This is a genomic window from Nesiotobacter zosterae (genome assembly GCF_033843645.1).
Classification (GTDB): domain Bacteria; phylum Pseudomonadota; class Alphaproteobacteria; order Rhizobiales; family Stappiaceae; genus Pseudovibrio; species Pseudovibrio zosterae.
In genome coordinates, this window is record NZ_JAWXVZ010000001.1 from 115,344 (window position 1) to 171,988 (window position 56,645).

Genomic DNA, 56,645 nt, shown 5'->3' on the forward strand with positions numbered 1-56,645 from the left:
CGCAGGGCCTCGTCCGTATCAATCAGGCGCATGGACCCTTTGTGCAGGTTCTGTTTTACGAGGAAGTCTTCTTCCACATGAGAGAAGACATCGGTGATTGCATTGCCAATGCAAAGCGCATCGAATTTCAGTTCTGACATTCTAAGTTCCTAGTGGCGCGCATGGGTAGTGAGGCGCCCGCGTGAGCGGGCCACTCGTCAGGCTCAGACGCCGGGACTTGGGCGCAGGGCGCGGTTCTCTTCTGGTTCCCGGATCTTTTCGCGGAACGGGCTGGCGTTGTAAACCCCAACGACCTTCAGTTCTGCGGAATAGAACGCAAGTTCTTCCATGGCCAGCGTCACGTTTGGGTCATCTGGGTGGCCTTCAATATCAGCATAGAACATTGAGGCAAAGAACTGGCCCTCGAGCTGGTAGGATTCCAGCTTGGTCATGTTGACGTTGTTGGTGGCAAAGCCGCCAAGGCTCTTGTAGAGCGCCGCAGACACGTTGCGAACACGGAAGATGAAGGTTGTGATCACCGGCTGACCGGTGTTCACCGCTTGTTTCTTGTCCTTTGAAAGGATGATGAAGCGGGTCGTGTTGTGCGCCGCGTCCTCGACGTTGCGTGCCAGAATGTCGAGACCATAAACTTCGGCTGCCAGCTCTGGTGCCAGCGCTCCCCAGGTGGGATCGTTGCGTTCCGCCACCTGACGGGCAGAGCCGGCGGTATCTGCGCCAACAATCGAGGTCATGCCGTTGGCGCGAATGATCTTCCGGCACTGCCCAAGAGCCATAACGTGGCTTTGAACGTGGGTTAGATTCTCCAACTTGGCGCCGGGTATGCCCATGAGCTGAAAGCGGATCGGCATGAAGTATTCACCGATGATGCTCAGTTCTGTGGTTGGCAGGAGGTGGTGAATATCCGCAACGCGCCCGGCGACCGAGTTCTCGATCGGGATCATGGCCAGTTCGGCCTCTCCGCTATCAACAGCATGAAAGCAGTCTTCAAATGTCGGGCAAGGAATGGCTTGAAAATCGGGATAAACGCTGTTGCAGGCCATGTGAGAGTTCGCTCCCACTTCTCCTTGAAACACGATTTTTCGCTGTTCAGACATTTTAAGACTCACTAGATGAGGTGGAGATTTCCTTTCTCTTTAAAGCCTCTAGTGGCAAAAGCGAACCAGTTTTCTCGCCAAACGCTTCGTTTGCTAAGCATGTTGCTTGCGTAGCGATGACAAATGCGCGCCACCTTCTGGGGAAACCTGTGTAAAATTACTGTGTCAAATCCGCGCAGAGTGCGCGTGCCCCGCTGTGACGGTGCGGCGCGCGCCAGAAGGTCTGCTGCCAGCTTGGGAAGTCAAGGAGCCCTTGCTGTAACAACTATTTAAAATCATTATAAGATCTGCAGGCATTGAAGTGGAGATGGCGCAGGCCCTTTACAGCACCCGCGCTTGGCCGTTTTACCGAGGCGATCTCACCGAAAGTGCTAGGAAAAACACTCATAACTCTATGGACAAAACGCTGAATTTGACTGTAGTTTCCAGCAAATTCTAAATCGCCAGACCATTGTTCGGCTTCCGGGGGAGGTCGTAGCGGTCGTAGCCAAAACTATCGGAGCATATCGGGATGGATTCGTTTGAACTGAACAAGATTGCGGGCGCAATTTTGTTCGCCTTGGTCGCTATCATGGGCTTTGGGGTACTTTCCGACATCATTTTCGCGTCACACGAGCCGGAAGTGCGCGGATACCAGATCGCTGTGGCAACTTCAGAAGGTGATGGTGTTGCAGCGGCAGCTCCGGAAGTAGAGCCGATCGAAGTGCGTCTCGCCTCTGCTTCCGTGGACGACGGTGCAAAGCAGTTCAGAAAGTGCGCAGCTTGCCATACCGTAGAGCAAGGTGGGGCGAACAAGGTAGGTCCAGCACTTTGGGGCGTGGTTGGCCGAGCGCCAGCGACCCATGAGGGCTTCTCTTATTCCTCCGCGATGCAAGAATATGCCCAGACCCATGATGCTTGGACTTTCGAGCAGCTCGATCACTTCATCGAGAAGCCGAAGGATCATGTTCCAGGTACATCCATGGGCTTTGCTGGTCTGCGCAAGCCGCAAGACCGCGCAGCTCTGATCGCCTACTTGAATTCGCTCTCTGACAACCCGGTTCCAGTGCAATAACCAGGCTTCAGAAAGCAAAAAGATGAATTGAAGGCCGGGTTCGCCCGGCCTTTTTTCATGTATATCAGGCGCTCTGCCGGCTCGAGGCCGTGTAATCAGATAACCCTAAATCTTGAGTGTTCCCGTTAAATTTCGTTCATGTGATGGAAATTCCATTGTTTTGAAAGGGATTGAGCGCATAAACTGGAGGAAATGTGCTTTTGAGAGCCAGTCGCAATTAGGCCGTCTACGTGAGTGTGCGGTGGCTCATCGCTTAGAACGGAGGGTTTCTGTGCGCAGATTATTCATGTGTGTCGTTGTCGGAGTAACTTGCGCCCTTACCGCAGCGCCGTCGCTGGCCTCAGAAAATACAGACTATCCATGGCGCCATGGTTCCACCCTTCTTGGTGAGCTTAAATATCCTGCAGACTTTGAACACTATGAATACGTCAATCCGGATGCGCCAAAAGGTGGCGTGGCACGACTGGCGGGAACTGGCACTTTTGATAGCCTGAACATCGCCATTTCGCGCGGAACGCCTCCCCTCGGCCTGTTGAACATATATGATCAGTTGATGTCAGCGCCACTGGATGAGGCCTCCGCTCAGTATGGCCTGATCGCCGAGGCCCTTCAGTACCCAGAGGATTACTCTTGGGCGAAGTTCCGTCTCAATCCAAAAGCGCGGTGGCATGATGGTCAGCCAATCACGCCTGAAGATGTCGTGTGGTCCTTCGAAGTGCAGACCGAGAACGATCCTCATCTCAAGTACTACTATCGCCACGTGGCCTCGGCCGAAGTGACGGGAGAACATGAAGTGACCTTCAAGTTCGACCAAACGGGCAATCGCGAACTGCCTCAGATACTCGGTCAAGTGCTGGTCTTTCCGAAACATTGGTGGAACGGCACTGACGCAGAAGGCAACCCACGCGACATCACTACTGGAACATTGGAACCGCCTCTGGGCTCCGGCCCGTATCGTGTTGGCAAGGTTGTCCCAGGCCGCACCATCTCCTATGAACGGGTCGAGGATTATTGGGCCAAAGACCTTAATGTGAACGTAGGGAAGTACAATTTTGATGAGCTTCGTTACGAGTATTACCGCGACGAAACCGTTGAAATTCAAGCTTTTAAAGCAGATCAATTTGATTGGCGCATTGAGGCAACAGCAAAAAACTGGGTCACGGCTTACGACGTCCCTGCGGTAGAGCGTGGCGATATCATCAAGGAGTCTTTCCTTCAGCCGGCGCGCGGGAGAGGGCTCATGGTCGGCCTGATCCCAAACCTCCGCCGAGACAAGTTTTCAGACCCACGGGTACGTCGCGCGCTGAATTATGTACTCAACTTCGAGGAGTTGAACCGGACCATCTTTTTCGATCTCTACAACAGAATTGACAGCTACTTTTACGGAACAGAGTTGGCCGCAACCGGAGTTCCAGAAGGCTTGGAGCTTGCCATTCTGGAAGAGGTGCGTGGCAAAGTCCCTGAGGCGCTTTTTTCTGAGCCTTATACCAACCCAGTAACCGAGGATGGACGGCAAGAGCGGGACAATCTGCGCAAGGCTTTGAACCTACTCAAAGAGGCGGGCTATGAGCGCCGTGGTAACCAGCTTGTGAATGCGGAAACTGGCGAGCCCTTTACAATCGAGTTTATGCTGAACGGCCCGCGTTTTGAGCGCATAGGGCTGCGTTATGCCCAGGCGCTGAAGCGCATCGGCATAGAGATGACACTGCGGCCCACAGACAGTTCTCAGTATGTGAATCGAATTCGCGAACGTGACTTTGATATGATTTACGCAGGGTGGGCTCAGTCCTTGTCGCCGGGGAATGAACAACGTTCTTTTTGGGGCTCATCCGCTGCTGATACACCATCCTCGCTCAATTATGGGGGCATCAAGAACGCTGCTATAGACCACATTATAGATCGGGTGATTAACGCCAAGGATCGCGAAGAACTTGTAGCCGCAACGCGGGCCTTGGATCGTGTCTTGCTTTGGAATAACTACGTCATTCCGGGGTGGACATCTGCAGAGACGCGTGTTGTGCATTGGGATAGGTTCTCTCACCCCGAGATAATGCCTAAATATTACATCGGTTTCCCGGATGTGTGGTGGTATGACGAGGCAAAAGCCTCTCAAATTGGAGCGAGCCGGTGATGATGGACCCAATCTTCTTTGACCGACGTCAGCTTCTTATGTTTGGGGCCGCTGCAGCGGCCTCTGCCATGGTGCCAACAGGTGTTCTTGCGCGCCGCGGACCGATCACCAATCACGGCCTCTCCTACTTTGGCGAGCTGAAGTATCCCGAAGGCTTTGAGGCTTTTGACTACGTGAACCCGAATGCGCCCAAGGGCGGGCGCATTGTCATGACCGCCAGCAACTGGTTCTATAACCAGAATCCGCAAACCTTTAATAGTTTCAACAGTTTCATTCTGAAAGGCGATGCGCCGCCACGGATGGAGCTGTGCTTTGACAGCTTGATGGTCCGGGCGTGGGACGAGCCGGATTCGATCTATGGTTTGGTAGCCAAGAGTGTCGATGTTTCTGAGGACGGGAACACGCTGACTTTTCGCCTTCGTCCAGAAGCGCGGTTCCACGACGGTTCGCACCTCACCGCCGAAGACGTTGCTTTTTCCTTGATGACTTTGAAGGAGCAGGGCCACCCGCAGATCCGGCAGGTTATTACCGACATGGTGGATGCTGTTGCGCTGGCACCGGATCGGGTTGAGGTGAAACTGGCGGGCGGGCACAGTCGGTTGCTGCCCCTAACGATTGCCACGCTGCCACTGTTTTCAAAGACCTATTACACGACCTATCGGTTCGACCAGACAACGCTCACGCCGCCGCTATCTTCGGGCCCATACAAGGTTGGCCGTCACGAGATTGGGCGTTTCGTTGAGTATGTGGCCGTTGAGGAATACTGGGCGAAAGACCTGCCAGTGATGCGCGGTCATAACAACTTTCATGTCATCCGCATGGATTTTTACCGAGAGCGTCAGGCCGCGTTTGAGGCCTTCAAGAAAGGTGTGGTCACCTATCGGGAAGAGTTTACCGCGCGCAGGTGGGCAACAGAGTACAACTTTCCGGCCATTGAGGAGGGCCGTGTTTCGAAGCGGATCTTCCCAAACAATTTGCCTTCCGGAGCGCAAGGATGGTTCATCAACACGCGCCGTGAGAAGTTCAAGGATCCCTTGATCCGAAGAGCGATCGGCATGTGTTTTGACTTCGAATGGACCAACACGGCGCTGTTTTTTGACCTATACACCCGCACGAACTCCTTCTTGGAGAATTCGCCAATGAAGGCAACCGGCTTGCCAAGCGAAGCTGAACTGGCGTTGCTGGAGCCTTACCGCGATCAATTGCCGGAAGAGGTGTTCGGTGAAGCGGTGGTCGCGCCTGTTTCCAATGGGTCGGGCCAGGATCGAAAACTGCTGCGCGAGGCGCAACGCCTTCTGTTACAAGCAGGCTGTGAGATGCGGGATCGCGTCTTGCATATGCCAAGCGGCGAGCCGCTGACTTTTGAGGTCTTGTCGAATTCATCCAGTTTCGAGGGCGTGGTTCTGGCGTACATCAAGAATCTTCGCCTGCTGGGCATTGAAGCGACCTTCCGAGTGGTAGATCCGGCGCAGTTCCAGTCGCGTTCGAACGATTTTGACTTCGACCTTTGCGGGCGCCGGTTTGGATTGACGCCAACGTTGGGCGAAGGGGCGCGCCAGCTTTGGGGCTCTGATGCAGCGGACACGCCGGGCAGTTACAACATGGCAGGCATCAAGGATCCCGTGGTGGATGCCTTGATAGAGAACATTATCAACGCTGAAACCCGTGAGGAAATGAACACTGCGGCCAAAGCGTTGGACCGCGTGTTGCGGGTTGGCTACTACTGGGTGCCTCAATGGTACAAGCCAACGCATACAGTAGCCATGTGGGACATGTTCGGCATGCCTGAACAAAAGCCAGACTATTGGTTCCCGGTTGAAACGACCTGGTGGGTAGATCTGGAAAAAGCAGTCCGTATTGGCAAGGTGGACTAAGGAAAAGAAACTATAATGGGCGCTTATATTCTGCGTCGATTGCTTTTGATGGTCCCGACTCTGATCGGCATCATGGCAATCAACTTTATTATTATTCAGTTTGCTCCGGGCGGGCCTGTTGAACAGGTCATCGCTCAGCTTCAGGGCAATGATGTGTCTGCAACAGCGCGCATCTCCGGTGGTGGCGGAGATATGGGCGGGGCTTCAGGCGTAGCTGCCGGGGAAGGCGTAAATTCCAAGTATCGCGGCGCGCAGGGCCTTGATCCGGAGTTCATCAAGGAGCTTGAAGCTCAGTTCGGTTTTGACAAGCCGCCGCTTGAGCGCTTTGGAACGATGATCTGGGACTACATGCGGTTTGATTTCGGGGAGAGTTACTTCCGTGACATCGCGGTGGTGGACCTTATCGTCGAGAAGCTGCCGGTATCGATCTCCTTGGGGCTCTGGATGACACTGTTGTCCTATTCAATCTCCATCCCGCTTGGCATTCGCAAGGCTGTGAAAGACGGGACGTCGTTTGATGTCTGGACGTCCGGCGTGATCATTGTGGGCTACGCAATTCCCGGCTTTTTGTTTGCTGTTCTATTGATCGTCCTGTTTGCGGGCGGGTCGTTTCTGGACTGGTTCCCGCTGCGTGGCCTGACCTCCGAAGGCTGGGCCAACATGTCTTGGCCGGAGCGCATCCTGGACTATTTCTGGCACTTGGCACTGCCGTTGACGGCCATGGCACTCTCCGCCTTTGCCACCACGACCCTTTTGACCAAGAACTCTTTCCTTGATGAAATTCGGAAACAGTATGTGCAAACAGCGCGCGCGAAGGGCCTGACAGAGCGCAAGGTGCTTTACGGTCACGTGTTCCGCAATGCGATGCTGATCGTTGTGGCTGGCTTTCCGGGAGCTTTCATTTCGGCGTTTTTCGCTGGCTCTCTGTTGATTGAAACCATCTTCTCACTCGATGGACTTGGCCTTTTGGGTTTTGAATCCATCATCAATCGCGATTACGCCGTGGTCTTTGCAACGCTCTACATTTTCTCACTTATGGGGTTGCTGGTGAACCTTATTTCTGACCTGACCTACACCTGGATCGATCCGCGGATCGATTTCGAAAGCCGGGAGGTCTGATCAGCTCATGGATACAAAACTCGAAAATCGGCTTGAAAAGCAAGGTTATGAAGACATCGCGCCGCTGGCCGAGCAGACACTGCCGCCGCCGCGCAAAGGTCTGTCGCCCATCAACAAGCGGCGGCTTGAGAACTTCAAGAAGAACAAGCGCGGCTACTGGTCCTTCTGGATTTTCGCAGTGCTGTTCGTTCTCACGCTGTTTGCCGAGCTCCTTGCCAACGACAAGCCAATCCTCGTCTCCTACAAGGGAGAGCTGCTTGCGCCCATCTTTGTTGAATATCCAGAGGAGAAGTTCGGCGGCTTTCTTGCTGTCACCGACTACCGCGATCCGTTCATCCAAGAGGAGATCGAGGCAAATGGCTGGATGCTCTGGCCGCTGATCCGCTATTCATACAGAACGGTCAACAACGACATTCCGGTACCAGCACCGGCACCTCCTTCGTGGATGATGGACAAGCAGGAGCGTTGCTCTCGGTATCCGCTCGGGGTGGACGATCCAAACTGTGTCTCTGGAAACTTCAACTGGCTGGGAACGGACGATCAGGGGCGCGATGTGGTCGCCCGCCTGATTTATGGCTTCCGAATCTCCGTTCTTTTTGGACTTGCGCTAACAATAGCCTCCTCAGTGATAGGCGTGGCTGCGGGTGCGGTCCAGGGCTACTACGGCGGCTGGGTTGATCTGGGTTTCCAGCGCTTCATTGAAATCTGGACGGCTATCCCAACGCTCTACCTGATCCTGATCGTGTCTTCGGTACTGACGCCGGGGTTCTGGGTGCTCTTCACCATTTTGCTGGCGTTCTCCTGGGTTGCCTTGGTGGGAGTGGTGCGTGCGGAGTTCTTGCGCGGGCGAAACTTCGAGTACATTTCCGCAGCTCGGGCATTGGGCGTTTCCAACCCGGTGATCATGTGGCGCCACTTGCTGCCGAACGCCATGGTGGCAACGCTCACATTCATGCCGTTCATCCTGAATGGATCCATCTCCACGCTCACGGCGTTGGACTTCCTCGGGTTCGGCTTGCCTCCGGGCTCAGCATCGCTGGGTGAGATGCTCGCGCAGGGCAAGAACAATCTTCAGGCCCCATGGCTTGGCATCACCGGGTTTATGGTGCTTTCGGTCATGTTGTCTCTCTTGATCTTCATTGGGGAAGCGGTGCGTGACGCGTTCGATCCCCGCAAGAGCTATCAGTAGGAGGCAACAAGATGAGCGAACGCAAAGTTCCCCTTCTCCAAGTGAAGGATCTCTCTGTTGCCTTCACACAAGGCGGCAACACGTCAACAGCGGTGGATCAGATTTCGTTTTCCATCGACAAGGGAGAGACGGTCGCGCTGGTGGGTGAAAGTGGTTCCGGAAAGTCCGTTTCTGCCCTTTCCGTGCTAAAGCTGCTGCCCTATCCCGCGGCCAGCCATCCAACTGGTGAAATCCTTTTCGAAGGAGAGGATATGCTCACCGCCGATGAGAACGCGGTGCGCAAAGTGCGCGGCAATCGTATCTCCATGATCTTTCAGGAGCCGATGACCTCCCTGAACCCGTTGCATACGGTTGAGCGGCAGGTGGCGGAAATCCTGAAAATTCATAGGGGCCTCAGCGACACGGCCGCCCGCAAGCGGGTGCTTGAACTGCTGGATCAAGTAGGCATCCCAGATCCCGAAACGCGTCTTCAGAGTTATCCGCATCAGCTTTCAGGCGGTCAGCGCCAACGTGTGATGATCGCAATGGCCCTTGCCAATGAACCTGATCTTCTTATTGCCGATGAGCCAACAACCGCGCTTGATGTGACAGTGCAGGCGCAGATCCTGAAACTCTTGAAGGAGTTGCAGCAACGCACGGGCATGGCAATGTTGTTCATCACCCACGATCTGGGCATCGTGCGCAAGATTTCTGATCGCGTCTGTGTGATGACTGCTGGCAAGATCGTGGAAGCCGGTGACGTAAAGCAGATTTTTGAGGCACCGCAACACGACTACACCCGCCACCTCTTGGCTGCCGAGCCAAAGGGTGAGCCGCCCAAGACCAATGACAGCAAGCCAAAGATAATTGAAACCAGAGACTTAAAGGTTTGGTTTCCAATCAAGCGCGGCTTTTTGCGTCGGACCGTAGACCATGTAAAGGCAGTGAACGGCATTGATGTAACGCTTCGCGAAGGCCAGACCCTCGGTATCGTTGGCGAGAGCGGGTCAGGGAAAACAACACTGGGCCTCGCTATCCTGCGGATGATCTCCTCCAATGGCGAAATCCTGTTCAAGGGGAAGGACATCGCGCAAAACTCGTGGAAACAGATGCGTCCGCTGCGCCGCGACATGCAGATTGTGTTCCAAGACCCGTTTGGAGCGTTGTCTCCGCGTATGTCGGTGGCTGATATTGTCGGAGAAGGGCTGCAGGTTCACATGCCAACTCTGAGTGATGCCGAGCGGGATTATAAGGTGGCTAAGGCCCTGGATGAGGTTGGCCTCGATCCAGCTAGCCGCTTCCGTTATCCTCACGAGTTCTCCGGCGGCCAACGCCAGCGCATCTCAATAGCACGCGCCATGGTGCTGGAGCCCAAGTTCGTGATGCTGGACGAGCCAACGTCTGCGCTGGACATGAGCGTTCAGGCTCAGGTGGTCGACCTGCTGCGCGATCTGCAAAAGGCCCATGATCTGGCTTATCTGTTCATATCCCACGACCTGAAGGTGGTTCGTGCGCTGGCTAATGATGTGATTGTCATGAAGTCAGGCCAAGTCATGGAGGCCGGGTCGTCGGATCAGATCTTTGATAGTCCGCAGACCGAGTACACGAAGGCCTTGATGGCCGCTGCTTTCCGCATGGAGGCGGTCGATAGTCCCGTTCTTTCGCAGTAAATCACGAGGCCCGGCATCTGCCGGGCCTTTTCATAGCCAGCGGCGGACCTGCTTTTCATAGGCCTCGAAAGCATCACTGAACTTCTCCCGAAGTGCGCGCTCTTCCGGTTCAATCTGGAATTTGTTCATGTAGCCGACATAAGCAATGAGCCCCAAGAACGCAGCCATGCTGGAAAGATAGATGGCCCAGCCGACAAGGCCGATCAACATACCTATGTACATGGGATTGCGCGTGAACTTGTAAACGCCGGAGGTGACCAGCGTGTTCACCTTTTGAGGATTGGTTGGATCCACAGTTGTCTTTAGGCGTCTGAATTCCAGCACGCCCGCAATGCCAATGCCGAGGCCGAGCAACAGAAAAAGTGCAAAACCTGCAACTGCAACGGGCCTTGGGAGGGGGTAACCGGGAATACCAACAGCCAAGACCCACATGAGTGCCGCGCAAAGGAGGCTCACAGCCACTGGCGGAACTTTCATTTCCAAAAATTTCATGGTGAAACCAACCAAAAGAAAAGCCTGCCCCAACAATAGGAACAGGCCTTATCAAATTGCAAGGTGGAACGGTGACTACTCCGCAGCAAGTGCCGTCCCAAGCCACGCTGTGATCTCTGGCATCAGCTGTTCGTCAATGAGAGCAGGGCCCTCCATGGCACTCCAAACATGGTCGGTGTCCAAAATGATGAGCGCTTCATCGCCGTGATGGTAGTTCATCCATGCTTTGCCCGGGTAAGGCTGCGGGGCAATCACCTCATCCCGGTCACCCATTACAACGAGCAGCGGCCCGGTGTAGCCTGATATCGCTGCGGTTGGGAAGGTTGTCGCCACCTCATGATAGAAGGCTGCGTTCAACGTTGTTTCAACACCCCATGGCAGCTGTGTCGTGATTGGCGTGTCAGCTGGTGATGCGAGCGCCTTTTGTATTGCTTCAGAGCCCAGAAGGCCGCCATACGTCAGCATCGGGTGGGTGACAGGTGCAAGCAACACGACGGCATCAACCATCTCGTTCTCTTGCACGGCATGGCTGGCAACAAGCCCGCCCTGGCTCCAACCCAGAACAACGAGTTTTGAGTCCATGAACTGGTCTTGTGACTTGATCCAGTCAATTGCTGCCGAAGCATCCGCAATCTGGCTGGAGAATGTGGTGGCGGCCCACTCACCGTCACTTTCTCCGGAACCACGAAAGTCTATGCGAAGGCTGTTGAAGCCATTTTCAGAGAACTGGCGCGCGATGCGAGAGAATACACCTTCATCGGTGTCCTTGACTGCGAGCTCATCGCGAGAACCGGTAAAGCCATGGAGCATCAAGACGATCGGTGCGTTTTCCGCGCCCTCAGAGGTCTCGAGTGTACCAACCACTTCTTGGCCTGCGACTTCAAACCGAACAGTTGTCTCTTCAGCTGACGCGCTCGCTGCTCCGAGAAGCGCGATCGCAGCCGCTCCGACAATTGCCTTCGAAAATAAACGCTGCACCATGGAACTCCCTGTAGCGAATAAAGATTTTAGTTGTTTGGCAGGACGCCAAGTACAACTCCCCAGCGCTATACTAGGATGGGACCTGTTCTGCGCAAGATAGGGGAGTTGATGATACCAATAAGGATAAGGAAGGGTCGTTGTGCTGCCTGCTCTGTCTTGAAAAACAGGCCCGGTCACTCCGCCATGCCAGCGATCGCTTGAGCGAACTCCTTTGCAGAGAACGGCTCGAGATCATCCATGCCTTCGCCAACGCCAATAAAGTGCACCGGCAGCTTGTGTTTGGCCGAAATGGCCACAAGGATGCCGCCGCGAGCAGTGCCGTCCAGCTTTGTCATAACCAAACCTGTCACGCCAGCGACCTTGCCAAAGATCTCCACTTGATTGAGAGCGTTCTGGCCCGTTGTGGCGTCCAGTGTAAGCAAGACGGTGTGCGGCGCATCAGGGAGCTGCTTCTTGATCACGCGGATTATCTTTTCCAGCTCATCCATCAGCTCAGAACGGTTCTGCAAGCGTCCTGCCGTGTCGATGAGAAGCACGTCCACATTGCTTTCAATGGCTTGTTTGACAGCATCAAACGCCAGACCAGCCGCATCGGCGCCTGTATCGCGGGCGATGACCTCAGCGCCGGTGCGCTGCCCCCATACCTTGAGCTGTTCAACAGCTGCGGCGCGGAATGTATCGCCTGCCGCCAACATGACCTTTTTGCCTTCGCTGGCGAGTTTGGAAGAGAGCTTGCCGATTGTGGTGGTCTTGCCGGTGCCGTTTACCCCAACCATGAGCACAACATGTGGCTTGTGGCCTGTGGCGAGGTCCAGTGGCCGCGCAACGGGCTCGAGCACATTTTCAACTTCCTCGGCGAGGATCTCGCGCACTTCCTCTCCAGAGATTTCCTTGTTGTAACGACCGTCGGCCAGACGCTCGGTAATTGTCATGGCCGTATCAACACCAAGGTCGGCTTGGATGAGAATATCCTCGAGCTCCTCAAGGGTTTCTGCGTCCAGCTTCCGCTTTGTGAAGATAGAGGCGATACCCTCACCCAGCGCATTGGATGAGCGGGAAAGTCCTGCCTTGAGGCGTTGGAACCAAGAAAGCTTGACCGGTTCTGGCGCAGCTTCTTCGGCCATGGCATCTTCTTCAGCCTCAACAGTTGCTTCGTCACCTGCGGGCGCTGAAGATTCGTGAACTGTTTCAGGTGCTTCGGCTGTGCCAGCGTTGTCAGGCTCTCCAGTGTCTTCAACACCCGAGCTTACAGATGGTTGCGAATCTGGCGACGCTTCTGCGTTTGCCTCAGAGCTAGTGTCATCCAACACCTCGGGCGCGTCTGATGACGCTTCTTCGGCGTCATCCTGTGCCTCTGCCACAGCCTCAGCCGGAAGTTCGGTGGGTTCAGCCGCTTCGCCAGAGGGTTGCTGCTCCGTTTCTTCCAGTGCCGGACTTTCAGCTGGCTGCTCAGCCTGAGCGCTTTCCAGTGTTTCAGCAGCTTGCGTTTCAGCTGCTTTTTCTTCCGTTTTCCCACCAAACAGGCGCGAAAAGAAACCTGGCTTTTTCTCGCTCATACCCTACCGCAATCCTTAAGAAACAAAATCAGAGCGGATTACCAATCACTTCGGCAATCAGATGTCTATGGGTATGACCCGTTATCCGTGCTTTGACAAGAGATCCGGGCTCATTCGCGTTGAGTTCCACTTCTGTGAACTGTTCGGTCCGGCCAAGGCCCTCCTTCTCCAGCAAAACCAAGCGCTCTTTACCAACTTCTGACTTGAGATGTTGAAGCACAGCCTCCTCACCTTTGGCTCTCAAGCGCGAAGCTCGCTCCTTGATGAGGGCGCGGTCTAGCTGTGGCATGCGCGCCGCTGGCGTGCCGGGGCGGGGAGAAAACGGGAAAACATGCAGGTGTGTCAGCCCGCATTCCTCAACAATCCGCAGAGAGTTTTCAAACATCTCTTCGGTCTCAGTTGGGAAGCCTGCAATGATGTCGGCACCAAAGACCACGTCAGGACGCATTTTCCGCACATCTTCGCAGAACTTGATCGTGTCTTCGCGTGAATGACGGCGCTTCATCCGCTTCAAGATCATGTTGTCACCGGCCTGAAGAGACAGGTGGAAATGAGACATCAAGCGCTGATCAGAGGCAATCACCTCCATGAGCGCCTCATCGGCCTCGATGCTGTCAATGGACGAGAGGCGCAGGCGCTTCAGGTCAGGAACCAGCTTGAGTATCTTGGCAGAAAGCGAACCAAGCGTTGGTGTGCCGGGAAGGTCAGCACCGTATGAAGTGATGTCAACGCCGGTCAGAACGATTTCGCCATAGCCGTTGTCGACAAGCCGCTTGATCTGGTCAATCACCACGCCCATTGGGACGGAGCGCGAGTTGCCGCGGCCATATGGTATGATGCAGAAGGTGCAGCGGTGATCACAGCCATTTTGAACCTGCACAAAAGCGCGGGCGCGGCCTTCAAGGCCGTCAATCAAGTGGCCCGCCGTTTCGCGCACGCTCATGATGTCGTTGACGATGACCTTTTCGGTGTCATCGATACCAAACTGAGCGACACGGCCATAAGAGGCGCGCTGCAGTTTTTCGGTGTTTCCGAGAACAAGATCGACTTCGCCCATCTCGGCAAATGTGTTGGTCTCTGTCTGCGCTGCACACCCGGTAACGATGATTTTGGCCTCAGGATTTTCGCGGCGGGCACGACGAATGGACTGGCGCGCTTGACGCACAGCTTCATTGGTCACAGCACAGGTGTTAATGAGCACGGCGTCCTTGAGGCCAGCGGCTTCTGCTTCGCGCTTCATCACTTCGGACTCGTAGGCATTCAGCCGACATCCGAACGTTACTACATCAATGGTCAATTTATTGGCTCCGCAACCGCGTCTCCCGCTGCGGTTTTTTCAAACTCAAGGGTGTTCAGATCAAGAAGGCCCTCGAAGTCAATCATTGTGTCTCCGGTCATCATGATGTGATCGTCATCCCGCCACTGGATTTCCAGCGGACCTCCAGGAAGGTGGATCAACGTTTCGCGACCGGTTTTCTTAAGGCGTGCGGCAGCAACGCCGGTAGCGCAGGCGGCAGTGCCGCAGGCTTCCGTGAGCCCGACGCCGCGTTCCCAAACACGCAGGCGAATTTCATTGGGTGCAAAGACATGCGCCAGAGAAATGTTTGCGCGCTCGGGGAACATGGGGTGGTTTTCAAGCAAGGGCCCAAAGCGTTCGAGTTCATGGCCGTTGACGTCTTCAACCCAGAAGATGGCGTGGGGGTTGCCCACGTTCACGACTGATGGGCTGTGAAGGACCGGCGCATCAATGGGACCAATCTGCAATTCTATGGCACGGGTGTCCGCGAATTCTTCGGAAAGAGGGATCTCTTGCCAGCCGAACCTTGGCTTTCCCATATCCACGCTGATGCGGGTCTCATCGCCCGTGGCAAAAGCGTTCAGCAAACCGGCGATGGTTTCAATGGAAACATGAGGTGTGCCCGCTTCTCCCATCAAGAGGCGCCCGATACAGCGGGTTGCGTTGCCACACGCTTCCACTTGACTGCCGTCCTGATTGTGAATGCGCATGAAAGCTGTTGCACCGGCAGGCGACTGTTCAACCGTAATCATCTGATCAAAGCCGATACCTGTCTCTCTGTGGCCGATTCTGGCGATTTGCGCAGGCGATAGTTTGAGCGGCGACTGTCGTGCGTCAAAAACCACGAAATCGTTGCCCAGACCATTCATCTTCAAAAAGGGAACGCGCTCTTGCGCCATCACACTGCCACCAACTGCATCAGAGAGAAAATCAGGTGCCCTATATCTAGTAAAACTCGCCGGATTTCCAGAGAGTAGTTGCGCCGCTACGGCACGCGAGCCCCGTTAAGCCTCAATTACCATATGAGCGCCGGGTTTTACCAGTGCCAAGATGTGCTTCATGTGTTCAGGATAAACAGCAACACATCCCTCTGTGGGCTCATAGCCTTCACGGGCGATGTGAAAGAAAATGGCGCTTCCTCTCCCCGGAACCGCTGGAAACATGTTGCAATCTAATACCACGACCACATCATAGAGCCGGTCTTCTCGCCACATGCGCTCGTGACTGGCATCAAAGGGAAGCTCTACGGGCCGGTTGTAGGCTAAATGTTCGGCCTCATCACACCAGCCATCGTTTTGTGAGAGCGCAAAGGCGGGCAGGTGAGTCGTCTCCAGCACGGCTTTGTCAGGACGGTAGTAGACATTCAGCAGTTCAAACGTCCCGACAGGCGTGCTGCCATCACCTTCCGTCTTGTCGCGGTTGATACCTGAACGCCCCAATGCACACGGAAACGTGAACTCGCCGAGAGAGAGTTCGCCTTGATGCGCGAGTGGGCCCACATGGCGCACAACCAAGGTTTGGTTGTTGTTTGCACCGGATGGGGAATGAACAGGGAGCATTGGGCTAACTCTCGACCTTCAGTCTTCAGTGGGTTTGACGGCTCAAGAATAAACTTCATATCACCGCCGCGTGAAACAGATTTTATGGCGCAATCTTGTTTAAGGATCGATTTTTGCGAGCTTTTTGAAAAGTGATCAGGTTAGTATAACTGCAAATATAGTCCAAAGGTGAACCGATGACTGCACGCAAAATCCTGATCGTGGATGACGACAACGACCTGCGCGAGGCTCTGGTGGAACAACTGTCGCTTTACGACGAGTTTGAAACCACTGAGGCGAGCACTGCTGCAGAAGGCCTTAAAATCGCGAAAGCCGACCATTTCGATCTGTTGATCATGGACGTCGGTTTGCCAGACATTGACGGTCGGGAAGCCGTTAAACTTCTGCGCAAGAGCGATTTTCGTGCGCCAATCATCATGCTGACCGGCCATGACGGCGATAGCGACACTATTCTCGGCCTGGAGGCCGGTGCGAACGATTATGTCACCAAGCCATTCAAGTTCGCGGTACTGCTCGCCCGCATTCGTGCTCACTTGCGGCAACACGAACAGAGTGAAGATGCCGTGTTCACCATCGGTCGATACACCTTCCAGCCATCAGCCAAGGTGATGGTTGATGAAGGTGGAACCAAGGTGCGTCTGACGGAAAAGGAAACTTCGATCCTGAAGTTCCTGTACCGCGCTGGCGAAAAGCCGGTCACCCGAGACGTCCTCCTGCATGAGGTGTGGGGCTACAACTCAGGGGTGACAACGCACACGCTGGAAACGCATATTTACCGTTTGCGTCAAAAGGTTGAGCGCGATCCCTCAAATGCTGAGCTGTTGGTTACAGAAGCCGGTGGATATAAGCTTGTGCCTTGAACCGTTCAGCGGTAATTCAAAGGTATGAGCTTAGCCCGCGATATCAGCGTCTTGCGACGCGTGCCTATGTTGTCGACTTTCTCGGATGACCAGCTTCGTCTGCTGGCCTTTAGTGCTGAGTCGGTATCCGTGCCCAAAGGTCGTGCGATCTTCGAAGAGGGAGAGCGCGCAGAAGGCGGAATTGTGATCGCTGAAGGCTCAGTGCGTCTCGAAACAGGCATGGGCGATCAAGCGGTTCAGCATGGGACCTATGGTGAAGGTACACTTCTGGGTGAAAGCGCGCTGCTTGCCGAGGGGTTCCGTCCCGTGCGTGCTGTAGCTCTGGAAGATTGCACTCTGATCCGCATTCGCCGGGCGTTGTTCGCCCGTATGCTCTCTGAGTTTCCTGAGATTGCTGTTGAGCTCCTCAAAACCCGTAGTGAACGCTTTGCCGCAACAACAGAAGCGCTGAAACGTGTCGGATCCCGTTTGGACTATGCGGAACGCATCGATCAGCAACGCTTACAAGAAAAAGCCAAACGCTCCAAAGGTGAGTAGGTCTTGCAAATTCTCGGCATGAGGTGGATGCCCCTGTAGGCATCCGTCAGGAAGTGCCGAGTAAAACAAGCAGCCCTTTCATCAAGTCATAAACAAAAAGCCCCAACCAGTGGCTGGGGCTTTGACTTATGCCGACGGACCCTAGTGCCAAGGATGGGTCTTGGCTTTCTCTTCCTCGTGAGCATCGATATGGGCGGTCTTCTCAAGAGTGAGGCCGATATCGTCAAGGCCGTTCAGCAGGCAGTGCTTACGGAACTCATCAATCTCAAAGCTGATTTCGCCGCCGTCCGGGCCGTGAATCTTTTGTACTTCAAGGTCGACCGTCAGCGTTGCATTGGCTCCGCGGTTTGCGTCATCGAGAAGCTTTTCCAGTGCTGCTTCGGAAACCACGATCGGCAAAATGCCGTTTTTGAAGCAGTTGTTGTAAAAGATGTCCGCGAATGAAGTGGAGATAACAACGCGGATACCGAAATCCAGCAAGGCCCATGGGGCGTGCTCGCGGGACGAGCCGCAACCAAAGTTGTCGCCTGCCACAAGGATCTGTGCTTCGCGGTAGCCCGGTTTGTTCAGAACGAACTCAGCGTTTTCGGAGCCATCCTCATGTGTGCGCATTTCGTGAAACAGCGCAGTTCCAAGGCCGGTGCGTTTAATGGTCTTCAGAAACTGCTTCGGGATGATCATATCGGTGTCGATGTTGACCAATGGCAGCGGAGCCGCAACCCCAGTTAATTTAGTGAACTTTTCCACGAGCAGGTTCTCCTCGAAACTCTGGTTCTTTTGGTTCTGCCGTCAGTCGACAGTCAGACCGCTTTTTTGATCGATGCCCAGCATCAGATTAAGGTTCTGGACAGCAGCGCCCGAAGCGCCCTTGCCCAGATTGTCATAAACCGCCATCAACACAGCCTGCGCGCGGTCGTCATTGGCAAAGACGTAAAGGCGCATTGTGTTGGTGCCGTTAAAGGTTTCGGGGTTAAGTTCAGGAACTTTCTGCACAGCCTCAAATGGCGCAACTTCCACAAAACCCTCTGAATCTGCGTAGTAATCAGAGATGGCTTCGTGAAGGGTCTTGCCACTAGGGGCGCTCTTCAATGCGCTCAGTTGCAAAGGAATGCAGGTCACCATGCCTTGCGCGTAGTTGCCAACAGCCGGCTGGAACAGTGGTGCCACATCCAGTTTTGCATTCAGCTGCATTTCCGGCAGATGCTTGTGATTGAAGCCAAGCGCATAGGGCATGTAAGGCGCTGGCTGCGCCTCACTTTCATAGGTTTCAATCATTTGCCGCCCGCCACCCGAATACCCAGAGATGGCGTTCATGGTGAGGGGGAAGTCTGCAGGGATCAGCCCACCTTCAACAAGCGGCCGCACCGTGGCAATCAAGCCCTGAGGATAGCAGCCTGGGTTTGAAACAAAGCGTCCTTCAGCAATAGCTTGCTTTTGGCCCTTTGCCATTTCAGCAAAGCCGTAGTTCCATTCAGGGTCCACGCGATGCGCTGTCGAGGCATCAATGACCTTGGTCTTTGAGTTCTCGATCAGGCTCACACTTTCCTTCGCAGCGTCGTCTGGAAGGCAAAGGATGGCAACATCTGCCGCATTCAGGAGCTCGGCACGAGCGGAGAGTTCCTTACGGCGTGCAGGGTCGATGCTGATCAGCTCGATGTCACGGCGGCCGGCCAGACGCTCGCGGATCTGCAGACCCGTTGTTCCGGCTTCTCCGTCGATAAATACACGCGCTGTCATGACGACCTAACTCCTTGGCTCGTAAACATTGAATTGCCGAGCCTTTTACACTTAAACGCCCAAAATGTCACAATTTGAATTGTCCTATAAGCGGGCTCGAAAAGGTAGCGCTCTGTCCTCAAGTGGGCGTTGAGTGCGTCTCAAGCAAAAAATACGGTGATCAACTTACATCGCAGTCTGCGTTAGAGTGGTTTGCCGTGGGCGTCTGAGGTAGCTTCGCAGGATCAGGCAGCGGACTTTTCGAGGCAGAATCTCATAAAAGTCAAAGGTCTGTCGCTTGATAGTGTTCGATACCGCGCCCACCTTAAGGCACCAGTTGGACAAACGTGCGCACGATCCGGCTCTTGGAATTCTGTTGGTAAAGCCGAGCCATGTTTGTCTCCCCTAAACCGGACGAGAGGCCCAAACATGTCCGATGCCATGACGCTAACAAAAGAAACCCTTATTGATAGCACCTGCAAGCTGCTGAAGAACGAGAACGACGCGCTGGCCAGGTTTGCCAGCGATCTATTCAAACTCGCAGATGCAGAAGATCTGGCACACTACACTTCCGAAGATCTGTCCGCGCTCGTCAACGTGGCGTGGGAGGACTTTCAAAGCCACCCCAAAGGCCTCCAGCGGATCAGCGTGTTTAATCCGGAAGCGCCGAAGGGTTCCCGGCTCGAGAATGTGACTGTCGTTGAAATTTTGAACGACAACATGCCGTTTCTCGTTTCGTCAGTGATGGGCCACCTGACCGTAAACGGCTACGACCCGCAGCTCGTGTTGCACCCGTTGTTTACGGTAGAGCGCGATGCGGACGGAAACCTTCAAGAATTTCATGGGTCAGTTGGACCAAGCGGAGATGCGGTTCGGCGTGAAAGCTTCATCCACATTCACGTTCCTCGCCTCGACACGGACCAGCAGCGCGCTGACTTGACCGCCGCCCTGCGTCTGATCATGGACGATGTGCGCTGCGCCGTGAACGACTGGCAGCCGATGCGTGCCCGGTTGCAGCAGGCGATTGAAGCTTACACCAATACCCGCACGCCTTATTCCAAGGCCCAGCTGGATGAAGCGATTCAGTTCCTTGAATGGATGGCAGCAGATAACTTCACGCTGCTCGGCATGCGTGAGTTCATTTTCGAAGGTGGCGTGGAAAAGGGCGACCTTGAGTTTATTCAGGGCACCGGTTTGGGATTGCTAGCCGATCCGGATGTTCGCGTGTTGCGACGTGGCTCCGAGTTTGTCGTGATGACACCTGAAATTCGCGACTTCCTGCTTAAGCCAGAGCCGCTGATCATCGCCAAGGCCAATGTGAAGAGCCGCGTGCACCGTCCCGTTCACATGGACTACATCGGCGTAAAGCTTTTTGACGAAAACGGGGTGCTCACTGGCGAGCTGCGCATCGTGGGCTTGTTCACCTCCACCGCGTACACCCGCTCCACCTCTTCGATACCATACATCCGCCAAAAAGTGGCGCAGGTCATGCGGATGCATGGCTTCGATCCCGAAAGTCACAGTGGCCGCGCACTAAGAAACGTGCTGGAAGAATATCCCCGTGATGACCTGTTCCAGATTGATACGGAAACCCTCTACGAGTTTTCAAAGGCGATTCTGCAGCTCGGCGAACGCCCTCGGGTCCGTGTCCTATCACGCCGAGACAAGTTCGAGCGCTTCGCCTCCATCCTGACGTTTATCCCGCGGGATCGTTTCACGACCCAAATTCGGGAACGCGTTGGCGCTTACATGGCCGAAGCTTTCGATGGCCGCATTTCTGCCTGGTACATTTCGTATCCGGAAGGACCGTTGGTTCGCGTGCACTACATTATTGGACGCGACAGTGGTGAAACGCCGAACCCGCAGCAGAAAGACCTTGAAGAAGCGGTCGAAGAGATCATCAGCTCTTGGCAGGATCTGCTGGCTGATGCGCTTAACGACAGCCATGAACCTTCTGTGGCCCGTTCCCTTCTTAAACGCTACAGCAGTGCGTTTGACGGCAGTTACTCGGCGGTCACCTCTCCGCATATGGCGCTTGATGATATCCGCCATATGGAGAAGATCACATCGGCCCGTCCCCTGCTGATCAAGTTCTACAAGCGCGAGGCGTCCTCCAGTCGTCAGCTTTCTCTGCGCACGTATCACAGCGAATCCCCACTTGCCCTTTCAACGCGGGTTCCGCTGCTTGAAAATATGGGCTTTCGGGTCATCAACGAGCGAACCTACCGCATAAACCCAAATGGCAAGCCAATGCGCTATCTGCACGATACGACGTTGCAGGTCGAAGGGGATGATGCGCACGATCTTACCAACGCCGATATTGAGCGGCTTGGCGCATTGTTTCTGGCCGTTTGGAATGGTCAAGCAGAGAGCGATGGCTATAACGCTCTGGCTCTTAAGGCGAGCCTTGCATGGCGGGATATCGCCGTGCTGCGCGCTTTGTCCCGGTATTTGCGTCAGGCAGGTATCCTCTATTCCGAGGACTACATGTGGGGCGCACTGAACCGCTATCCAGAGATCTCCAGAGACCTGCTTGAGTACTTCCATACGCGTTTCAACCCGGGCATCAGCGAAGGTGACCGCAGCACAGCGGCGGCGAAAATTGATGAACGCATCATGGCAGCGCTGGATGGCGTTGATAGCTTGGATGACGATCGGATCATTCGCCGGTTCAAGAACCTGATTGAGGGTTTGCTGCGCACCAACTTCTACCAGCTCGACGACAAGGGAATGCCTAAAGGTACGTTCGCCTTCAAGCTGGCACCGCACATGCTGGAAGAACTGCCGAAGCCGTTGCCTTACCGTGAAATGTTCGTTTACAGCCCGCGGGTTGAAGGCGTGCACATGCGTTTCGGTACCGTTGCCCGAGGCGGCTTGCGCTGGTCAGACCGCGCTCAGGACTTCCGCACCGAGGTGTTGGGTCTTGTGAAAGCACAGCAGGTTAAAAATGCAGTTATTGTTCCGGTAGGCGCCAAAGGCGGCTTCTTGCCGAAGCAGCTTCCCAAAGCTGGCACTCGCGATGAAATCTTCAAGGAGGGCACGGAAGCCTACAAGATCTTCATTTCATCCCTCCTCGATGTGACGGACAATCTGGATGGAGATGTTATTTCTCCGCCTAAGGAAGTGGTTCGCCATGACGCAGATGATCCGTATCTTGTGGTGGCTGCGGACAAGGGCACCGCGACGTTCTCAGACACAGCAAACAGCCTGTCCGAAGGGCGTCAGTTCTGGTTGGGGGATGCCTTCGCTTCCGGTGGTTCTGCGGGCTATGATCACAAGAAGATGGGCATCACGGCACGCGGTGGCTGGGAAGCCGTGAAGCGCCATTTCCGCGAAATGGACCGCGATATTCAGAAGGAGCCATTCACCGTTTGCGGTGTGGGCGACATGTCAGGTGATGTCTTCGGAAACGGAATGTTGCTTTCCAAGGCAACACGTCTGGTCGCAGCGTTCGACCACCGCGACATTTTCATTGACCCGAATCCGGATCCAGCCGCCAGTTGGTCAGAGCGCAAACGCATCTTTGATTTGGGGCGCTCCTCTTGGCAGGACTATGACAAGTCTCTGATCTCCGAGGGAGGTGGCATCTTCCCCCGCTCAGCAAAATCCATTGAGCTTTCCATACAGATTCAAAAGTTGCTGGGGCTGAACAAGGCCAAATGTTCTCCGCAAGAACTCATGACAGCCATCTTGAAGATGGAAGCTGACCTTCTTTGGTTCGGCGGCATCGGCACATACGTGCGTGCAAACTCTGAGACGGACGCCTCCGTGGGCGATCGTGCGAACGATGCCATCCGTGTTACGGCCTCTGATCTTCGCGTAAAGGTCATTGGAGAGGGGGCGAACCTCGGCATTACCCAGAAGGCACGCATCGAGTTTGCCCGAGAAGGTGGCCGGTGCAACTCCGATGCCATCGACAACTCCGCAGGCGTGAACTCCTCGGACGTTGAGGTGAACATCAAGATTGCGCTGGGCTCGGCTGTGAAATCCGGAAAGCTCAATACAGAAAGCCGTAATGAGCTGCTGGCGAGTATGACCGACAACGTGGCGTCTCTGGTCTTGCGGAACAACTATCTGCAGACGCTCGCCATATCGCTGACGGAACTTCGCGGGCTTGAAGATACCGGCTATCAGGTGCGTCTCATGCGCCAGCTCGAAAGCCAGGACTTGCTCGACCGGGCTGTTGAGGATCTGCCGGATGATTTGACGATTGAGGAACGCGTGAAGCAGGGCGAGGGTCTGTCTCGTCCAGAGATTGGAGTGCTGCTGGCCTATGCCAAGCTGACGCTTTACGACAAGTTGCTTGAAAGTTCGGTACCTGATGACGCTTATCTGGCTAAAGAGCTGTATCGATATTTCCCTGAGCAGATGCGAGAGGCGTACGCTGACGAAATCGAGGGTCATCGTCTGCGCCGCGAAATCATCGCAACCATGCTGGCCAACTCCATCATCAATCGGGGCGGTCCAACTTTCGTGACCCGCCTGGTCGACAAGTCTGGTTCAACTGAAGCGGATCTTGCCATGGCATTCGCAGCAGTTCGTGATGCCTATGGGCTGACTGAGTTGAACGAGGAGATCAACGCACTCGACACCATCATTCCAGGCGAGTTGCAGCTTGAACTTTATCTGGCCATTCAAAACCTGTTCCATGGTCAGGTTCTGTGGTTCCTGCGCAATGTTTCCTTTGCCGATGGCATCGAGGCTGCTGTCAAGCGGTTCAAGGACAACGTTGAAACCTTGTCTCCACGCCTTGAAACCTTCCTGCCGGAAAACGACGCCAAGTCCCTTACAGAGGAAACGGAGCGTCTGGTGATGGCAGGAGTTCCGGTCATGATCGCAGGGCGCATTGCACGCCTGCCCGGTGAAGTGATGATCCCGGATATCGTATTGGTGGCTGAAAAGATTGGCAAGCAGACTACCGATGTGGCTGCATGCTTCTTCCATATCGCCAACGAGTTCAGCTTCAGCCGTATCGATGAGCTGGCCCGTGAGTTCGATATTCGTGACTATTACGACGGACTTGCTCTGGACCGGGCCCGTTCAATCCTGGCCGAAGCCCACCGCGAGTTGACCGCACAAGCCATTGTCCACCCAGACGGCGTTGGTGGTTGGCTGGATGAGCGCAAGACGAAGGTGGACCGCACGAAGGTCGCAGTTCAGGAAATCCTTGAGAAGGATCTGACTGTTTCCAAGTTCTCGGTTGCCGCCAGCATGCTGGCAGAGCTTGCAGGCTAGAAATCAGAAAGGCGCCTCCGTTGGGGGCGCCTTTTTCATCGGTCCGGATAGAGCGATCAAATCTTTCGCAGGGCGACCGAAGTAATCCGGTGTTCTGCACCCTTGGTGATGATCAGATCCGCCCGAGGCCGGGACGGCAGAATGTTCTGCCGCAGGTTCTGTAAATTGATGTTCTGCCAGAGGTCCTTTGCGATGGCTTGTGCTTCTTCATCTGTGACCTTTGAGAACTTGTGGAAGTAAGAGTCTGGGTCCTGAAAGGCTGTTTCCCGCAGGCGCATGAAGCGTTGAAGGTACCAGCGCTGCAGTGCTGCTTCTTCCGCATCAATATAGACCGAGAAGTCAAAGAAATCCGAAACGAACGGAACAGCCTTTGCGCCGCGGGAGAGTGCAGTGGTCTGCAGAACATTCAAGCCCTCGACGATCAGGATGTCAGGCTGATCCACCGTGATGTACTGGCCGGGCATCACGTCATAGAAAAAGTGCGAGTAGACCGGAGCCTGTACCGATGATTTGCCGGCTTTCAGGTCTGTGAGGAACTTCAGGAGAGCAGGTCGGTCATAGCTTTCCGGGAACCCCTTACGGCGCATCAGGCCTTCGCTCTCAAGCACCGCGTTCGGGAACAGGAAACCATCCGTGGTCAGAAGGTCTACTTTTGGGCTTTGAGGCCAGCGACGCATCAATGCCTGAATAAGACGTGCGGTCGTGGACTTGCCAACGGCAACAGAGCCCGCCACCCCGATGATGAACGGTGTTTTGCGGCCGTTGGTGCCAAGAAAACGCTTGGTCGCACGGTGCAGTTTTTGCGTGGCTTCGACGTAATACGCGAGCAGACGGGAAAGCGGCAGATAAATGGTTTCCACCTGTTCGATCGACACATAGTCATTCAAACTTTGAACATCTTTGATGTCGTCCGCCGTCAACGTCATTGGCGTATCCGCGCGCAGCTTTGCCCACTCCGACTCGCTAAAGACGGAATAGGGAGAAAGATCCAGCTCGGATACGTTGCTTAAGTCTTGGTTCATCACTGCATTGCCATCAGCTGATGCAACTGGCCGTTCCGTTTCACAGAGGATCAGTCGCTGGCTCTAGAGGCCTTTTCCTGCAAACCTGTCTGCGCTGTGCGAGACTGCAAAGTAGCCATCACGTCAGCGAGCGGCACATCGCTGACCTTTAGAAGGACCAGCAGATGGTACAGCAAATCAGCAGCCTCGCCCGTTAATTCCTGTTTGTCCGGTTTTACCGCTGCAATGGCAGCTTCAACCGCTTCTTCCCCGACCTTCTGAGCGCATTTTGCAACGCCTTTGCCGATCAACTTCCGGGTGTATGAAAGCTCGTCATCACTCGTCGCGCGCTGATCCACAATAGCTTCGAGGTCTTCCAGGGTAAATCTAGTCATAGGGATAGCCTAGTTCGTTCCATTTACTACACTCGATTATGGATCAAGCCGCATCGGCACGCCGGCTTTGGCCATGTGTGCCTTGGCTTCCTGAATGGAGTAGGTTCCAAAATGGAAGATTGATGCTGCAAGCACTGCCGTGGCATGTCCGTCCCTGACGCCTTCAACGAGATGATCAAGAGTGCCTACACCGCCCGAGGCAATAACCGGCACAGTCACCGCGTCAGCAATGGCGCGGGTCAGTGGGATGTTATAGCCCTCTTTCGTGCCGTCCCGGTCCATAGACGTGACGAGTAACTCACCAGCACCCAGTTCAACAGCCCTTTTGGCAAACGCGATGGCGTCGATACCTGTCGGGGTTCGGCCTCCGTGCGTGAAAATCTCGAACCGATCTTCTTCACCGTCAGCCGACACCTTCTTGGCATCGATGGAAACCACAATGCACTGGCTGCCGAATTTTTCTGCGGCCTCGCGAATAAACTCAGGGTTCTTGACCGCTGCGGTGTTGATGGAAACCTTGTCAGCACCTGCGTTAAGCAGCTTGCGAATGTCTTCCACGGTGCGCACACCGCCGCCAACGGTCACCGGCATGAAGCACGCTTCTGCGGTGCGCTGTACCACGTCATAGATTGTGTCGCGGTTGTCACTGGACGCGGTAATATCCAGAAAGGTCAGCTCATCTGCGCCAGCGGCATCGTAGGCTTTTGCGGCCTCAACCGGATCGCCCGCGTCGATGAGGTCAACAAAATTGACGCCTTTCACCACACGGCCGTCCTTGACATCCAGACATGGAATGATGCGGGCCTTCAGCGTCATGCCAGATCCTCCCGGCTCTTTCGGATGAGATCGAGGGCTTCTTTCGGATCAAGGCGGCCGTCATAAAGCGCACGACCGGAAATCGCTCCCTCCAAAATATCGCAGTCTGGTTGGATCAGGCGCTCGATGTCTTCGATGCCGGCTAGGCCACCGGAGGCGATCACCGGAATGGAGACGGCGTTGGCCAGTTCCAGTGTAGAAGGAATATTCAGGCCCTTCAGCACTCCGTCCCGATCAATATCGGTGTAAATGATTGCCGCAACGCCCGCGTCTTCAAACTGCTTTGCCAATTCAATGACGGTGAGTTCGGAGGTTTCCGCCCAGCCCTCAACGGCGACCTTGCCGCCCTTCGCGTCAATGCCCACGGAGATCCTATCTGGATACTTCTTGCAGGCTTCACGCACCAGATCAGGGTCGCGCAGCGCGACTGTCCCAAGGATCACGCGGGCGATACCCTTGGCTAGCCAGCTATCGATGTGTTCCATGGTGCGGATGCCGCCGCCCAGCTGCACCGGATTGGTCGTTGCAGAAAGAATGGCGTCTACGGCGTCGCCATTGCGGCTTTCGCCAGCGAAAGCGCCATCCAGATCCACCACATGCAGCCATTCAAAGCCCTGATCTTGAAAGGCTTTCGCTTGAGCGGCGGGGCTGTCGTTAAACACGGTTGCCTGCGCCATGTCACCCAGCTTCAGGCGAACGCATTGACCTTCTTTGAGGTCGATTGCGGGAAAAATGATCATCGTGCTGTCCTCTGGACCTTTGTTGTCTGGCGGCGGCCGTTTATGGCGCCCAGCTCAGGAAATTGGAAATCAGCTGCAAGCCCAGCTTCTGGCTCTTTTCCGGGTGGAACTGTGTCCCGATCATATTGTCGCGGCCAACCATCGCTGTGAAAGTGCCGCCATAATCAAAGCTTGCGATACGATCTTCCTGACGCGCCACAGCAAAATGGTAGGAGTGCACGAAGTAGGCGTGAAGCCCATCCGGGCCGGTGGCAATGCCATCCAGTACTGGATGACTGCCATCGCGTACGTCGATTGTGTTCCAACCCATATGCGGGATCTTCAGGCTGTCCCCCTGAACTTCCATGGCCGAAACATCTCCCTGAATCCAGCCAAGGCCGTCACTGGTTTCAAACTCCAGACCGCGCTCCGCCAGAAGCTGCATGCCAACGCAAATGCCAAAGAACGGACGGCCTTTACCAACTACAGCTTCCTGCAGTGCTTCTTCCATGCCGGACACAGCTTGAAGGCCTCGGCGGCAATCAGCAAAGGCACCTACACCCGGGAGAACAATTCGGTCTGCCTTGGCAACTACGTCTGGGTCAGAAGTCACATGAACATGATGGGCGTGCGCATGACCATGGGCTACTCGCTCAAACGCCTTGGCAGCGGAGCGAAGATTACCAGATCCATAGTCGATGATTGCGACGCTCATCAAGCGTACTCCTTCTTCAAAAGCTCTTATATTTTTGTTGGTTAGTCGTTCAAGGTCAGGCCAACAACACTATGCTCACTGAACCGGGGTGCAGTTGCCCCATGCGCAGGCGATGGCGTTGAATTGACCGGTGCGCCAACGTCATTGAGCCAGAAATCAAAGAAACGCACCTCGGCCTCGTCCCGGTTTCGGGCACTTATGATGCCCAATGTCTGCCAGTTCTTGCGTTCAAGGCTCCAGACCCTCAAGGCGCTGCCCTCTATGGCAAACAAAAGCGCAAAGCCAATGGCAAAAACTCCGGGTGCTGCGCCCCCGACGGAGTCCGCAGCAATTTGGATGGCGGCTACTGCTACCAGATAACCCAAAAAAGCCAGCCACATGCGGTTGTACAAAAGCCAGATGATTGGGATCAGAAGGGCGCCCCATGAGAAGCCATCTTTGACAAATGTAATGCGCTGTGCGTTAGCCTCGGTCAGCTTTTCTGCTGTCACCTCGGGCGGTGCCATAACAACATAGGTCGCCACGTCTCACACTCCCCGCTTTGGCTGTCAGCCGCCCAGCTGACCCTTGGTGGTTGGTACGCGCCCGGCCTGTCGTGGATCAAGCTCCATAGCTGTTCGCATGGTTCGAGCGACAGCTTTAAAACAGGTTTCAGCGATATGATGACTGTTTGTACCGTAGAGCGTAGCGAGATGCAAAGTGAAGCCTGCATTCATCGCAAACGCGCGGAAGAATTCTTCAAACAGCTCAGTGTCGTAGCTTCCGATCTTGTCTTTCGGAAACTCTACTTGCCAGACAAGGAAAGGGCGTCCGGAAACGTCCAGCGCGCAACGAGTCAATGCTTCGTCCATTGCCAGATGGGTGTCTGCATACCGGGTGATGCCGCTCATGTCGCCAAGTGCTTGCTTGAAGGCCTGGCCGAGCGCAATGCCCACATCTTCAGTGGTGTGATGATCATCGATATGGGTATCACCCTTGGCGCGAATGGTGATATCGACCAAAGAATGTCGGGAGAGCTGCTCCAGCATGTGGTCAAAGAAACCCACGCCGGTGTCGATGTCGTAGGTGCCGGTGCCATCAAGATTCACAGAAACGCTCACATCGGTTTCTTTTGTCTTGCGCGTAATGGTTGCCTGGCGCATGGCTCATCCTCGTGTTGTAGCTCAGCTTATATGGCAAACTAGTCTGGTTGAAGGTCAGCAAGAGACGGGCCGTTTTAGCAGGCTGATTGTATTGTGAAAATACCCGAAAATGAAAAAGATCGTTTCGGCTTTCTCAATTGGCGTTTTGGTTCGCCATGCGCCTGTTGGGCCTAGTATTTTGGCGGTTTAGGTGATACGACCTCAGCCGTTTATCTAGCCTCAAGCTGCGGAGCCCTTCATGTCTTTCAAACCTACAACTGCACGGGATCGCCTGATCCTCGCTCTGGACGTCCCGACGGTGGAGGAGGCGCAAACCATTGTCGACGAAACGAAAGGCGCCGTAGGTACTTACAAGATCGGCATGCAGCTTCAGTTCGCAGGCGGTCTGACCTTTGCCGAAGAACTAGCGCGTGAAGGACACTCCATCTTTCTGGATGTAAAGCTGCTCGACATCGACAACACCATCGCAAGTGCAGTGAAGAACGTGGCCAAGATGGGCATGAAGTTCATGACCCTTCATGCCTACCCAAAGACCATGCGCGCGGCGGTGGATGCGCTTGCAGAGGTTGGCAACAAGGATCTTTGTCTTCTTGGTGTAACTGTTCTCACTTCTATGGATGAGCGCGATCTTGGCGACGCGGGATATGTTGGCCCCATCGCGGATCTGGTGGAAGCTCGCGCCAAACAGGCCAGCGCAACCGGCATGGGCGGAATTGTGTGTTCACCTGTCGAAGCAGCCGCCATGCGCGCTGCTGTGGGCGATAGCCTTGCCATCATCACACCGGGCGTACGTCCTGCTGGAGCCGATGTCGGTGATCAGAAACGGATTATGACGCCTGGTGATGCCGTAACGGCGGGCGCGGATTATCTGGTGGTCGGTCGGCCAATCCTGAAAGCGGCAGACCGCCGCGCGGCCGCACAAGCCATCTGCCGCGAAATTGAAGCAGCGTTGGCGTAACGCTTAGCGAACATAGAGGTAAGTTGAGCATAGGTCTCGCTGAGTTTCACTGGCCTCAGCGGGATCTGGCGGTTTTGGTCCTCGAAACACGAGCAGCTCAAGCGTTTCCTGATCTTCGATCTTTCTCAGATTGATCTGAAGATAGCCGGTGTTTACGCCATTTGCGCAGAAGGTTCGTCCGCCTGTGAAGCGCAGTGAAGCAGCCTCGGTGAACTTGTAGATAGATGAGGTTCGGTCGCCCACCGCGCTGATCGGAAGATGCTCTCGATCACTGAAGATCAGGTGGTTCTCGTCAATTGCAAGGTTGCCGGTCGTGGACTGTGCTGAATAATTGAGAGGGCGCCATTTTGTTCCGGCAAGTGTGTCTGCGCTGGCAAATGACGTCGTGAGCAGGGGGACCGCGGCCAGGGCAGCGAGGAAAGGCTTCAAGGGACACCTCTATCGTTCCAATTTGTTTTGAGGTGACCTTAGGGAAGTTTCTTTTAAAAAATGCTATTTGATTGCCGCAAATTCGAGCAGAAAACAAAAAACCGCGCTGGATGGAGCGCGGTTTTCTGCTTCTCGAAAGTGAGAAAGAATTAATTAGGCTGCTGGCCTTCCTGCTGCTGGTTCGCCATGCGTGCCAGGTTCTGACGGTACAGAGCGGCAAAGTCGATTGGGTCCAGCATCAGTGGCGGGAAACCGCCGTTGCGGGTGGTGTCAGCCAGGATGTTGCGTGCAAATGGGAACAGCATGCGTGGGCATTCGATGAGAATGAATGGATGCATGTGTTCTTTAGGAACGTTGGTGATCTGGAACACGCCAGCGTAGATAAGCTCAACAGCGAACATAACCTGCTCAGCAGTGTTGGCTTTCGCATTCAGGGTCAGAACAACTTCAAACTGGTCGTCAGACAGAGGATTTGCACCAACGTTTACGTTGATGTCCAGCTTTGGCTGCTCACCTGGCTGAAGGGACTTGGGAGAATTTGGGTTCTCGAAAGACAAATCCTTAATGTACTGGGCAAGAATGTTCATGCCTGGAGCTGGTGCTTGTGCCTGAGCTTCCTGATTATCACTCATAATAGTGTTCCCGGTTCACGGTTAAATTTGGCATGTACGGCAAAATTCCCCTCGACCGCACATGTGTCCTTGGGGTGGCTAGCATGACATACCAGAGGATACAAGGCTGTGTGATCAATTATGGACCTAAACAACTGAACTCTTTCGCCTAGGCACTAATAGTTATATTGCTTCTTTGGGCATAACAATTCGCAAGATCCGGAACTCTGGAGCCGGCCAGATGGCATTCGCAACAACTGATCAATCCCGTAGCTTTGATTTGCAAGTCAAGTTGGACACTCTTGTCCGCTTGCGTTGGCTGGCAATTGCAGGGCAAACAATATCATTGATCGTTGTGTATTACGGCCTCGGTTTTCCGCTACCTATTGGATACTGCTATGTTCTGATTGCGGTTTCAGCATGGCTTAATGTGATTTTGAAGATTCGCTGGCCCGCCAGTACGCGCCTTCATGAAAACGGCGCGGCAATCCAATTGGCCTACGACATTCTCCAGCTGGCTGGCCTGCTCTACCTGACGGGCGGCCTTGGCAACCCGTTCTGCTTTCTGCTGTTGGCTCCGGTCATGGTGTCAGCCACTGCGCTTTCCTTCAAGAACACCATCATGTTGGCCTCCTTGGCTGGCTTTTTTGCAACGGTAATCGGCATCTATCACATGCCGCTGCCTTGGTATGGCGGTCAGGCACTTCAAATGCCGCCAGTTTATACGGTTGGAGTTTGGGTGTCTCTGCTGTGCAGCATGTTCTTCATGGCAACATATGCTCTGCGTATTGCCAGTGAAGCACGCCAACTGTCCAATGCGTTGGCTGCCTCCGATATGGTGCTTGCGCATCAGCAGCACCTTTCCGCGCTCGATGGTTTGGCCACCGCGGCGGCCCATGAGCTGGGAACGCCGCTCGGCACCATCTATCTGACCGCGAAAGAACTGGCCACAGAGTTTGAAGAAGGAGACCCGCTGCGTGAAGATGCGGAGCTGGTCTACGCTCAGGCGCGCCGATGCCGCGAAATTCTGCAGAAACTGACGTCGCTCTCCTCGGATACGGACCAGCATTTCCAGCGAATGCCGCTCTCTCAGTTGTTGGAGGAGGTTTCTCAGCCCCATCGGGGGCTCGGGGTTCATATCGATGTGCAGTTGGAAGGTGAGGGACCTGAGCCGGTTGGGCGGCGCGATCCAGGCATCGCCTATGGTCTCGGGAATATCCTAGAGAATGCGGTGGACTTCGCCGGGCGAAACGTGCAGCTGAAAGCCAGTTGGGACGATGAAAGAGTTGAGATTACCATCAGCGACGACGGTCCCGGTTTTGCGCCCGATGTGATTGCGCGCATGGGTGAGCCGTATGTGTCGAAGCGGGGGTTGGCGAAGAAAATTCAGCCATTGAGCAAGGAAAAAAAGAGCGCGCCTTCTGGGCAGGCAGGCGGCGGGCTGGGTTTGGGCTTCTTTATCGCCAAGACTCTTCTGGAGCGAACGGGTGCCCGCCTGAGCTTCGGTAATCGAAAACCCCCAGAAACAGGTGCAATTGTTCGGATTCGTTGGCCGAAAAATGCGATGGATCAATCATAACGCACAAAAATGCCTTAGATTAATTCTCAGGTGACTGATGCTGCTAATAAAAATGGAAGATCCCTTCCCAATATAGGCCCAGTCATTATAAGAAGGACCTACGCAGAGTAATTTGGACCCATTGGAAATGAACGAACTTGAAAGTGCACCCCTGGGCCGTCTGTTGATTCTGGATGACGACAAGGCCTTTCAGCAGCGGTTGGCCCGTGCCATGGAAAAGCGCGGCTTTGAAACAGACACTGCTGATGGGGTGAAGGAAGCCCTCAGCAAGGTTGCCGCCGAAGCGCCCGACTTCGCAGTTTGCGACATGCGTCTGGAAGATGGCAGTGGTTTGGATGTGGTTGAAGCAATCCGCATGAAGAAGCCGGAGGCGCGGGTCGTTGTCTTGACCGGCTATGGCAACATTGCAACCGCTGTAACTGCTGTAAAGCTCGGCGCCATGGACTACTTGGCCAAGCCAGCTGATGCAGATGACATCTTTTCAGCGCTGATGCGTCGCCCGAATGAAAAAGCCGCTCCGCCTGAAAACCCGATGTCCGCAGATCGCGTTCGTTGGGAACATATTCAGCGCGTTTATGAGCTGTGCGATCGCAACGTTTCTGAAACGGCCCGCCGTCTCAACATGCACCGCCGTACGCTGCAGCGCATCTTGGCGAAACGCGCGCCACGCTGAGTACAGGCAAATCTTTGGTGATGGGACGCGCAGGCTGAGAGATCAGCCTGCCGATGAACCTTGGTCTTTATTTTCCAAGCTGTGCTTGTTGATCAGCGGCAGCTGAGCCAGCGTGAAGACCATGGTAATTGGCATAAAGCCGAAAACCTTGAAGTCGACCCAGAAATCGGTCGAAAAGTTTCGCCAGACAATCTCATTGATAACGGCGAGCACAAAGAAAAACACCCCCCACCGCAGGGTGAGGATTCGCCATCCTTCGTCAGTCAGTTTGAATGCACTGTCGAAGACGTAGCCAAGCAACGATTTCCCAAAGAACAACCCGCCAAGCAAAATGCTGCCAAACATGACGTTCACGATGGTGGGCTTCAGTTTGATGAAGAGTTCATTGTGCAGATAAAGTGTCAGAGCACCAAACACCAGCACCACAACGCCGGAAACAACCGGCATCACCGGAAGAGAGCGCATGAGATAGTAGGAAACGGCCAGAGAGATTGAGATTGCGATCATGAATGCAGCCGTTGCGAGGAAAATGGGCTCTCCGAGGCTGTTCAAGACTGGGAAAGCCTCCATTAGCTGTTCGCCGCGAGTATTGGAAATGAAGAACACGGCGAGTGGCCCAAGTTCCAGTGCAAGCTTGAGAAGCGGTGCGACTTCCTCGTGACCTTTTTCATTGGGCGCGTGTTCAAATTCCATACTTCACTCTCTGGTTTTGCGAGCTATGTTGTAGAGCAGATAGGAGTTGCCCCGCCTAAAGGTCAAGCCCCTTCTTGAGTTAGTCAGAATTCTAAGCTTCCTCTGTGAATGACAGTAGAACGGAAGCGACAGGCATTTCATGGGTTTATTATGTTTTATGCATTTATTGCTGTTCTCTCGCTGCTCTTACTGTTTGTCGCGCGCATTGTCATACAAAATCGCCGCTTTCCTGTGCATCTCGGCTACGGTCAGAGTGGCTTCTCGGAGCTAGATGGCAAGCCGAACTGGGTTAGCAGTCAAACCCAGCACCGAAACAAGCGCGTTGCACCACTGCCATTCAAGGGCAGTCTTTCTGACACTCAGGAAGCTGTTCGAACGGCGCTCACCCAGCTCGGTGGCAATGAGATTTTATCGCAAACGGATACATTCTGGCATGTGGTGTTCACAACGCCGACCTTGCGCTTTCACGATGATCTGGAACTCTACTTTGATCAGGACACAGCGCTCATTCAATATCGATCCAAATCCAGAAGCGGCACCTCGGATCTGGGGCTCAATCGCAGGCGCTACGAGGCGTTTTCAAGCATATACGCAGCGCTTTGATGATGCCTAAAAGTTGGTGCGGGCTCGCATCGCCTGCGACAGCGTGCCTTCATCCAGATAGTCCAGCTCACCCCCAACCGGGACGCCATGGGCAAGGCGCGTAACCTTTACAGTGTCAAACCGAGCGAGTTGGTCGGTGATGTAGTGCGCTGTCGTTTGGCCTTCCACGGTCGCGTTAACAGCCAGAATAACTTCCGCAACACGACCTTCTTCGACACGCTCAACGAGCTTGTTGATATTGAGGTCATCGGGCCCAACGCCATCCAACGGCGATAGCGTGCCGCCAAGCACGTGATACTGCGCGCTAAGCGCGGAAGCCCTCTCCAAGGCCCAAAGGTCCGAGACATCTTCAACGACAATAATGGTGGAGGCATCTCGGCGAGGATCGGTGCAAATGGTGCAGGGATCGGAGGTATCTACCGTGCCGCAGGTTGAGCAAACGCACACTTTCTCAACGGCAACGCCCATTGCTTCAGCCAGGGGGATAAGCAGCTGGTCTTTTTTCTGCACGAGGTGCAGTGCCGCGCGCCGGGCAGATCGTGGCCCCAAACCTGGCAATTTGGAAAGCAGTTGGATCAGGCGTTCGATTTCGGGGCCGGCGACTTTGCGTGTGCTCATGAAACTGCTTGCGCTTTGGGATAGATAACTTGGCGCGGCAGGATGTCTGCCGCGCGGCATAATCAGACCTGTGGGTTTAGAATGGCAGTTTCATACCGGCAGGCAGACCAAGGTCAGACATCATTTCCTGCGTTTTTTCTTGAACCAAAGCTTCACCCTTAGCCTTTGCATCGTTGTGTGCTGCCAGAATCAGGTCTTCCAAGACTTCAGCGTCCTCTGGCTTGACCAAAGACGGGTCGATCTTGAGCCCCGTCATTTCGCCTTTGCCGTTCAGCGTTACAACGACCAGACCTGCGCCTGCAGTACCTTCAACAGACAGCTCATTCACCGCTGCCTGGAGGTCACCCATCTGCTGCTGCATCTGTTTGGCCTGCTTCATCATTTTCAGAAAGTCCATGGGACATCTCCTTACAACTGGAATCGCGGCAGACACTGGTTCGCTGCCTTTTCTTTTTAGTTCTTAGGCAAATTGGATTTGCGAACTAAAGCTCTTCATCCATATCGAGGCCATCAAGAGCTTCGTCAAGCAGTAAGTCACTTTCGAGACTCTGTTCATCCTCATCCTTTTTGAGGACCTTCACGTCCACCACTTTCGCACCTGGGAAGGCCTTCAGCAAGGCGGCGACCTCTGGGTCTGAATGAGCGGCGGTCACCAGCTGGCGCTGGTTGGCCTGCTTTTCCTCATAAAGGGTCGGGCGCCCCTGTTCCCGGCTCACTGCCACGATCCAACGTCGGCCCGTCCATTCGGTAAGCTTGCGCCCCAGCTCGCCCGCTGCATCTGGTGAGGCTTCTTCAGTTGGCTGAACTTCAATGCGGCCGGGCTCAAAGTTTACAAGGCGTAGTGCGCGCTCGATCGTCACCTTCATGGGAATGTCGCGCATCTTTGCGGCGCACTCGGCCACATCCTGCCAGCTTCGCAGAGCGATCTTCTCGACAACCTCAGGTGCCGCGGCTGGCTGTGCCTGAGCAACTGCCGCAATTGCCGACCCGGTGCCAGCCACGCTTTGCAAGCGCGGTGGGGTAGGGCTAGCATTTGAACCGGACGGAGCAGAGGTGGCGGTGTTTGAAGACGAAGCTGCACCGCCAGCAGTTGGTGCTCCGCCTAAATTAAAACCCCCGGATTTGAGAAGCTTGAGGGCTTCCTCCGGATCCGGCAAGTCCGCAGCATAACACAGCCTCACCAACACCATATCCGCCGCTGCCAGAGGTTTGGGTGCGGTTTGGGTTTCAGTGATGCCCTTGAGCAGAATTTGCCAACTGCGAGACAGCACGCGCATGGAGAGCTTTTCCGCAAACTGTTGGCCCCGGGTTCGCTCTGCTTCGGTCACGCTGGCGTCGTCGCCCGCGCGAGGCACGGCCTTCAGGCGTGTTACAAGGTGAGTGAAATCAGCAAGATCAGAAAGGACTACGGCCGGATCTGCGCCAACATCATATTGCGCTTTCAGCTCTTCCAGTGAGCTGGCGATGTCACCCTTCATCACGTGATCGAACAGATCAATGATGCGAGAACGGTCGGCGAGGCCCAGCATCTGGCGCACATCTTCTTCGCCGATATGGCCTGCCCCGTGGGCGATAGCCTGATCCAGCAGAGAAAGCGAGTCACGCGCAGAGCCTTCGCCGGCGCGCGCGATTAGCGTCAGCGCTTCATCGGAAATCTCGATGCCTTCGTTTGTGGAGATGCGGCGCAGCAGGCTGAGGAGCGTCCCGGACTCAATGCGGCGCAAATCAAAGCGTTGGCAGCGCGATAGCACGGTCACCGGTACTTTCCGGATTTCAGTGGTCGCGAAGATAAATTTTACGTGCTCTGGCGGTTCTTCCAGCGTCTTCAAAAGGCCGTTGAACGCTGCATTGGAGAGCATATGCACTTCGTCGATGATGTAGACTTTGTAGCGCGCATTTGCTGGGCGATAACGCACCGCCTCGGTGATCTCGCGAATGTCGCCAATGCCAGTGTGAGAGGCGGCGTCCATTTCTATGACATCAACATGCCGGCCTTCCATAATGGCCTGACAGTGCGCCCCCATCTTGTTGAGATGGATGGTTGGGCGGTCTATCTCCCCCGGAATCTCATAGTTCAGCGCTCGCGCCAGAATACGGGCGGTGGAGGTTTTACCAACACCGCGAACACCCGTTAGCATCCAGGCTTGAGCAATACGTCCGGTCTCAAACGCATTTTGCAGCGTTTTGACCATGGGCTCCTGACCATAGAGGTCATCAAAGGTGCTGGGGCGATATTTGCGCGCAAGAACACGATATCCGCTCTCCGTTGTCTTGGAAGAGCTGGCTGGCGCATCGGCGATGTGTGGTTGGCTGGTCTGGTCTACCTGAACGTCGTCCATAAGGCCCCGCAATAAACGCTACTGAAAAAGCAGCTGCCACTACCCCGGCCATTCAAGACGAAGACCGGCCGCTTGTCGAGGTAAGGCGCGGGGAAAAAGAGGTGGGAGGCTGGCACGGTGACCCGTACCGATGCTCGTTGGGGCTGCTTCCTTCCGGACCTGACCCGGTTGGCGAGTGGCTCGTCCACCACCAACCTCCCGGCCCCTGTATGGTCGTTTTTTATTAGCTTTGCAAGTGGCCTCGTGGAGGAATGTGGACGATTTGAACTCATGGCATGTTCAAGCGACCTTCACACAGCTTGTTCATGGAAGGGGTTGCGCTTGAGCCTCTTAAGGAGTTCAGTGAGGCGCTTTGAATATTTTGAGGAATTGCTCTGAAATGACTGTGCCATGGACACCGCAGGAGGCTTCGTCCTTCCTTTGTTTCTCCGGAAACCAGCTTGATAGAAGAGCTGGGTCAAGGTCCAAGAGCGCCTGGATTTCGGAAGTGGAGGCGCAGGCCTCCACCGTTTATGCACTCGCAACTGCCGGTCATTTCGTTCTGTCAAAGAGCGGAGGAACATCCTGCTTTCTAGGCAAGGAGGAGCTGGCCGCATTTCCAGTTTCCGGGGCTGAAAGAGCTTTTCTGGGCTTTGACAACAGCCGAAACGGCCGCCCGGTCTTTGCACTCCAGTTCCAGTCGGATCCGGAAGTGTTGAAGGAACAGCTCGCTGTAGACGGACTGTTTGAGCTGGCACCGCTCCGTGGCATCGCCGTTAGTCAGATGATCAGTCATGAAGATATGGGTGTGCTGGCGCAGGCGAGCGCGCTTCTGAATTGGCATCGTACGCATCCCAAATGCTCAAGATGCGGCGGTGATACGAAAATGTCTGAGGCAGGATATCGCCGCGATTGCCCCTCCTGTGAGGCTCAGCATTTTCCCCGTACCGATCCCTGCGTAATCATGTTGATACAAAACCAGAAGGGGGAGGCTCTTCTCGGGCGTCCGCATAACTTGCCGGAGAACCTCTTCACGACACTTGCGGGGTTTGTGGAACCCGGCGAAACCTTCGAAGACGCGGTGCGCCGTGAAACTTTCGAGGAATCGGGCATTCGCGTGGGCAATGTCCGCTATATCGCCAGCCAGCCGTGGCCGTTTCCATCCAACATTATGATGGGCTTTTTTGGTGAAGCACTGACAACAGAGTTGAACGTAGACTATGAAGAAATGTTCGATTGTCGATGGTTTACGAAGAGTGAAGTCGAAGAAATGCTAAATGGAACGACGAAAACTGGTTATTTTTGCCCGCCAGAAATCTCAATAGCGCATCACTTAATCAGACTATTTGTGCAAGGAAGCTAAACGCAAGCCGGTATAAGATCGCCGCGCTATTAGAGGGAGGTGATATGGCGACTTGCATTTATCTTACGCACCCGAATGTGGATATTGATCCCGCGATTCCGGTTGCAAGCTGGGATCTGTCCGATGAGGGCATCACACGCATGAAGGCGGGTCTGCGGCAGCCTTGGTTGCTCTCCGTGGACCATGTCATCACGAGCTCCGAGAAAAAGGCAATAGAAACCGGTCGCATCATCGCCAATCACTTGGGTGTCGAGTGTTGGAGTGAGGCGGGATTGCAAGAAAACGACCGCTCCTCAACTGGCTATCTGCCGGAAGAAGAGTTTGAAGAAGTGGCAAACGAGTTTTTTGCTCGGCCTGCGGTCAACATTCGTGGTTGGGAGCGCGCGCTCGATGCACAAACGCGCATCGTCTCAGCCATCAAAGGGGCGCTCGCCAAACTTCCTGATGACGAAGCGGTTTTGTTCGCCGGACATGGCGGTGTGGGCAGCCTGTTGCGCTGCCATCTTACCAACACCGGCATTTCCCGCGAATATGACCAATACGCTGGCGGAGGCTGCTACTTCTTTTTTGACAGTGCCGATCTCACTGCGAAACGTGCCAGCGTGAAGGCAACCGAGTGGCGCCGGATTGAAGATCTTGAATCTGAGCTGGCCGGTTAAGGCTCTTGGCGTGACTTGAGAAATGCGGTTTGGCAGCTTATGTCCACTGTCGAAGCTGTTTTTGTGAAGAGTTGAAACCAATGATTGCTGCTGCGTTGCGGTCGTTCTCTCAGGTATTCCAGCCGGAATATCGACATATCCTGCTGAAGTCTATCGGCTTGACCATTGGCTTGCTGGCGGTGATCTGGATCGTAATTCAGGCGCTGTTTGCAAACTTCGTCGAGCTGCCATACCCATGGTTGGAGACTGTTTTGGGCATTCTCACGGGTGTGGGTGCCTTTATCGGGTTGGGGTTCCTGATCGCGCCCGCTTCAGCTTTGTTTGTGGCCTTTTACCAGGACGACATTGCCGAGCTGGTTGAACAGCGTGACTACCCATATGATCCCTCCGGCAAAGCGCTGCCCGTCCTCCAGTCACTCGGGATCGCCTTGAAGTTTCTCGGTGTGGTCATTTTGGGCAATATTTGCGCGTTGCTTTTGCTTTTGGTTCCGGGTGTGAATCTGGTCGCCTTCTTTCTCGTCAATGGTTATTTGCTCGGTCGAGAATTCTTCGAGTTCGCAGCGATGCGGTTCATGTCGCCAGAAGATGCCCGCGCATTGAGAAGGGCGAATGGGGGCACAGTGTTCTTCGGTGGCCTTCTCATCGCATTGGTGCTTGCCGTGCCAATCCTGAACCTGATCACGCCGATGTTTGCCACCATCTATATGGTTCACATCTTCAAGCAGTTGCGAGGACGCGCCCCCGTGGCCGCTTAGTGCCTTGTTCGCTTTGTTTGCGACTTAGGTTCTAGATCCAGACCTCAGCTTCCATCGTTTAAAGAGGTGCTGATGGGTCCGCGGTACGCCGCCACGCGCGCGTGCTTGCTCCTTGTGGCGCAGGGTAAACTGTGTATGAGTGTCCTGAAAAATAGCTACAATTTTCAGAAATGAAAATTATGAGGCAAAAACTCCAGTTTTTGCGGTGGTTGGATTCAGTGTTTTCCCTGATTCTTGATGGCGTTTCTGTACAGTTTTTTTGCGCTTAATGCGCTGAAAAATCAAAGGTTTTCGAGAGATGCGCAATCTAAGCCCTTCGGATGCTTTGACGCACCCATTCGTTGGAGTTATTAGACACCAGTGCAACGCCTTGTTTTATTTACGCTTACGTAAACGTCAGCGTAGGCAAGGGACGGGAGAGGTTTAAATGGCGAATGCTGACTTTAAGGCCAACAGGCCACTGTCGCCCCATCTTCAGGTCTATCGCCTGATCCTGACGATGCTTATGTCGATCCTGCACCGTATAACGGGCGCAGGTCTGTACTTCGGTACGATCCTAATGGCGTTTTGGCTTATCTGCGCGGCATCGGGCCCGGAAGCCTATGAATTTGCCAATGGCGTGTTCGGATCATGGATCGGCCGTCTTATCCTATTCGGCTTCACCTGGGCTCTGGTGCACCACATGCTAGGTGGGTTGCGCCACTTCGTTTGGGACATGGGCCGCGGTTTCCAGCTCGAAGCAGCAAACTGGATGGCCAAGGCCACCATCATTGGTTCCGTAAGCTTGACGATCCTTCTATGGATTATCGGCTACGTGGTCCGTTAAAAGGAGAGAGCCGATGACTGACATGCGCACTCCACTCGGGAAGGTTCGCGGGCTGGGTTCTGCAAAAGACGGAACCCAACATTTTTGGCGTCAACGCGTTACAGCGGTTGCCAACGTGTTCTTGATCACCTTCTTTGTGTTTCTGGTTATCTCCCTGCAGGGGTCCGATTATCAGACCTTCGTTGAGACGATGCAAAACCCGCTCGTTTCCGTGCTGATGCTCTTGGTAATCCTTGTTGGCTGCTACCACATGAAATTGGGTATGCAGGTGATCATCGAAGATTATGTACACACCGAAGGGCTGAAACTGCTTGCTCTGATGGGCAACATCTTTTTTTCATCCTTCATCGCACTAGCTTCCGCTGTAGCAGTGCTTAAGATCAGCTTCGGAGGCTGAATACATGGCTGGACAAACCAGTGGGGCCGCAGCACCGGGTGCATCCGGTCAGGCCTATGAGTTCGTCGATCATAGCTTTGATGTTGTCGTTGTTGGCGCCGGTGGCGCTGGCTTGCGTGCGACGCTCGGCATGGCAGAGCAGGGTCTCAAAACCGCGTGTATCACCAAGGTGTTCCCGACCCGCTCTCACACCGTGGCGGCGCAAGGCGGAATTGCAGCATCTTTGCAGAACATGACGCCAGACAGCTGGCAATGGCATATGTACGACACCGTCAAGGGTTCTGATTGGCTCGGCGACACCGACGCCATGGAATACCTCGCCCGTGAAGCGCCTGCAGCTGTATATGAGCTGGAGCACTACGGCGTGCCATTTTCTCGCACAGAGGATGGCAAGATTTACCAGCGCCCGTTCGGCGGCCATATGCAAAACTATGGTGAAGGCCCCCCGGTGCAGCGTACCTGTGCAGCCGCTGACCGAACAGGTCACGCTATTCTGCACACGCTCTATGGTCAGTCTTTGAAGAACAATGCCGAGTTCTACATCGAGTATTTTGCGCTTGACTTGATCATGTCCGAAGACGGCGTGTGTCAGGGCGTGATTGCATGGAACCTTGATGACGGCACCATTCACCGCTTCTCGGCCAAGATAGTTGTTTTGGCGACGGGTGGTTATGGCCGTGCATATTTCTCGGCGACTTCCGCTCACACCTGTACGGGCGATGGCGGTGGCATGATTGCCCGCGCCGGTCTTCCGCTTCAAGACATGGAGTTCGTGCAGTTCCACCCAACCGGCATCTACGGCTCAGGCTGTCTGATCACTGAAGGTGCGCGCGGCGAGGGCGGTTACCTTGTGAACTCCGAGGGTGAGCGCTTCATGGAGCGTTATGCACCTTCTGCCAAGGACCTTGCATCTCGCGACGTGGTGTCCCGTTGTATGACGATGGAAATCCGTGAAGGTCGCGGTGTTGGCAAGAACAAGGACCATATCTTCCTGCATCTGGACCATCTGGATCCAGACCTGCTGGCTGAGCGTCTGCCTGGCATTTCCGAAAGCGCCCGCATTTTCTCAGGCGTGGATGTGACCAAAGCGCCAATCCCGGTTCTACCAACCGTTCACTACAACATGGGCGGCATCCCGACCAACTACTGGGGTGAGGTGCTGAACCCAACCGCCGAGGATCCAAACGCAGTCGCACCGGGTCTCATGGCTGTGGGCGAAGCAGGCTGTGCGTCTGTTCATGGCGCGAACCGTCTTGGCTCCAACTCGCTGATCGACCTTGTGGTGTTTGGCCGTGCGGCTGCCATCCGTGCAGGTGAAGTGATTGACCGCAGCGCGCCAATTCCAACGCCGAATGCAGCATCCTGCGAGAAAATCATGTCGCGCTTCGATCGCCTGCGTAACGCGAACGGCTCTGCGCCAACCGCAGAGCTGCGCTCTAAGATGCAGAAGACCATGCAAGAAGATGCTGCGGTGTTCCGTACTCAGGAAAGCTTGGAGCAGGGCTGTCAGCGCATTTCTCAGATCTGGGATGAAATGGCAGACGTCAAGGTTTCTGACCGCTCGTTAATCTGGAACTCTGACCTTGTGGAAACGCTGGAGTTGGAGAACTTGATGGCAAACGCGATCACCACCGTCTACGGTGCTGAAGCGCGCAAGGAAAGCCGCGGTGCTCACGCTCGTGAGGACTTCAAGGACGGCCCACTTGGCGGTCGTGACGATGAAAACTGGCGCGTACACACAATCTCTCGTGTATCTGAAGACGGCAAGGTCGAACTGAGTTATCGCCCGGTCGTTCTGGATCCTTTGACCACCTACGATCAGGGCGGCATTGATCCTCAAAAGATCGCACCAAAAGCACGCGTATACTAAGTGCAGTTGCCGGAGTTGAGCGAGTTGAACAGCATAGCGCCCCACGTTGATACACAGTCTCCGTTTGGTACCTACCAGGCGGGCGATGCTGTGCGCTTCATGTGGCGGTTGGCTGATCAACACAAATTCCGGCAAAGCCTTCGCAAGTTTTTCCGGCGCATCAGCGCGCGGTTCTATGCGGGGCCCTATGATACGGAAGTGGAGGGCCTTCGTTTTCGCATTTATCCGGGCGAGAACTATGATGATCGCAAGATGCTGGCAAAAGGCCGCTTGCCGGAAAAGCAAGAGCACAAGTTTCTTCAGGAACTTTTGAAGCAGGGTGAAACCTTCGTGGATGTGGGAGCCAATGTGGGCACCTACAGCCTGTTCGCGGCGAAAGCGGGCATGAAGGTCGTGTCCCTAGAGGCAAACCCTGTCACCGCCAGCAAACTGCAATTTAACGCAGATGCGAACGGTATGGACGATCTCACTGTGATCGTTTGTGGCGCGGGTGCACAAGAGGGCACGCTGAACCTTTGGCTGGAGCCAACGAACTCTGGCTTTGCCACCATGGTCAAAGATCTGACCACAGGGCAATGGGCAGGGGATTGGAGGCCCGTTGAAGTTCAAGTGCGTCCACTGGATGCCCTCCTGCGCGATGCGGAGGTCGAGACTGTAGACTTGTTAAAGATCGACGTGGAAGGGTTTGAGGACCGTGTTCTTCTGCCTTTCTTGCGTGGCCGGACACAGGAAGCCTGGCCGCGTGTAATCTTGCTTGAAACCAATTGCCGCGACTTCTGGGAGGAGGACTGTCTTCAGGTTCTGGAAGAATGCGGCTATCGGGTTCATGCGGAAACACAAGATAATCTGGTGCTCGTGAGGTAACCCCACTTCGAGCAAGAACGGGGCCTCGACGCGAAAACGGGCCTCAACAGACGCGGAGCAAGAAAAATGGTTCAGCTGACGTTGCCTAAGAATTCCCGTATGGGCGAGGGTAAAGTCTGGGATAAACCGGAGGGCGCCACGAACCTGCGTGAATATCGGGTTTATCGTTGGTCGCCGGATGATGGACGCAATCCACGCATCGACACGTATTATGTCGACATGGACGACTGCGGTCCTATGGTTCTTGATGCACTGATCTACATCAAGAACAACATCGATCCGACCCTCACATTCCGTCGCTCTTGCCGCGAAGGCATCTGCGGTTCTTGTGCCATGAACATCGACGGCACAAACACGCTGGCCTGCACCAAGGGCGCGGACGAATGTCAGGACGAGATCGTCAAGATTTACCCACTGCCGCACATGCCCGTGGTCAAAGACTTGGTGCCAGACCTGACCCGCTTTTACGCTCAGCACCGGTCCATTGAGCCATGGCTCAAGACAACAACGCCTGAGCCGGCGAAAGAGTGGCTGCAGTCTCACGAGGATCGTCAGAAACTGGACGGCCTCTACGAGTGTATTCTGTGCGCATGCTGTTCCACTTCCTGCCCAAGCTACTGGTGGAATGGAGACCGCTATCTTGGCCCTGCTATTCTGTTGCAGGCCTACCGCTGGCTGATCGACAGCCGTGATGAAGCTACAGGCGAGCGTCTGGACAACCTCGAAGATCCATTCCGCCTCTACCGTTGTCACACCATCATGAATTGTTCTCAGACCTGTCCGAAGGGTCTCAACCCGGCAAAGGCAATTGCTGAGATCAAGAAGATGATGGTTGAGCGTCGCGTATAGGCAGCTACGCAGGTCGATAAGCTTTCAAAGCCGCCTTCGGGCGGCTTTTTTTCTAGAAGGTCTCAAAGTGATAGGTGATGCCGATACGCACGATGTCGCTCGTCACATCTTCGCTGAAGGACGTGGAGCCAATCCGGAAGGTGTCAGAGCCAAAGTCTATATGCTGATAGTCAAGGCGTAAGGACAGGTTGTCAGCCACCATCGCTTCAACGCCGCCGCCAACCATCCAGCCTGTCATTTGATTGGAATCGCTGCCGCCACCGAAGTTCGGGTTTTCTGCGCTTATCCGACTTGTTGCGACACCTGCATCCACATAGGCGAGAATGTACTCCCAGATGATGCCAGCGCGCACCTTGGCTGCGAGCAGGTAGTCTGAATCAAGGTCCAGACCTGAGGATGAATGCCCGCTGAACCCCCAAAGATTGCCTTCAATCTCCGCGCCAATGAAAACATCCTGATAAACATAGTTGTAGCCAGCGTAAAGCCCACCAACCGCGCCATCATAGCCACTGCTGGAGTCAAATCGGTCTTGCCCTCTCAAGTGGGCGTACCCAGCCGAGGCACCGACGTAAGCACCTGACCAGTCATAAAGCAAAGGCTCCAAAAATATTTCGGTCTCTGCAATCTCTTGTTCTTCTTCAATTCCAATGTCTTCAATGACCTGCTGTGCTTGAGCGTTGGAAGCAAGCAACGCACAGGCCATGATCGCAGACGCAGATACAAACACGCGATACATGGGAACCCCCTTGCGGGCTGAGGCCCTAAGCCAGTCAGAGGATGCCTCTGACCTACCCGCAGGGTAATGCGAAAATTTTTATAAAACATTGATAACGCGACGTCGCGTTGGTCTACCGGCGCTCAATGCCCTTGAGCAGCATTCGGATGACGCTGACGCATTGCTCACGCAAAATGGAATAGTCCGTATCGCTCCAAAGCTGCGGAAAGCGAAACTTGGTCGTCGCAGACTGAATGGTAATGGCAGCCTTCTTGGAGTTGTGGATGTCGAACTCTTCTGCAAGGACGCCGGACCTCAAAATGGTTTCGATGGGATGGCGCGTCAGGCGCAGCAGCTCTTCAGTATGCCTTGGCCGCTTGCTCATAATCACCTGCAAGCAGCTTCGCATTCCCTTGTGCTGATCGATGAGGCGGTGGGTCTCCTCAAGCTCTAGCAGAAGCAGCATGCTCAGGCGCGCTGCCGCGCTGGCATTGGGGTCCACTGCTGTCTCAAGCCGTGCGACAAGTCGAGCGATTTCCGCATCAACAACCGCGCAGACCAAGTGGAGCTTGCCGGGGTAAAAGTTATAGATGTGGGCCATGGAGATGCCTGATCCCTTGGCGATCTCAGCCAGAGATGTCTTCGCGTAGCCATTTTTCAGGAACGCGCTGCTTGCTGCTTCAAGGACATCAGCTGCCCGCCCCCTTGCAGCTAGGATCTCTCCAATGGCCATTGTTTTCTCGTGAAGGTGAACTGCCTGAGACTTCAAACCACAAGGCACAGCGTTACAAAACGTCTCGCGCCCGCGTGATTACCAAAGTCAGTTATATACGAAAAAACTCATAATTTATATAGTTTTACTGCGACAAGAACGCACTTAAATCCGGTTGTTGATCACTATTCATCCCTTTATATTAGATCCATCTAAAATAAGTAGGAGAGACCCATGTCCGTAGATAACTGGAAAGAATTCATCGCCCAGACCGATGGCCGACTTGCTGAAATGCGCCCCGGAATTCCCGGTGTGATGAAAGGATTTGGTGAAGTTGCCAAAAACGCCATTGCACCAGGTGCCCTCGATTCCAAGACCAAGGAGCTGATTGCGCTCGCCATCGGTATTGCAGCTCGTTGCGATGGCTGTCTGGGCTATCACGCAAAGGCGGCGATCAAGTATGGCGCTACACGCGAGGAAGTCATGGAGGCAATCGGCGTTGCAATCTACATGGGCGGGGGGCCTTCAGTAATGTATGGTGCGGAAGCGCTTGCCGCATACGATACCTTTAAGAACGAGGGATAAGTTACTATTCCCGTTGATGGCAGCGCCAATTGACAGCATGCGCAGCTTACATACTTGCTCTTGAATGGTCTTGCAGGTAAGTCCTGCTAGAAATCGAGCTGTGAGCATGTAAGCTGTGGGTGTGCCAGAAAAAACAGATGCCAACATATCCGCTGCGACCAAAGAGGTTCTTCCTCATTTGGAGCGGCTGGCTACTGCGCATTCAATCTGCATCCTCCAAGCTGCCAATCCTGTCTGCTTGACCCAGCTTGGCGAGGGCAGCACAGGGTTTCCCTCTTCACGGTTTGTCTTTGTTCGTTCGGTTGAGCATTACCTCTCGCTGTTTCCCAAAGAAGAACACATCGAAGATGAGGGCATTGACCCAACCGACATCATCGGTTGGGATTTGCGCAAGGCGCTAGTTGCGGTTTTGCAAGGTGATCCTACAGCGGTTGATTGGCTGCGCATCACCCCTACTCAGATTTCAGTGAAGGGCTTCAAGGATAGTTTCGTTGGGTTCGCACAAGAGCACGGCGATCCTGTACGTTTTGCGCAAAGTCATCTTCAACTGCTGCTGAAATTCCATCGTCGGTTCAAAGGGCAGCCGCAGGGCGAAATGGTGCCGGAAAAGCTGATTGATTTGCTCCGGCCGGCTCTATCGCTGCGTTGGTATTCACAGCACAAACTGCAAGGCCTGCCGCCCGCTCAGCTCGCGCATCTTCTTGATGATGTATTTATCCGCCCTGTTCTTCGTGGTGAGATCGTGGAGTTGTTGGATCGGCAGCGACAGGGACAACTCAAGGACCTGGAGCCGATTCCCACCGCCGTGGGAGAGCTTTTGCTCGCAGAAATTGAGGCCGGTCCCGCACTTGCGACTCGTAAACGGCGTCCGTTTACTCGCGAAATCATGCAGGAAGCGGACCGTTTCTTCCTCAGGTGGTCGGTCCTTAACCAGCGCTAAACCCGGAACCAGGCGCAGCCCTTGCGGCAACTAACCCCCTTGTTATTGCAGGTTTACCCTGCGTGTATGGACTGTTAGGTCCAAACAGGTGTTGTGAAGATGGCGATTGTGCACGCAAAGCCAACAGTCCACGTGAGCGAGCGTAATGAAGCGCGGTTGAGCCAGAAGCAGGCGATGTAAAGAACGCGCATGGAAAGAAAGAGGCCGCACAGGCTGTTGATCCATTCCGGGTCTCCGCCTTGCCCGAGTGCCACGAAAACTGCGACAGCGAAGAATGGGAACGCCTCTAGGCTGTTGTAATGCGCGCTCTGCGCTCTTCGCCGAAATGGCTCGGACCAGTACTCTGGATTTCTAGGATCAGAGTTGTCGAAAGACTTGGACATTTTTCCCGGAAGTAATGCAACCAAAGGAAGCAGGCCCGCAATCAGAATCGACCAGATGGCAAATGGCATTTTGAATGTGCTCCTGTTCTAAAAGCTTCGCATTATTAAGTAGATAGGCGTATTAGAGGTGGCGGCAAGATACTAGTACTTTTCAGTAGTTATGTTCAAATTTTCTAATGCAATGCAGTTTAAAGTTTAATCTGCTTAAAGGTGCCCTAGTTCTTTAGTCGACTTTACCCACAATACTTTTGGAATTTTTCAGTTTCGTTGAACTGTGTCACAGAACCGAAGGGTTAACGAGTTACATCCGGCACCAAATTGATAACGGGCCCTGAACGAAATGGTGTCCCAAAACGGACCTAGGAGACATAGAATGGCAATAGCAAACGTTCTATTTGTCTGTGTCGATAATGCGCTGCTGAGCCTGATGGCAGAAGCCTATGCGAACGCGAAATCCAATGGTGTTGTGCGCGCCTTTTCTGGTGGCCCCATGCCTGTCGATGGAATGAACGAGTATGGTCGCAAGATTCTCGCAGACAAAGGCATTGCTGATAAAGGCCTCGAACCGAAATCGTGGAACATTTTTGCGTTTCCACATGCCCCTCAGCCGGACTTCGTCGTCGAGCTGCAAAGCGACGCTTTGATGATGACGCCGCCAAAGTGGGCGAACGACCCAGTCGTTTCCAAGTGGCAGGTTGTTCCGGGAAATCACCGGATCACTTCTCTGGAAGATGCAAAGACTGCTTTCCGGCGGATTCGTGAATCAATTGATCGTGCGCTTTTGTCTGGTCAGTTTGAAACAAACCATATGCTCTGGCGGGTAGCTGGTTAACTTGTGAAACAGTTGGTTTCTGTGCAAAGGTAGGCGGCATTAACCAGTTTTGTCGGCGACGGTGTTGGGGAAACGAGGCATTTAGGCCAATTTGTTACTGGTCTGTTTACCTTTTCGGGTCAATCTTTACGACACTTATGGTTAATGCACGCTCATACTGAGGCAGGGTGAAAGACACTATGAACCGCGGTTTGACAATTGCACTGGTATCCGTTCTCGCAATCTCAACGATGGCGTGCCAGCGCACCACCTATACGCGCAGCTATGTATCACCGCTGCCAGCGACACCATCCACACCCGTAGCAGGGGATTCCTTATCTCCTCTCGATCAGCAACCGGGTGCAAGTCAGGGCGAAATCACCGGCCAGCCTCTTGATGGCACTGCTGACGGGACACAGGTCGCCTCGGTAGCGCCAGGCGCAGCAGGTGGCAGCTCCGTGGGCCGTACCGATCTGTTGGGCGGTTGGGATGTCGCATCTGGCGCGGACAGCTGTAAGCTATTCATGACGCTGACGACATGGAGCGGCGGTTACCGCGCCAATACCCGTGGCTGTAGCGACGAGAGCCTCTCTCGCATCGCGGCATGGGATCTGAACGGCAGTCAGGTTGTTCTGAAAGATGCAGCAGGCTCTGACATTGCGCAGCTCTCAGGTGGTGGCAGCTCCTTCAATGGCGTAACAAATAGCGGCGCACCGATCTCCTTCCGCCGCTAATCAAGCGAAAAATCCGAGATTTTGAGCCCGGCACAGTTTAACTGGCGCCGGGTTTTTCTTACCTATCAGGTGGCCTTCCCACTTTTTGATAGGGGTGTCCGTGCGATTTTGGCTTGATTGCGAAATTGCCTAGGAACTATGCCTAGGCTGAAAAACTCGACTAGGGTGATCCCCGATCTCCATCGAACCAACACAACTAAAGTGGGGCCTTGTGACTGAAGCGATACCAAGCGCTGTAACCGTGAAGGGGCGCTACCAGGCAATGGTAGACGCGGGCGAAATTGAAGCTGATAGCGCCCAGGTGGCTGTTGTGCGCCATCTGGACGAATTGAATGCAGCGCTGACCGAGGCGCGCATCGCCACAAAAAAGAGCGCGCTGGGATGGCTGTTCAGCAAACGAAAAGCCCAGATTGCAGCGCCAAAAGGGCTTTACATTTGGGGCTCGGTTGGGCGCGGCAAAACCATGTTGATGGACCTCTTCTATCAAGTGGCAACAGAGCCAAAGAAGCGTCGATCGCATTTTCATGAGTTCATGGCCGAAACGCACGCACGGGTTTTCGAAGCGCGTAAACAAATTTCTGAAAAAAATTCTAAAAATTCAGACCCGATTTTGCCAGTTGCAGAAGCAATTGCGGAAGAAACACGTCTGTTGTGTTTCGATGAATTTACCGTGACCGATATCGCGGATGCCATGCTGTTGGGGCGCCTGTTCACCAAGCTTTTCGAGCGTGGTGTTGTTGTTGTCGCGACGTCCAACGTGGATCCTAAGGATCTTTACAAGGACGGCTTGAACCGAAGCCACATACTCCCGTTTATCGACCTTTTGCAGCAGAAGGTCGACGTATTGAAGCTGGATTCTAGAACGGACTTCAGGCTTGAAAAGCTGGCAGGCACCCAAGTTTACGTGAGCCCGCTTGGGCCGGAATCCGATCGCCAACTCAATGAGATCTGGCGTAGCCTAACAAACAACGTGCCACCACACTCTGAAACACTGGAGAACCTCGGTCGTGAGATAAAGGTCGACAAGACCTGTGCTGGGGTGGCGTGGTTCACCTTCGACGAGCTTTGCCGTCAGCCGCTCGGGGCGTCGGACTTCCTGCGCATTGCGCAGGCGTACCACACTATCATTCTGGCAAATGTACCAGTGCTTGAAGCGCGGTTTAGAAATGAGGCAAAGCGCTTCATTAATCTCATTGATGCGCTCTACGACAACAAGGTCAAGCTCATCATCTCTGCAGATGCAGAGCCAGACAAACTCTATAGCGCGCCGTCTGGTACCGAGGTGTTTGAATTCGATCGCACGGCCTCCCGTCTGATTGAGATGCGTTCGGAGGAGTATCTCGAGGAGGAGCCGAGATTCGAAAACTGAAAAAAATACAAAAAATTCAGTTTTGACGATTCAGAGCTGCTTTTTTATCCGAAAAACATGCCATATACGGGAAATAACGCGGTTGCCCCGTCGGTTTGCCTTGCGTGTATGCGTAAAACCCGGTAACGCACTGCGACAAATAAGCGCCTTTTTAAGGTGATGGGATTACGTAAACGGGAGCTAATTGATATGGCACGGAACAAGATTGCTTTGATTGGCGCAGGCCAAATTGGTGGCACGCTTGCTCACCTGGCAGGCCTGAAAGAACTGGGTGACGTCGTGTTGTTCGACATCGCCGAGGGCACGCCGCAGGGCAAAGCGCTCGATCTCGCGGAGTCTTCTCCAGTAGATGGTTTTGACTCTGCACTTTCCGGCGCAAACACCTACGAAGCAATCGAAGGTGCTGACGTTGTCATCGTAACCGCCGGTGTTCCGCGCAAGCCAGGCATGAGCCGCGATGACCTACTTGAAATCAACCTGAAGGTCATGGAGCAGGTTGGCGCCGGCATCAAGAAGTATGCCCCAAATGCATTCGTCATCTGTATCACCAACCCGCTTGATGCCATGGTCTGGGCGCTGCAGAAGTTCTCCGGTTTGCCTGCAAACAAGGTTGTTGGCATGGCAGGCGTTCTGGACAGCGCACGCTTCCGCTACTTCCTGGCTGAAGAGTTTAAGGTCTCCGTGGAAGATGTCACTGCGTTCGTTCTTGGTGGTCATGGCGACACCATGGTTCCGCTGACCCGTTACTCCACTGTTGCTGGCATTCCGCTCACCGATCTGGTCAAGATGGGCTGGTGCACTGCTGAGCGTATGGAAGAAATTGTTCAGCGCACCCGTGATGGCGGCGCGGAAATTGTTGGCCTGCTCAAGACTGGCTCTGCTTTCTACGCCCCAGCCGCTTCTGCAATTCAGATGGCTGAAAGTTACCTGAAGGACAAAAAGCGCGTTCTGCCATGTGCAGCGCACCTGGATGGTCAGTATGGCCAGAAGGATATGTATGTAGGCGTGCCTTGCGTAATCGGTTCCAACGGCATCGAGCGCATTGTCGAGATCGAACTCAACAATGACGAAAAAGCGATGTTCGACAACTCCGTATCCGCAGTCGAGGGTCTGGTGGAAGCTTGTAAAAAGATCCAGCCAGCTCTTGCATAACACCATGATCTGACGGGAGCGTAGCGGTGCAAGCTGCGCTCCACCCACCTAGGAATAGGCAGAGCATATGAATATTCATGAATATCAGGCAAAGGCAGTGCTGAAAGAGTACGGCGCTCCTGTTGCTGAAGGTGTTGCGATCTTTTCTGCTGACGAAGCAGAAGCCGCAGCCAAAAAACTCCCTGGCCCGCTTTGGGTTGTAAAGTCTCAGATCCATGCCGGTGGCCGTGGTAAGGGTAAGTTTAAAGAACTGCCTGCAGATGCCAAAGGTGGTGTTCGTCTGGCGTTCAGCATTGATGAAGTCATCGCGAACGCAAAAGACATGCTCGGCAACACTCTCGTCACCGCTCAGACCGGCGACGCAGGGAAGGTCGTAAACCGTCTCTACATTGAAGACGGTGCCGACATCGAGCGCGAACTGTATCTCTCTCTTCTGGTAGACCGTTCCTCCGGTCAGGTGGCGTTTGTTGCGTCCACTGAAGGCGGCATGGACATTGAAGAAGTGGCCCATTCCACCCCAGAGAAGATCCTCACCCTGCCAATCAACCCGCTCGATGGTGTCACCGGCGAGAAGGCTGGTCAGTTGTGTGATGCGCTGAAGCTGGAAGGCGATGCGCGTGCGGATGGCCTAAAGCTGTTCCCGATCCTCTACAAAGCGTTTGTCGAGAAGGATATGTCTCTTCTCGAAATCAACCCGCTTATCGTCATGAAGGATGGTCACCTGCGCGTTCTGGACGCCAAGGTCTCCTTCGATGGCAATGCGCTCTTCCGCCACGAAGACATTGTCGCCCTTCGCGACAAGACCGAGGAAGACGAGAAGGAAATCGAAGCCTCCAAGCACGATCTGGCTTACGTAGCTCTTGATGGCAACATCGGCTGCATGGTGAACGGCGCTGGTCTGGCCATGGCAACCATGGACATCATCAAGCTGTACGGTGCAGAGCCTGCCAACTTCCTCGATGTGGGCGGTGGCGCTTCTAAAGAAAAAGTGACCGCAGCTTTCAAGATCATCACTTCCGATCCAAATGTTAAGGGTATTCTCGTTAACATTTTCGGCGGCATCATGCGTTGTGACGTGATTGCGGAAGGTGTTCTTGCAGCGGTGAAGGAAGTTGGTCTGCAGGTACCTCTTGTTGTTCGTCTTGAAGGTACCAATGTTGAACTTGGTAAGAAGATCATCAGTGAGAGCGGCTTGAATGTTATTCCGGCTGACGACCTTGACGATGCAGCGCAGAAGATTGTGGCTGCTGTGAAGGAGGCCAACTAATGTCCATCCTCGTCGATAAAGACACAAAAATCATCGTTCAGGGTCTGACCGGTAAAACCGGCACATTCCACACTGAGCAGGCGCTTGAGTATTTTGGAACCAAGATGGTTGCAGGTGTACACCCGAAGAAGGGTGGCGAAACCTGGTCCAGCGGGATCGAAGGCGCAGCTGAGCTGCCAATCTTTGCTTCTGTAAAGGAAGCAAAGGACGCAACAGGGGCAAATGCTTCCGTTGTTTACGTGCCGCCAGCAGGCGCGGCCGCTGCGATCATCGAAGCAATTGATGCGGAAATCCCGTTCATCGTCTGCATCACCGAAGGCATTCCGGTCGCGGACATGGTCAAGGTGAAGGCACGCCTCGACAACTCCAACTCCCGCCTTCTGGGCCCGAACTGCCCAGGCGTTCTGACCCCTGAAGAGTGCAAGATCGGCATCATGCCGGGCTCGATCTTCAAAAAGGGTTCGGTTGGTATCGTTTCCCGTTCCGGCACGCTGACCTATGAAGCTGTATTCCAGACTTCTCAGGAAGGTCTCGGCCAGACAACTGCCGTTGGCATCGGTGGCGACCCTGTAAAGGGCACCGAGTTCATCGACATGCTGGACATGTTCCTGGACGATCCAGAAACGGAATCCATCATCATGATCGGCGAAATCGGTGGTTCCGCCGAAGAAGAAGCTGCCGAATGGCTTCAGGAGCAGGCAAAGAAGGGCCGCAAAAAGCCGATGGTTGGCTTCATTGCGGGCCGTACAGCCCCTCCAGGTCGTACCATGGGTCACGCAGGTGCTGTGATTTCCGGCGGCAAGGGCGGTGCAGAAGACAAGATTGCGGCGATGGAAGCAGCGGGCATCCGCGTTTCTCCGTCTCCGGCAAAGCTCGGCAAGACGCTTGTCGAACTTCTGAAAGAAACCGCATAAGCCCGCCGCGCTGAGCGCAAATGGCTTTCTGAACACGCGGTTGGCGCTCCGCTTGGTGCCAACCGCCGATAATAATGAGAGGTAGCCGAGACCCACTCTGCTGCCAGTCGCGGGTCAGGGCTCGAGTGGTAACACCAGCCCATAGCAAAGAAGGCGGATCAAAAGTCCGCTTGAAAAAACATGGCACGGCAGGACGCGAACAATGTCTTCGCGCTGACGTCGTTCCTATACGGCGCCAACGCTTCCTATATCGAAGAGCTTTACGCTCAGTACCAAGAGAACCCTCGTTCCCTCGAACCAGAGTGGCAGGAATTCTTCTCTACACTGCAGGACAATCCTGACGACGTCATCAAGGAGGCCCGTGGGGCGACTTGGGGACGCAAGGACTGGCCTGTTCAGGCAAACGGAGAACTGATTTCCGCTCTGGATGGCGACTGGCCCTCCGAGAAGGAAGTTGGCGACAAAATCAAGGCCAAGGCGAAAAAGACTGGCGTTGAGATGACTGAGGCCGACGTGCTTCAGGCGACCCGAGACAGTGTGCGTGCGCTCATGATGATCCGCGCTTACCGTATGCGCGGTCACTTGCATGCCGACCTTGATCCGCTCAGCCTGGCTGAGCCGGGCGATCATGAAGAGCTGCACCCTGCCACCTACGGGTTTTCCGAGGACGACTGGGATCGCAAGATCTTCCTGGACAATGTGCTTGGCATGGAGTTCGCCAGCATTCGTCAGATGCTGGACATCCTGAAGCGGACCTATTGCTCTACCCTTGGTGTTGAGTTCATGCACATCTCGGATCCGGCGGCAAAGGCCTGGATTCAGGAACGCATTGAAGGTCCGGACAAGCAGGTTGCCTTTACCCCAGAAGGGAAAAAGGCAATCCTGAACAAGTTGATCGAAGCCGAGGGTTTCGAGAAGTTTCTGGATGTGAAGTACACCGGCACCAAGCGCTTCGGTCTTGACGGTGGTGAAGCACTCATCCCGGCACTTGAGCAGATCATCAAGCGGGGTGGTGCGCTTGGTATTGAAGAAATCGTTCTTGGCATGGCCCACCGCGGCCGGTTGAACGTGCTGTCGCAGGTGATGGGTAAACCGCACCGCGCCATCTTCCATGAGTTCAAGGGCGGCTCTTATGCCCCCGACGATGTGGAAGGCTCCGGCGACGTGAAGTACCACCTTGGAGCATCTTCCGATCGCTCCTTTGATGACAACAACGTTCACCTGTCTTTGACTGCGAACCCGTCTCACCTTGAAATCGTGAACCCGGTCGTCCTGGGTAAGGCTCGCGCCAAGCAGGATCAGCTATCTGATTGGGTTGAAACCACAGAAGTAAACCGCAGCTCCGTGCTACCTTTGCTCATCCATGGTGATGCCGCATTTGCAGGGCAGGGCGTTGTGGCTGAGTGTTTCGGTTTGTCCGCTCTGCGCGGTCACCGCACCGGCGGCTCAATTCACGTGATCATCAACAACCAGATTGGTTTCACCACCAATCCGCGTTTCTCACGCTCGTCTCCATATCCATCCGATGTGGCGAAAGTGATTGAGGCACCGATCTTCCACGTGAACGCAGATGATCCGGAAGCAGTGACTTTTGCGGCCAAGGTCGCGATCGAGTTCCGCCAGCGGTTCCACCGCCCGGTGGTGATCGACATGATCTGTTACCGCCGCTACGGTCACAACGAAGGTGATGAGCCTGCGTTTACCCAGCCGATCATGTATCGCAAGATCCGCAAACACGCGACGACTCTGCAGCTCTACGCAGACAAGCTGGTCAAGGAAGGTCTGGTCACCGCCGAGAGTGTGGATGAGGCGCGCCAGAACTGGCGTTCTCATCTGGACCGCGAGTTTGAATCCGGCATGGCCTACA

General features: G+C 54.5%; 56 protein-coding genes and 1 other RNA gene (2 of these 57 cut by a window edge). 30 read left to right on the forward strand and 27 right to left on the reverse strand.

Going from position 1 to position 56,645, the window contains the following annotated elements:
• Positions 1-140: the start of an adenosine kinase gene (locus tag Q3Y58_RS00530; protein WP_319620571.1), read on the reverse strand. Its footprint begins 865 nt before the window's first position; the window shows 140 of its 1,005 coding nt (coding positions 1-140); it begins with the start codon at positions 138-140; the stop codon falls past the left edge of the window.
• 63 nt (positions 141-203) lie between these two features.
• Complete coding sequence (locus Q3Y58_RS00535) at positions 204-1,094, reverse strand: prephenate dehydratase (protein ID WP_274217831.1); 891 nt, start codon at positions 1,092-1,094, stop codon at positions 204-206.
• Between the two features lie 511 nt (positions 1,095-1,605).
• Here Q3Y58_RS00535 and Q3Y58_RS00540 point away from each other — a divergent pair.
• The 6 genes from Q3Y58_RS00540 to Q3Y58_RS00565 all read left to right on the forward strand — a co-directional run bounded on the left by Q3Y58_RS00540 (position 1,606) and on the right by Q3Y58_RS00565 (position 10,110).
• Positions 1,606-2,148: a c-type cytochrome gene (locus Q3Y58_RS00540; RefSeq protein WP_274217832.1), complete on the forward strand. Its 543-nt coding sequence runs from the start codon at positions 1,606-1,608 to the stop codon at positions 2,146-2,148.
• A gap of 286 nt (positions 2,149-2,434) precedes the next feature.
• Positions 2,435-4,279 carry an extracellular solute-binding protein gene (locus tag Q3Y58_RS00545; RefSeq protein ID WP_319620573.1) on the forward strand — a complete coding sequence of 615 codons (1,845 nt, stop codon included), beginning with the start codon at positions 2,435-2,437 and terminating at the stop codon, positions 4,277-4,279.
• Positions 4,279-6,153 (forward strand): extracellular solute-binding protein, encoded by a 1,875-nt coding sequence (locus Q3Y58_RS00550; RefSeq protein WP_319620574.1) that lies wholly within the window; start codon positions 4,279-4,281, stop codon positions 6,151-6,153. The genes Q3Y58_RS00545 and Q3Y58_RS00550 overlap by 1 nt, the downstream gene beginning before the upstream one ends.
• Positions 6,154-6,168: 15 nt before the next feature.
• Entirely contained in the window at positions 6,169-7,272 is a 1,104-nt protein-coding gene (locus Q3Y58_RS00555) for a microcin C ABC transporter permease YejB (protein ID WP_319620575.1), read from the forward strand.
• A gap of 7 nt (positions 7,273-7,279) precedes the next feature.
• Positions 7,280-8,461 carry an ABC transporter permease gene (locus Q3Y58_RS00560; protein WP_319620576.1) on the forward strand — a complete coding sequence of 394 codons (1,182 nt, stop codon included), beginning with the start codon at positions 7,280-7,282 and terminating at the stop codon, positions 8,459-8,461.
• 11 nt (positions 8,462-8,472) lie between these two features.
• Positions 8,473-10,110 carry an ABC transporter ATP-binding protein gene (locus Q3Y58_RS00565; protein ID WP_274217837.1) on the forward strand — a complete coding sequence of 546 codons (1,638 nt, stop codon included), beginning with the start codon at positions 8,473-8,475 and terminating at the stop codon, positions 10,108-10,110.
• 30 nt (positions 10,111-10,140) lie between these two features.
• Here the strand turns inward: Q3Y58_RS00565 and Q3Y58_RS00570 are convergent, their stop codons facing one another.
• From Q3Y58_RS00570 to Q3Y58_RS00595, 6 genes are all read right to left on the reverse strand, one after another.
• A complete protein-coding gene (locus Q3Y58_RS00570; protein ID WP_274217838.1) occupies positions 10,141-10,587 on the reverse strand; it encodes a methyltransferase family protein in 447 nt (148 codons plus the stop codon).
• A 90-nt stretch (positions 10,588-10,677) separates the two neighbouring features.
• Positions 10,678-11,583 carry an alpha/beta hydrolase family protein gene (locus Q3Y58_RS00575; RefSeq protein ID WP_319620577.1) on the reverse strand — a complete coding sequence of 302 codons (906 nt, stop codon included), beginning with the start codon at positions 11,581-11,583 and terminating at the stop codon, positions 10,678-10,680.
• Positions 11,584-11,756: 173 nt separating this feature from the next.
• Positions 11,757-13,139, reverse strand: a complete 1,383-nt coding sequence (gene ftsY / locus Q3Y58_RS00580; RefSeq protein ID WP_319620579.1) for a signal recognition particle-docking protein FtsY — start codon at positions 13,137-13,139, stop codon at positions 11,757-11,759.
• Between the two features lie 28 nt (positions 13,140-13,167).
• Positions 13,168-14,436 carry a tRNA (N(6)-L-threonylcarbamoyladenosine(37)-C(2))-methylthiotransferase MtaB gene (gene mtaB / locus Q3Y58_RS00585; RefSeq protein ID WP_319620580.1) on the reverse strand — a complete coding sequence of 423 codons (1,269 nt, stop codon included), beginning with the start codon at positions 14,434-14,436 and terminating at the stop codon, positions 13,168-13,170.
• On the reverse strand, positions 14,433-15,335 hold the full coding sequence (gene dapF / locus Q3Y58_RS00590; RefSeq protein WP_319620581.1) for a diaminopimelate epimerase: 903 nt from the start codon (positions 15,333-15,335) through the stop codon (positions 14,433-14,435). Before dapF ends, mtaB begins: the two co-directional genes overlap by 4 nt.
• Before the next feature lie 105 nt (positions 15,336-15,440).
• Entirely contained in the window at positions 15,441-15,995 is a 555-nt protein-coding gene (locus Q3Y58_RS00595) for a L,D-transpeptidase family protein (RefSeq protein ID WP_319620582.1), read from the reverse strand.
• A gap of 176 nt (positions 15,996-16,171) precedes the next feature.
• Between Q3Y58_RS00595 and Q3Y58_RS00600 the strand changes: the two genes are divergently transcribed.
• Together Q3Y58_RS00600 and Q3Y58_RS00605 are read left to right on the forward strand one after the other, a co-directional pair.
• A complete protein-coding gene (locus tag Q3Y58_RS00600) occupies positions 16,172-16,855 on the forward strand; it encodes a response regulator transcription factor (RefSeq protein WP_274217844.1) in 684 nt (227 codons plus the stop codon).
• Between the two features lie 24 nt (positions 16,856-16,879).
• Positions 16,880-17,392 carry a cyclic nucleotide-binding domain-containing protein gene (locus Q3Y58_RS00605; RefSeq protein ID WP_274217845.1) on the forward strand — a complete coding sequence of 171 codons (513 nt, stop codon included), beginning with the start codon at positions 16,880-16,882 and terminating at the stop codon, positions 17,390-17,392.
• Positions 17,393-17,533: 141 nt separating this feature from the next.
• Here Q3Y58_RS00605 and leuD read toward each other — a convergent pair whose 3' ends face one another.
• The gene (gene leuD, locus Q3Y58_RS00610; RefSeq protein WP_319620584.1) at positions 17,534-18,139 is read right to left on the reverse strand and encodes a 3-isopropylmalate dehydratase small subunit; all 606 of its coding nucleotides are present in this window, start codon (positions 18,137-18,139) and stop codon (positions 17,534-17,536) included.
• A 42-nt stretch (positions 18,140-18,181) separates the two neighbouring features.
• Positions 18,182-19,129, reverse strand: a complete 948-nt coding sequence (argC, locus tag Q3Y58_RS00615; RefSeq protein ID WP_319620585.1) for an N-acetyl-gamma-glutamyl-phosphate reductase — start codon at positions 19,127-19,129, stop codon at positions 18,182-18,184.
• Between the two features lie 408 nt (positions 19,130-19,537).
• Here argC and Q3Y58_RS00620 point away from each other — a divergent pair, with 408 nt between their 5' ends.
• Positions 19,538-24,343, forward strand: a complete 4,806-nt coding sequence (locus tag Q3Y58_RS00620; RefSeq protein ID WP_319620586.1) for an NAD-glutamate dehydrogenase — start codon at positions 19,538-19,540, stop codon at positions 24,341-24,343.
• A gap of 56 nt (positions 24,344-24,399) precedes the next feature.
• Here Q3Y58_RS00620 and coaA read toward each other — a convergent pair whose 3' ends face one another.
• Genes coaA through hisB form a run of 7 tightly spaced genes read right to left on the reverse strand, consistent with a single transcriptional unit; the run spans position 24,400 to position 29,131 of the window.
• On the reverse strand, positions 24,400-25,365 hold the full coding sequence (coaA, locus tag Q3Y58_RS00625) for a type I pantothenate kinase (protein WP_274217850.1): 966 nt from the start codon (positions 25,363-25,365) through the stop codon (positions 24,400-24,402).
• A gap of 50 nt (positions 25,366-25,415) precedes the next feature.
• Positions 25,416-25,739, reverse strand: a complete 324-nt coding sequence (locus Q3Y58_RS00630) for a phosphoribosyl-ATP diphosphatase (protein ID WP_274217851.1) — start codon at positions 25,737-25,739, stop codon at positions 25,416-25,418.
• A 36-nt stretch (positions 25,740-25,775) separates the two neighbouring features.
• Positions 25,776-26,555: an imidazole glycerol phosphate synthase subunit HisF gene (hisF, locus tag Q3Y58_RS00635; RefSeq protein ID WP_274217852.1), complete on the reverse strand. Its 780-nt coding sequence runs from the start codon at positions 26,553-26,555 to the stop codon at positions 25,776-25,778.
• The gene (gene hisA, locus Q3Y58_RS00640) at positions 26,552-27,295 is read right to left on the reverse strand and encodes a 1-(5-phosphoribosyl)-5-[(5-phosphoribosylamino)methylideneamino]imidazole-4-carboxamide isomerase (protein WP_319620587.1); all 744 of its coding nucleotides are present in this window, start codon (positions 27,293-27,295) and stop codon (positions 26,552-26,554) included. Before hisA ends, hisF begins: the two co-directional genes overlap by 4 nt.
• A gap of 40 nt (positions 27,296-27,335) precedes the next feature.
• The gene (gene hisH / locus Q3Y58_RS00645; protein WP_274217854.1) at positions 27,336-27,989 is read right to left on the reverse strand and encodes an imidazole glycerol phosphate synthase subunit HisH; all 654 of its coding nucleotides are present in this window, start codon (positions 27,987-27,989) and stop codon (positions 27,336-27,338) included.
• A 41-nt stretch (positions 27,990-28,030) separates the two neighbouring features.
• Positions 28,031-28,513, reverse strand: coding sequence for a DUF2628 domain-containing protein (locus Q3Y58_RS00650; protein ID WP_319620588.1), 483 nt, complete (start codon positions 28,511-28,513; stop codon positions 28,031-28,033).
• A gap of 24 nt (positions 28,514-28,537) precedes the next feature.
• Positions 28,538-29,131: an imidazoleglycerol-phosphate dehydratase HisB gene (gene hisB / locus Q3Y58_RS00655; RefSeq protein ID WP_274217856.1), complete on the reverse strand. Its 594-nt coding sequence runs from the start codon at positions 29,129-29,131 to the stop codon at positions 28,538-28,540.
• Between the two features lie 238 nt (positions 29,132-29,369).
• Between hisB and pyrF the strand changes: the two genes are divergently transcribed.
• Positions 29,370-30,089 carry an orotidine-5'-phosphate decarboxylase gene (pyrF, locus tag Q3Y58_RS00660; protein ID WP_319620589.1) on the forward strand — a complete coding sequence of 240 codons (720 nt, stop codon included), beginning with the start codon at positions 29,370-29,372 and terminating at the stop codon, positions 30,087-30,089.
• A gap of 3 nt (positions 30,090-30,092) precedes the next feature.
• On the opposite strand, the gene Q3Y58_RS00665 is transcribed toward pyrF, so the two are convergent.
• Together Q3Y58_RS00665 and secB are read right to left on the reverse strand one after the other, a co-directional pair.
• Entirely contained in the window at positions 30,093-30,518 is a 426-nt protein-coding gene (locus Q3Y58_RS00665; RefSeq protein WP_319620590.1) for a hypothetical protein, read from the reverse strand.
• A 149-nt stretch (positions 30,519-30,667) separates the two neighbouring features.
• On the reverse strand, positions 30,668-31,150 hold the full coding sequence (secB, locus tag Q3Y58_RS00670) for a protein-export chaperone SecB (RefSeq protein WP_274217859.1): 483 nt from the start codon (positions 31,148-31,150) through the stop codon (positions 30,668-30,670).
• Between the two features lie 220 nt (positions 31,151-31,370).
• Here secB and Q3Y58_RS00675 point away from each other — a divergent pair, with 220 nt between their 5' ends.
• Positions 31,371-32,708 (forward strand): ActS/PrrB/RegB family redox-sensitive histidine kinase, encoded by a 1,338-nt coding sequence (locus tag Q3Y58_RS00675; protein WP_274217860.1) that lies wholly within the window; start codon positions 31,371-31,373, stop codon positions 32,706-32,708.
• Positions 32,709-32,835: 127 nt separating this feature from the next.
• Complete coding sequence (locus Q3Y58_RS00680) at positions 32,836-33,381, forward strand: ActR/PrrA/RegA family redox response regulator transcription factor (RefSeq protein ID WP_274217861.1); 546 nt, start codon at positions 32,836-32,838, stop codon at positions 33,379-33,381.
• Positions 33,382-33,423: 42 nt separating this feature from the next.
• Here Q3Y58_RS00680 and Q3Y58_RS00685 read toward each other — a convergent pair whose 3' ends face one another.
• On the reverse strand, positions 33,424-34,074 hold the full coding sequence (locus Q3Y58_RS00685) for a septation protein A (RefSeq protein WP_319620592.1): 651 nt from the start codon (positions 34,072-34,074) through the stop codon (positions 33,424-33,426).
• Between the two features lie 150 nt (positions 34,075-34,224).
• Here Q3Y58_RS00685 and Q3Y58_RS00690 point away from each other — a divergent pair, with 150 nt between their 5' ends.
• Positions 34,225-34,677: a DUF1499 domain-containing protein gene (locus tag Q3Y58_RS00690; protein ID WP_319620593.1), complete on the forward strand. Its 453-nt coding sequence runs from the start codon at positions 34,225-34,227 to the stop codon at positions 34,675-34,677.
• Between the two features lie 6 nt (positions 34,678-34,683).
• Here the strand turns inward: Q3Y58_RS00690 and recR are convergent, their stop codons facing one another.
• The 4 genes from recR to ffs all read right to left on the reverse strand — a co-directional run bounded on the left by recR (position 34,684) and on the right by ffs (position 37,833).
• Positions 34,684-35,295 carry a recombination mediator RecR gene (gene recR / locus Q3Y58_RS00695; RefSeq protein WP_274217864.1) on the reverse strand — a complete coding sequence of 204 codons (612 nt, stop codon included), beginning with the start codon at positions 35,293-35,295 and terminating at the stop codon, positions 34,684-34,686.
• A 76-nt stretch (positions 35,296-35,371) separates the two neighbouring features.
• Positions 35,372-35,692, reverse strand: a complete 321-nt coding sequence (locus tag Q3Y58_RS00700) for a YbaB/EbfC family nucleoid-associated protein (protein ID WP_274217865.1) — start codon at positions 35,690-35,692, stop codon at positions 35,372-35,374.
• A gap of 85 nt (positions 35,693-35,777) precedes the next feature.
• Positions 35,778-37,634, reverse strand: coding sequence for a DNA polymerase III subunit gamma/tau (locus tag Q3Y58_RS00705; protein WP_319620594.1), 1,857 nt, complete (start codon positions 37,632-37,634; stop codon positions 35,778-35,780).
• Positions 37,635-37,735: 101 nt separating this feature from the next.
• Positions 37,736-37,833, reverse strand: an RNA gene (gene ffs, locus Q3Y58_RS00710) — signal recognition particle sRNA small type.
• A gap of 288 nt (positions 37,834-38,121) precedes the next feature.
• On the opposite strand from ffs, the gene nudC reads away from it, so the two are divergent.
• The 8 genes from nudC to Q3Y58_RS00750 all read left to right on the forward strand — a co-directional run bounded on the left by nudC (position 38,122) and on the right by Q3Y58_RS00750 (position 45,196).
• Positions 38,122-38,976, forward strand: coding sequence for an NAD(+) diphosphatase (gene nudC / locus Q3Y58_RS00715; protein ID WP_319620595.1), 855 nt, complete (start codon positions 38,122-38,124; stop codon positions 38,974-38,976).
• 44 nt (positions 38,977-39,020) lie between these two features.
• Positions 39,021-39,635 carry a histidine phosphatase family protein gene (locus Q3Y58_RS00720; RefSeq protein ID WP_319620597.1) on the forward strand — a complete coding sequence of 205 codons (615 nt, stop codon included), beginning with the start codon at positions 39,021-39,023 and terminating at the stop codon, positions 39,633-39,635.
• Between the two features lie 80 nt (positions 39,636-39,715).
• A complete protein-coding gene (locus Q3Y58_RS00725) occupies positions 39,716-40,390 on the forward strand; it encodes a sulfate transporter family protein (RefSeq protein ID WP_274217869.1) in 675 nt (224 codons plus the stop codon).
• A 427-nt stretch (positions 40,391-40,817) separates the two neighbouring features.
• Positions 40,818-41,216 (forward strand): succinate dehydrogenase, cytochrome b556 subunit, encoded by a 399-nt coding sequence (gene sdhC / locus Q3Y58_RS00730; RefSeq protein WP_274217870.1) that lies wholly within the window; start codon positions 40,818-40,820, stop codon positions 41,214-41,216.
• Positions 41,217-41,229: 13 nt separating this feature from the next.
• Complete coding sequence (gene sdhD / locus Q3Y58_RS00735) at positions 41,230-41,613, forward strand: succinate dehydrogenase, hydrophobic membrane anchor protein (protein ID WP_274217871.1); 384 nt, start codon at positions 41,230-41,232, stop codon at positions 41,611-41,613.
• A 4-nt stretch (positions 41,614-41,617) separates the two neighbouring features.
• Entirely contained in the window at positions 41,618-43,483 is a 1,866-nt protein-coding gene (gene sdhA, locus Q3Y58_RS00740; protein ID WP_319620598.1) for a succinate dehydrogenase flavoprotein subunit, read from the forward strand.
• Between the two features lie 24 nt (positions 43,484-43,507).
• Complete coding sequence (locus Q3Y58_RS00745; protein WP_319620600.1) at positions 43,508-44,347, forward strand: FkbM family methyltransferase; 840 nt, start codon at positions 43,508-43,510, stop codon at positions 44,345-44,347.
• Positions 44,348-44,413: 66 nt separating this feature from the next.
• The gene (locus Q3Y58_RS00750) at positions 44,414-45,196 is read left to right on the forward strand and encodes a succinate dehydrogenase iron-sulfur subunit (RefSeq protein ID WP_274217874.1); all 783 of its coding nucleotides are present in this window, start codon (positions 44,414-44,416) and stop codon (positions 45,194-45,196) included.
• Positions 45,197-45,248: 52 nt separating this feature from the next.
• Here Q3Y58_RS00750 and Q3Y58_RS00755 read toward each other — a convergent pair whose 3' ends face one another.
• Positions 45,249-45,932, reverse strand: coding sequence for an outer membrane protein (locus tag Q3Y58_RS00755; protein WP_274217875.1), 684 nt, complete (start codon positions 45,930-45,932; stop codon positions 45,249-45,251).
• A gap of 112 nt (positions 45,933-46,044) precedes the next feature.
• Positions 46,045-46,644, reverse strand: a complete 600-nt coding sequence (locus Q3Y58_RS00760) for a TetR/AcrR family transcriptional regulator (protein WP_319620601.1) — start codon at positions 46,642-46,644, stop codon at positions 46,045-46,047.
• Positions 46,645-46,857: 213 nt separating this feature from the next.
• Here Q3Y58_RS00760 and Q3Y58_RS00765 point away from each other — a divergent pair, with 213 nt between their 5' ends.
• Positions 46,858-47,208, forward strand: a complete 351-nt coding sequence (locus Q3Y58_RS00765; protein ID WP_319620602.1) for a carboxymuconolactone decarboxylase family protein — start codon at positions 46,858-46,860, stop codon at positions 47,206-47,208.
• A 121-nt stretch (positions 47,209-47,329) separates the two neighbouring features.
• The gene (locus Q3Y58_RS00770; RefSeq protein WP_319620603.1) at positions 47,330-48,148 is read left to right on the forward strand and encodes a DNA polymerase beta superfamily protein; all 819 of its coding nucleotides are present in this window, start codon (positions 47,330-47,332) and stop codon (positions 48,146-48,148) included.
• A gap of 74 nt (positions 48,149-48,222) precedes the next feature.
• On the opposite strand, the gene Q3Y58_RS00775 is transcribed toward Q3Y58_RS00770, so the two are convergent.
• Positions 48,223-48,600: an MAPEG family protein gene (locus Q3Y58_RS00775; protein ID WP_274217879.1), complete on the reverse strand. Its 378-nt coding sequence runs from the start codon at positions 48,598-48,600 to the stop codon at positions 48,223-48,225.
• A gap of 304 nt (positions 48,601-48,904) precedes the next feature.
• Here Q3Y58_RS00775 and Q3Y58_RS00780 point away from each other — a divergent pair, with 304 nt between their 5' ends.
• The 7 genes from Q3Y58_RS00780 to Q3Y58_RS00810 all read left to right on the forward strand — a co-directional run.
• On the forward strand, positions 48,905-49,363 hold the full coding sequence (locus tag Q3Y58_RS00780) for an arsenate-mycothiol transferase ArsC (RefSeq protein ID WP_274217880.1): 459 nt from the start codon (positions 48,905-48,907) through the stop codon (positions 49,361-49,363).
• A gap of 179 nt (positions 49,364-49,542) precedes the next feature.
• Complete coding sequence (locus Q3Y58_RS00785; RefSeq protein WP_319620605.1) at positions 49,543-50,076, forward strand: protease inhibitor Inh/omp19 family protein; 534 nt, start codon at positions 49,543-49,545, stop codon at positions 50,074-50,076.
• 211 nt (positions 50,077-50,287) lie between these two features.
• On the forward strand, positions 50,288-51,445 hold the full coding sequence (gene zapE, locus Q3Y58_RS00790; RefSeq protein WP_319620607.1) for a cell division protein ZapE: 1,158 nt from the start codon (positions 50,288-50,290) through the stop codon (positions 51,443-51,445).
• Between the two features lie 189 nt (positions 51,446-51,634).
• Positions 51,635-52,597 (forward strand): malate dehydrogenase, encoded by a 963-nt coding sequence (gene mdh / locus Q3Y58_RS00795; RefSeq protein ID WP_274217883.1) that lies wholly within the window; start codon positions 51,635-51,637, stop codon positions 52,595-52,597.
• Positions 52,598-52,664: 67 nt separating this feature from the next.
• Positions 52,665-53,864, forward strand: coding sequence for an ADP-forming succinate--CoA ligase subunit beta (sucC, locus tag Q3Y58_RS00800; RefSeq protein WP_319620608.1), 1,200 nt, complete (start codon positions 52,665-52,667; stop codon positions 53,862-53,864).
• Positions 53,864-54,778 carry a succinate--CoA ligase subunit alpha gene (gene sucD, locus Q3Y58_RS00805; RefSeq protein ID WP_274217885.1) on the forward strand — a complete coding sequence of 305 codons (915 nt, stop codon included), beginning with the start codon at positions 53,864-53,866 and terminating at the stop codon, positions 54,776-54,778. The genes sucC and sucD overlap by 1 nt, the downstream gene beginning before the upstream one ends.
• Before the next feature lie 180 nt (positions 54,779-54,958).
• Positions 54,959-56,645: the 5' portion of a 2-oxoglutarate dehydrogenase E1 component gene (locus tag Q3Y58_RS00810; protein WP_274217886.1), read on the forward strand. It continues 1,283 nt past the right edge of the window; the window shows 1,687 of its 2,970 coding nt (coding positions 1-1,687); it begins with the start codon at positions 54,959-54,961; its stop codon lies off the right edge, out of view.

Coding starts and splice junctions, on each gene's coding strand:
- Q3Y58_RS00535 (WP_274217831.1), bottom strand. CDS start 1,094: ATGTCTGAACAGCGAAAAATCGTGTTTCAAGGAGAAGTGGGAGCGAAC.
- Q3Y58_RS00540 (WP_274217832.1), top strand. CDS start 1,606: ATGGATTCGTTTGAACTGAACAAGATTGCGGGCGCAATTTTGTTCGCC.
- Q3Y58_RS00545 (WP_319620573.1), top strand. CDS start 2,435: ATGTGTGTCGTTGTCGGAGTAACTTGCGCCCTTACCGCAGCGCCGTCG.
- Q3Y58_RS00550 (WP_319620574.1), top strand. CDS start 4,279: ATGATGGACCCAATCTTCTTTGACCGACGTCAGCTTCTTATGTTTGGG.
- Q3Y58_RS00555 (WP_319620575.1), top strand. CDS start 6,169: ATGGGCGCTTATATTCTGCGTCGATTGCTTTTGATGGTCCCGACTCTG.
- Q3Y58_RS00560 (WP_319620576.1), top strand. CDS start 7,280: ATGGATACAAAACTCGAAAATCGGCTTGAAAAGCAAGGTTATGAAGAC.
- Q3Y58_RS00565 (WP_274217837.1), top strand. CDS start 8,473: ATGAGCGAACGCAAAGTTCCCCTTCTCCAAGTGAAGGATCTCTCTGTT.
- Q3Y58_RS00570 (WP_274217838.1), bottom strand. CDS start 10,587: ATGAAAGTTCCGCCAGTGGCTGTGAGCCTCCTTTGCGCGGCACTCATG.
- Q3Y58_RS00575 (WP_319620577.1), bottom strand. CDS start 11,583: ATGGTGCAGCGTTTATTTTCGAAGGCAATTGTCGGAGCGGCTGCGATC.
- ftsY (WP_319620579.1), bottom strand. CDS start 13,139: ATGAGCGAGAAAAAGCCAGGTTTCTTTTCGCGCCTGTTTGGTGGGAAA.
- dapF (WP_319620581.1), bottom strand. CDS start 15,335: ATGGCGCAAGAGCGCGTTCCCTTTTTGAAGATGAATGGTCTGGGCAAC.
- Q3Y58_RS00595 (WP_319620582.1), bottom strand. CDS start 15,995: ATGCTCCCTGTTCATTCCCCATCCGGTGCAAACAACAACCAAACCTTG.
- Q3Y58_RS00600 (WP_274217844.1), top strand. CDS start 16,172: ATGACTGCACGCAAAATCCTGATCGTGGATGACGACAACGACCTGCGC.
- Q3Y58_RS00605 (WP_274217845.1), top strand. CDS start 16,880: ATGAGCTTAGCCCGCGATATCAGCGTCTTGCGACGCGTGCCTATGTTG.
- argC (WP_319620585.1), bottom strand. CDS start 19,129: ATGACAGCGCGTGTATTTATCGACGGAGAAGCCGGAACAACGGGTCTG.
- Q3Y58_RS00620 (WP_319620586.1), top strand. CDS start 19,538: ATGTCCGATGCCATGACGCTAACAAAAGAAACCCTTATTGATAGCACC.
- coaA (WP_274217850.1), bottom strand. CDS start 25,365: ATGAACCAAGACTTAAGCAACGTATCCGAGCTGGATCTTTCTCCCTAT.
- Q3Y58_RS00630 (WP_274217851.1), bottom strand. CDS start 25,739: ATGACTAGATTTACCCTGGAAGACCTCGAAGCTATTGTGGATCAGCGC.
- hisF (WP_274217852.1), bottom strand. CDS start 26,555: ATGACGCTGAAGGCCCGCATCATTCCATGTCTGGATGTCAAGGACGGC.
- hisA (WP_319620587.1), bottom strand. CDS start 27,295: ATGATCATTTTTCCCGCAATCGACCTCAAAGAAGGTCAATGCGTTCGC.
- hisH (WP_274217854.1), bottom strand. CDS start 27,989: ATGAGCGTCGCAATCATCGACTATGGATCTGGTAATCTTCGCTCCGCT.
- hisB (WP_274217856.1), bottom strand. CDS start 29,131: ATGCGCCAGGCAACCATTACGCGCAAGACAAAAGAAACCGATGTGAGC.
- pyrF (WP_319620589.1), top strand. CDS start 29,370: ATGTCTTTCAAACCTACAACTGCACGGGATCGCCTGATCCTCGCTCTG.
- secB (WP_274217859.1), bottom strand. CDS start 31,150: ATGAGTGATAATCAGGAAGCTCAGGCACAAGCACCAGCTCCAGGCATG.
- Q3Y58_RS00675 (WP_274217860.1), top strand. CDS start 31,371: ATGGCATTCGCAACAACTGATCAATCCCGTAGCTTTGATTTGCAAGTC.
- Q3Y58_RS00680 (WP_274217861.1), top strand. CDS start 32,836: ATGAACGAACTTGAAAGTGCACCCCTGGGCCGTCTGTTGATTCTGGAT.
- Q3Y58_RS00685 (WP_319620592.1), bottom strand. CDS start 34,074: ATGGAATTTGAACACGCGCCCAATGAAAAAGGTCACGAGGAAGTCGCA.
- Q3Y58_RS00690 (WP_319620593.1), top strand. CDS start 34,225: ATGTTTTATGCATTTATTGCTGTTCTCTCGCTGCTCTTACTGTTTGTC.
- recR (WP_274217864.1), bottom strand. CDS start 35,295: ATGAGCACACGCAAAGTCGCCGGCCCCGAAATCGAACGCCTGATCCAA.
- Q3Y58_RS00700 (WP_274217865.1), bottom strand. CDS start 35,692: ATGGACTTTCTGAAAATGATGAAGCAGGCCAAACAGATGCAGCAGCAG.
- Q3Y58_RS00705 (WP_319620594.1), bottom strand. CDS start 37,634: ATGGACGACGTTCAGGTAGACCAGACCAGCCAACCACACATCGCCGAT.
- Q3Y58_RS00720 (WP_319620597.1), top strand. CDS start 39,021: ATGGCGACTTGCATTTATCTTACGCACCCGAATGTGGATATTGATCCC.
- Q3Y58_RS00725 (WP_274217869.1), top strand. CDS start 39,716: ATGATTGCTGCTGCGTTGCGGTCGTTCTCTCAGGTATTCCAGCCGGAA.
- sdhC (WP_274217870.1), top strand. CDS start 40,818: ATGGCGAATGCTGACTTTAAGGCCAACAGGCCACTGTCGCCCCATCTT.
- sdhD (WP_274217871.1), top strand. CDS start 41,230: ATGACTGACATGCGCACTCCACTCGGGAAGGTTCGCGGGCTGGGTTCT.
- sdhA (WP_319620598.1), top strand. CDS start 41,618: ATGGCTGGACAAACCAGTGGGGCCGCAGCACCGGGTGCATCCGGTCAG.
- Q3Y58_RS00750 (WP_274217874.1), top strand. CDS start 44,414: ATGGTTCAGCTGACGTTGCCTAAGAATTCCCGTATGGGCGAGGGTAAA.
- Q3Y58_RS00755 (WP_274217875.1), bottom strand. CDS start 45,932: ATGTATCGCGTGTTTGTATCTGCGTCTGCGATCATGGCCTGTGCGTTG.
- Q3Y58_RS00760 (WP_319620601.1), bottom strand. CDS start 46,644: ATGGCCATTGGAGAGATCCTAGCTGCAAGGGGGCGGGCAGCTGATGTC.
- Q3Y58_RS00765 (WP_319620602.1), top strand. CDS start 46,858: ATGTCCGTAGATAACTGGAAAGAATTCATCGCCCAGACCGATGGCCGA.
- Q3Y58_RS00775 (WP_274217879.1), bottom strand. CDS start 48,600: ATGCCATTTGCCATCTGGTCGATTCTGATTGCGGGCCTGCTTCCTTTG.
- Q3Y58_RS00780 (WP_274217880.1), top strand. CDS start 48,905: ATGGCAATAGCAAACGTTCTATTTGTCTGTGTCGATAATGCGCTGCTG.
- Q3Y58_RS00785 (WP_319620605.1), top strand. CDS start 49,543: ATGAACCGCGGTTTGACAATTGCACTGGTATCCGTTCTCGCAATCTCA.
- mdh (WP_274217883.1), top strand. CDS start 51,635: ATGGCACGGAACAAGATTGCTTTGATTGGCGCAGGCCAAATTGGTGGC.
- sucC (WP_319620608.1), top strand. CDS start 52,665: ATGAATATTCATGAATATCAGGCAAAGGCAGTGCTGAAAGAGTACGGC.
- sucD (WP_274217885.1), top strand. CDS start 53,864: ATGTCCATCCTCGTCGATAAAGACACAAAAATCATCGTTCAGGGTCTG.